Below are 57671 nucleotides of genomic sequence, written 5' to 3'. Positions count from 1 at the left end.
CGGATTGCTGCGGGCGGCGTCCTTTTTCGCGAGCCAGGCGTCGCGCTTCTGTTCGAGATAGTCGTTCAGTGTCGTCATGGTCGGGCCAGTACGGTCGCAATGATTGGCCGCGCATGCGGCGGCCAATGGAGAGGGGGTTCGATGCTATTCCCTTCCGCGACAGCCGCGAAACGATCTTTTCAGCAAAGCAATTCGCGGCGCGCGATGTCGCATGGCGACGTGCTATTTCAGGGACCGTCGGCGGCCCTTCACACTCCCGCGAGTTATCCACAATTTCCGTGCATAACCCTGTGGAGAACCTTGGCGCGATTGCGCTGCCGCCCTTGCCGACAAGCAGCGCAGCGATGCCGTCGCCGCCTCGCGGGCACTGCACGCCAACCACTTCGCACCGGTTTCGACGATCGTCCGCGTGTCGTCCTTCACCGGACTGGTGCATGGTTTGCATCGATACAGGCAATCGGGATGTCCGCACCAGAAATGCGCCGTTTCGACGACGGTCACACCTCGCGGGCCGCGCGCCCGGCTCGACGATCCGGCTCCGATCACCTGCATCCGTCCATCACACGACCACCTCGTCACGCAAACGGAACTGCGCGACCGCCGCGCTGAGCCGCGCGCCTTGTTCGTCGAGCGACAGCGCCGCGGCCGCGGCTTCCTCGACCAGCGCGGCATTGCGCTGCATGGTCTGCTCCATCTGGATGACCGCCGTGTTCACCTGCTCGATGCCCGACGATTGCTCTTCGAACGCGTTGCTGGTTTCGCTCATGATCGTATTGACGCGCTCGACCGCTGCGACGAGTTCGGCCATCGCGGAGCCGGCCAGCGCAACGAGGCCGCTGCCGTCTTCGACACGCTGCGCGGAATGGCCGATCAGCTCACGGATTTCCTTCGCCGCCGACGCGCAGCGCTGCGCGAGCCCGCGCACCTCGGTCGCGACGACCGCGAAGCCGCGCCCCTGCTCGCCTGCGCGCGCGGCTTCGACGGCCGCGTTCAATGCGAGGATGTTGGTCTGAAACGCGATGCTCTCGATCACGCCGACGATCCCGGAGATCCGCGCGGAACTGTGCGAAATCGCCGACATCGTCTCGACGACGCGCTGCATCGCTTCCCCTCCGCGCGACGCAATGCCCGCCGCACCTTCGACGTAGGTACGGGCATCGCGCGCATTGTCCGCGTTCTGGCGCACGGCCGCCGTCAGTTGCTCGACGCTCGCCGCCGCCTGTTGCAGCGAGACGGCCTGCTGTTCGGTACGCTCGGACAGGTCGACGTTGCCGCTCGCGATCGTGCGGACGTCGCCGACAATCGTCTCCGTGCTCGCGCGCACCTGGTTCACGGTGCCGACGAGGCCATCCTGCATCCGCTTCAGCGCATGCAGCAGATAAGCCATCTCGTTCTCGCCGGGCACGACGACCGTTCCGGTCAGGTCGCCTCTCGAGATTTTCTCGAACTGGTCGACCGCGAGCTTGATCGGTTCGATGATCGCCTTCGCGAGCATGCGCTGCGCAAAGAAGCCGACGACGAGTGCGAAGACCGCCACCGCCGCCATCCCCCACACGATCCGGTGGAAATGATTCCCGGCCGCATCGTAGCGCGCCTTTTCGCGGGCCACCTGGAACGATTCGAGCGCATCGATCGCCTCCTGGTAGGCCGCGAACAGCGCGGCCGGCGCGGTACGCTGCGTATCGAGGAAGCCGAAACCGTCATCGCCGTCGAGTTGCGACAGCGCCTTCAGGAACACGCTGTCAAGCAACGCCCGACGGCGATTCTGCAGCGTGTCGAACAGCGCCTGCTCGTCGGCGCTGCGCGCGTGCAGGCCCGCATAGGCGTCCAGTTCGTCGTTGCTCTGCTTGAGGAGCGTGCGGAGTTTCGCGATCTCTTCCTTGCCCGAGTGGCCGGCGCTAATGATCTGCGCGACGTCGCTCATGCGTTCGCGCAGCACGAGCATCCGCTCCGAGCTGGTCTTCAGGTACAGCAGCGACGCGGTGTCGTCGCGGTACATCGCCTCGAGCGAACCGTTGCTCGTATAGAGGGCCGCGATGCACGCGCCGACCACCAGGACGAGCAGCACGGTATAGCCGGCGACGGTCGCGACGAGACCACCACGGATAGTGAGTTGTTTTCGCATGACGTTCCCTAGCGCCGGCCGGGCGCGGCCAGCGGCGAATGTGAATTCCGGATCACGAAAGACGCGCGCCGCGTCGCAATACGTGGCGCATGGGCTGCGAACGGGTTAACGGCGGGGGAAACGGCAAGGTTTTATCTGCACGCGACGCGAATCTTGACGATTGCGACAGGGGAAGGAGGCGCATCGTGCCAGCAGGCGACTGTCTGCGGTCAGCGCGCGTTGAATGGGCTTCGTCAGTCGAGCGGTCGTGCGGGTACGCGGCGCGCCGTCACGTCGCCGAACTGAACGCCGTCGCACACGCCGAACACGTAGTTGACCGAATTGTTGATGCGCCACGTCCCGTTGATAGGGTCGTAGTCGTCCGGATGCGTGGTGAGACTATCGATCGAGAAACACGAGTCAGCGTTCGCACCGACGGCACCCATTGCGCGATTGTCCGCCCGCCTGCCCAAGGGAGTGCCCCTTGAGTTGGCGTGCACGGCACGAGATGCGTCGCGCGTGAAAGCGATCATGACCGCCGTGGGCTCGTGCCGCTGTTCCGCTTCGATGATGACCTGCGGGTCTACTTGCACCGCGATCGGTCTGCCAAACCTGTTGGCTGGCGGCAAGTCTTGCCGGCCGTTGGCGGCCACGCAGCGGTTCCCCGCGACGCACGAGACGTGCCCCAACGCGATGCCCCGCCGCACACCGGGCGACAGCCCTCAAGCGTTCGAGGCCGCACGGGCGGGATGCACATGCAACGCGCGGCGGCCCAGCGCCAGCACGGCCAGCGCCCCCACGCAGACCAGTGCCAGCAACAGCATGACCCCACGGTAGCCGGCGACAAAGCCGCCACCGTGCTCTGCGGCGAGCCGGTACAGCACGGTCGCGGCGGCCAGTCCAACCGAGCCGCCCACGTTGTGCACGGTCGTCGCCATGCCCAGCGCGGTGCCGGCCAGGTTTTCGGGCAGTGCCGACAGCGCAGCCGCCATCGACGGCCCCAGCACGCAGCCCCAGCCGATGCCCATGCAGGCGAACGCGGCCAGCACCCACGGCCAGCCCGTCGTCGCGGTAAAGGCCGACTGCATCAGGGCCGATAGCAGCAGCGCGGCAAAGCCGGCCATCATCACCGGCCCGGTGCCGAACCGGTCGCTGCCGCGGCCGGCCAACGGCGCGATCAGCGCCATCACGGCCGTCGTGGGCAACAGCAACCAGCCCGTCGCGGCGCTGTCCTGGCCGCGTAACTCGCCGAGGTACAACGGCATCAGGAAGAAAGCGGCGCAGTAGAAGAACGCCAGCGCCGCTGTCGCGCAGGCCGCGACTGCAAAGCGCGGCTGCGCGAACAGCGCCAGCCGCAGCAGCGGCACCGGCGCACGCCGCTCGACCCACGCCAGCACGCCGGCCAGCGCGCTGCCGAGCGCCAGCAGTCCCAAGGTCGCGGGCGATCCCCAGCCCCAGTCGGCGCCGTGAATCAACGCGGTCAGCCAGGACGGCAACACCGCCAGCAGCAAGGCGATGCCGAGCCAGTCGAAGCGTCTTCGCACGGGCATCGCCGGGCCAGCCTGCAACCGCCTCAGGCACAGCGCAAAGCTGATCACGATCAGCGGCACGTTGACCAGGAAGATCCAGCGCCAGCCCAGCGCGTCCACCAGCAAGCCACCCAGGACCGGTCCGATCGCCAGGCCCAGACCATTGACGCTGAACAGGAGGCCCAGCGCCTTGCCGCGCTCCTGCTCGGGAAACATCTCCGCCACTAGCGCCGCCGACGCCGTGTACAGCCCGGCGCAGGCCATGCCTTGCACCGCCCGCCATGCCACCAGCGCAGTCAGGTCCGAGGCCAGCCCGGCGCCCAGCGAGGTGACCCCGAACGACGCCATGCTGATGTACATCGCCCGGCGGCGGCCATGACGGTCGGCCAGTTGCCCCACGGCGATGGTGCAACTGGACAAGGCCATGACGAAGGCGCTGATGACCCATTGCACCTGGTCGATTTCAGCGTGGAAAGCCGACTGGATGGCGGGGATCGCGGTATTGACGATGGTGAAGTCGATGCAGCCCAGGAAGCTGGCGATGGCAATGCCAGCCAGGGCCAACCAGCGTTGCCGGCTTGACGAGCGAGACATGGAAAAGCACTCCTGAAAGAGCACGGCCAGACGGCGCGTGCAGATAGGCAGGACATGCTAATCAATAAAGCAAAGATTGAATTGATACACTCAATAGCAAGATTAAAGACTTGAACTATCAAATAGCCATGCAGCTTTCCGATCGTTTCCAGGGCATCCTCGCCTTCATCCAGGCCGTGGAGTGCGGCAGTTTCAGTGTGGCCTCGCGCCAGATGGGCATGTCGCCCTCCAGTGTCGGCAAGGCCGTTGCGCGCCTGGAGCAGCGCCTGGGCGTGCGACTGTTCCTGCGCACCACGCGGCGCATGTCGCTGACCGATGAGGGCGTCGCCTTCCACGAAAGCTGCTTGCGCGCCCTGGCCGAGCTGGATCAGGCCGAGTCGGTGCTGACCGAGCGGCGCCTGCTGCCCTCGGGCCGGGTGCGGATCGCGCTGCCGGCGCTGTATGGGCGCGAGCGTGTCCTTCCGATTCTCATGGGGCTGGCCGAACGCTACCCGGCACTCGACTTCGACGTGCAATTCTCCAGCCGGGCCGCGGATCTGGTCGAGGAAAACTTCGACCTCGCGGTACGCATTGGCCAGCTCGACGACAGCGCATCGCACGTCGCTCGCCCGTTGGGCGAACAGACACTGCGGCTGTGCGCCGCCCCGGACTACCTGGCGCAGCGCGGCACGCTCCGCACACTGGACGACCTGCGCGATCACGACTGCATCGCCCGTTTGCGCAACGGCACGGAAGAAGTCTGGCAGTTTGCGGGCGAGGCGGGCCAAGTGGGCCAGTCGCGCCACCTGCCGCGACTGGCACGCCTGCGCCTGAGCGACGTGGCGGCGGTGAAGGATGCCGCGCTGGCAGGCCGGGGGCTGGCGCAGTTGCCCGGCTGGTTTGCCGAGCGCGACATCCGGACGGGACGGCTTGCCGTCGTCCTGCCCGATGCGCAGCCGGCGCCGCTGCCCATTCATGTGCTGTGGCCCAGGACCTCGCGCATGACCGCGCGCCTGCGCGTCACCATCGACGCGCTGACGGCCCACGCGTCGCAGGAAGCCGCGCCCGGTTGATCGCCGGCGCTGCCCGGGCTGTTACCACGACGTCAATGTCGGAGGCAGGAAGATCGAACATCGCGCGGCGGACAGAAATGACTCGCGCCGTCGGGTCGGCAGTCACCCCACTTGGCTAGGGCCTGTTCACGCTAATGCAATGGCCGCTCGAGCTTGATGTTGTATCGCTTCACTTTTGCATACAGCGCCGGCTTCGATATTTCGAGGATGGCCGCACAGCGCGTGACATTGAACCGACACGCGGCAAGCGCTTCACTGATGGCGTTGCGCTCGACGTCCTTCAGCGATTGGACGCGCTGATCGCCCCGTCTTCCCTGCGTGTCCGGCCTCTCGGACGTCGACGCCGGTTCAGCGCCACTGCCGACGACACGGGATGGACGCAATAGCGCCGACACGTCGTCGATGGTGCCTTCCTCGCTCAGGTTCACCGTTCGTTCGACGAGGTTCTCCAGTTCGCGAACGTTGCCGGGCCATGCGTATGCGTTCATCTGGTCAAGCGCCTTCTTGCTGAAACCGAAAATCTTCTTGTTGAGCAGCGCCGCGTACTTGCTCAGGAAAAAGTTCGCGGTCGCCGTGATGTCCGCCTTGCGTGATCGCAACGGAGGGATCGCGATCTCGATGACGTTGCAGCGATAGTACAGATCCTCTCTGAACTCCTTCGCTGCCACCATGGCCTCGAGGTTCCGGTTGCTCGCGCAGATGATTCTCACATCGATCGGAATGCCCTTGGTATCCCCGAGCCTTGTCACCTCCCGCTCCTGGAGTACGCGAAGGAGCTTGGCCTGAACATCGATGGGCAATTCGGATATTTCGTCAAGGAAAACGGTCCCGCCATCGGCGGACTCGAATTTGCCCGGCCGCCCTTCTTTGGTCGCCCCGGTGAAACTGCCCGGTGCGTGTCCAAACAGCTCGCTTTCGATCAGGTCATGCGGAAGCGCAGCACAGTTGATCGCGATGAAGGGTTCCGCCTGGCGCGCGCTCGCGTTATGAATCGCCTGCGCGAAAACCTCTTTGCCCACCCCGCTTTCGCCGCTGAGCAGCAGGTTCGCCGCACCGCGCGCGGCTTTGCGGGCGGCGCTGACTGCATCCAGAAGGCTGTCGCTCTGCCCGACGATGCTCTCGAACGTATAGCGTGCGTAGTTGCCTGCATACTTACCCGCGATGCTGCGCACGCGCTTGATCTCGCGGAACGTGTTAACGACGGACACCACCTGCCCGCAGCTGTTCTTGACCGGGATTGCCGTGTCGATCAGATGCAGATGGCGCGCGGGTGAGTCGATGATGAGCTCGCGGTCCACGTATCCCACGCCGGTTGTGAAGATCGGGGCGATGATGGGCTCGAAGTCGATCAGCTCGCCGAGCGGCCGGCCAATGCTGGTCGCCGGATCAATCCCGAGAATGCGTCCTGCCACGGTGCTCGCATGTCGAACGACGCCACCTTGACCGAGCACCATCAGGCCATCGCCAATGTGGTCGATGATTGCTCTCTGCTCCTCGACGAGCGTCTGGTGTGCGACGAGATCGAAGTAACTTCTCAGTGAAACGCTCAAGGTTATGCCGAGTAACGCGAGCAGATCATGCAGTGGCCGAGCGTCACTCGCGCAGGGTTTCAAGGCGAAAAGATAGACCGTCGAAGACCCGATCGAAACACGGGTGGCGACGCAGTGAAGATCGGCTTCGCCGGCCGAAGGCACGTCGACCGTTGCCGTGTCGCGTTCCTGAAGCGAATCCTTGGCAACGCTCAGCAGGCGCTCGAGATCCAGCGCCCCGACATCGACCCGACACACGCGTGGCAACGCTTCCGCGTTGTCGTCCGCCGGCTCGAGCGGGATCGCTTCATCGCTCAACGTAAGGACATAAGCGCCGAACCGATGCGCCGCGACGCATCGTGCATCGAGCCAGCACGCTGTATCGATCGCTGACCGCAGATCGCGCAATCGATCGGCCGCGCGGAGATTTCGCTCATTCATTAGCGTTCGCAGAACGGTGGCAGGCCCAGCCAGCTTACCAGCGGCATAAACTTTCATGTTGATCCCCGTACCCACCCCATGACCGACGCACATGCCGCCGCCGGTCAACGCCGCGAACGCGCGCCGCGCCTTTCCTGATACGAACGCTTTCGAGTTCACCCGGTTGGCCCCGGCACGCGTTGATAAGCCCCTTACGTATCCTGCCCACTAACGACAGTGAGACAGGACCGCCTCGGGCTCCTGGAACCGAGGACGCCCCGGGCCATCACGGCGATCAGCGGCGCGACGCAGCCTTTTTCTCGATTGCCGCACGGTCGACGATCGCGCGCGCATGCGTGCCGCTTCCGACCTGGCCTTTCGAATCGCGCGCGATGATGTCGAATACGTACAGGTTCCCTTCCTGCCCCCGGAAGCTGGCCGTAGCGCTCACTTCCGCGCCGACCGGGGTGGGTGCCGAGTGGGTCAGCTGGGTCGTGACGCCGACCGACAGCTGATCGCCGTCGAGTTCGCCTCGCATGACTTCCGCGCATGCGCGCTCCATGAGCCCGAGCATCGCGGGCGTCGACATCACATCCGGGTACTGTTCATCCGAGTCGTTGCCGAAGGCAGAGGCCAGGTCTCGTACACCCACCAGGCGCGTCAGGGTCGCCGTTGCTCCAGAGCTGATCATGTAATCTCCTTGTTTGGTCAAGCCAACGCAGCAATACCCATGCCAGGCCGATCGGCAGAGGGACGGTTCCGCCCAGCAGGTTTCGCAGGGCCGGGCTGGAAGGCCCGACACGAATTTTTCCGTTAAAAAAATTAACGCCCGTTTCGGTTGCTTATGCTTTTAGAAGTCGATTCGCCGATCCGACGCGGGCCCGCAGGTGATTGCCCGGCATCCAGAAAAATGGGCCGTCTTTCGACGGCCCAAGCGCTACAAAGGCACCGACAGGAGACCGGCTTCGATACTGCGATACGTCGATTCGCTACTTCGCGGTGACAGGGGTCAGATTGCCGCCCAACAGCTTGTAGACGGTCACCGGCGCATCGACCCAGTCGCCCTGATCGTCGAACTTCACCGGCCCGAGCATGCTCGTGAACGATTGCTGGCGCATCACCTTCGAATACGCTTCGGGTGACGTCGAGTTCGCCCTTTGCATGGCGTCCGCTACGACCAGCGTTGCAGCGTAGAAGGCGGGGGCATAGGTATCCACGTTCGCGCCAAACGTGCCTTTGAATGTGCTCTGGAAGCGCTTGCCGTCGGGCAGGCTGTCGAGCGGCGCGCCGCCCTGCGCACAAAACATCTTGTTGTCGAGCGCGTTGTTCGACAGCTTGCTGAACTCCGGCGAACAGATGCCGTCGCCGCCCACCAGCACGGCATTGATGCCGAGATCCACCATCTGGCGTGCCAGCATCGCCGCTTGAGCGTAGTAGCCGCCGTAGAACACCACCTGAGGATTCCGCGCCTTGATGTGCGTCAGGATGCCCTTGAAGTCCGTCGTCTTGTCCGTGCTGTATTCACGGGCCACGACGGTCATTCCGTCCTTCTCCGCCGTCTTGACGAACACGTCCGCGACCCCGGTGCCGTAGGCAGTCCGATCGTCAACCACGGCCGCGCGCTTGAGCTTCAATACGTTGGCGGCATAGTGCGCCATGCGGCCGCCCATGACATTGTCATTGGTCGCGAGGCGGTAGACGTAGGCAAATCCCAGCTTCGTCAGTTGTGGATTGGACGATGCGCCCGTGATCATCACGACGTGCGCATCGTTGTAGATGCGCGCAGCCGGAATGCTGACCCCCGAGTTGTAGTGCCCGATGACAGCGGCCACGCCGTCGTCGACGAGCTTTTGCGCAACGTTGACACCGACCTTCGGGTCGCCCTGATCGTCGACGGACACCAGTTGAAACTTCACCGGCTGCCCCCCGATGACAAGCTTGCGGGCATTCAGTTCGTTGATGGCCAGCTGCACGCCGCGCTCATCGTCCTTCCCGCTTTGTGCCGAACTTCCGGTAAGGGGGCCGGCCGCGCCGATCTTGACGATAGTATCGGCACGCGCATACGACGCCATGCCAGTGGCATTCACACCGACGGCGGCGACTGCAAACATCAAGGTAACGCGGTTCATTTCGATTCCCCTGAAGCATTGGACGGCAGCTGTTCCAGGACATCCCGAACGGGCGACAACGTCTTGAACTCGAAATCGGGGCGTGGCTGCCACGGGCCGAGCGTGTCCCCGGTGCGGTTGACCCAGGCCACGTGCATGCCAAGCGGCTTTGCGCCATCGACATCCGCCCAGCTCGCGAGCGAGCAGTGCAACACGTTCGGCGCATCCAGCCCGAGGCGGTCCAGCGCCAGGCTGAAGATCAAGTGAGAAGGCTTGTAGGCCTTGGCCATTTCGGCGGTGGTGACATGCTCGAAGTAGCGCACCAGCTGGCTTCGGCGCCACAGGTCGCTGTCCATGTTCGTGATCGGCATCAGCGGATATCGAGCGCCTGCCCAGTCGAGAAACGCGACGGCATCCTCATGCGGCGGCGAAGACTCGACCAGATGCGTGAGCAGCACGTCCGTGAGCGTTTCGACGTCGTGACCGTTGAGCGCCTTCGGAAAGAGGGTATCGATGCATGCCGTCAAGGCGTCCTGTGCGACCGCCCGATAGCTCCGGTACGCGCCCCCTCGATAGGTCTGCACGTTGCGCCTATCCCAGTCGAGGTACACATCGAACACGGAACGGGGCGAGTCGACCCCGAGGATGCGCATGACTTCGGCGATACCTTCCATGCCACCTTTGTCGACATCCACCAGCGTGCCGAAATAGTCGAACGTCAATGCTTGAATATTCATGGTCATTTCCTCGTAGCAAACGCCTGGACGCGTCTGGCGGCCTCGGGTGTCGCAAACGCTGCAACGGTTGCGACCTGCTCCAGTTCGAGACTGCGGCCCAAATCAGTGGAAAGCTCCGTCGTCAGCAGGCGTTTCAGCCTCGATACCGAAAACGCCGAGCGTTCGGAAACGCGCGTCGCAAGTTCCCGTGCGGTTTCAAGGACCTTGTCCCGTTCGATGACCCGATTGACGAGGCCGAGCGAATACAACTGTTGGGCCGACTGACGCTCGCCCAGCAGCCAAAGCTCCATGGCGCGCTGATGGCCGACGCTTTGAGGCAGGAGTTGCGTCACCCCTCCGGTGACGAACTGCCCCCACGCCATTTCCGGAAAGAAGCACACCAGATCGTCCGAAGCAACGACCAGATCGCAATTGAGCAACCACTCGAACCCGCCGCCGACGGCGAAGCCGTGCACGGCGCCGATCACGGGCTTGCCATTGAACATCAGATCGCGCGTGATCTGCTGGATGCGTTCGACGTGACTGCGGATACTCGCATCACTTTCCGTCTGCTTGCCAAACTCCTTGAGATCGTCGCCGGCACAGAATGCCCGACCTTCGCCCGTGAATACGATGACCTTGCACCCTTCATCGGCATTGACCTCGACCAATGCTTGATGGAGATCGTCCAGCAAATCCCCGCTGATCGCGTTCAACCGCTCGGGGCGATCAAGCACGACCGTCGACACGGCTCCCGACTTCTCGACTCTTACGTAGCGCATCACGCCTCCTTTTCGACCCAACGCGTTTTACCTTCGGTACGCGGAAAATGTTCGAACGGCACCATCGTGACTTCCGCCGTCGAACCGACCTTCGTGCGAATCGCGGCCTCGACCTGCTCCCCGGCCTGTGCCCAGCTGTCTGCCGGCAATCCCTGCGCCGCTTCCACCGCCATCGTGATCCGGTCATACGGGCCATCTCCCTTCAGGATGATCCTGAAGATGCCCGATGCCCATTGCGGCACCGATTCGACGGCAACGCGAACGGCACTCGGGAAGACATTGATGCCGCGTACGTTGAACATATCGTCGGTCCGACCGGTGACCCGGAATCGCCACGCCGTCCGGCCGTCCGGCCCCCGGTCGACGCCGGTCACGGTCACGACGTCTCGCGTCCTGTATCGAACGAGTGGCTGACATTCCTTCTGCAGGTGCGTACAGACGAGTTCTCCCACGGTCCCCTCCGCGATCGGGAGGCGCTGAAGCGTCGCGGGGTCGAGGATCTCCGCAAACACCACGTCACTCGCGTGATACAGCAAATCGTGGGTCCAGTCGGTTTGACCACCCAGGATGCTCAGCACCTCCGATAGCCCGAAATTGGCATTACGCACCTTGAAGCCCCACTTCTCTTCCATTGCGTTTCGCAGGTCCGGATTGTCGAGCCCCGCCTCTCCACCAAACAGCCCCAACGTCAGTTTCAGATCGCGAGGACGCAGGCCGCCCGATTCACGCAGAATCTGTTCGATGAGGCCCGGATACGACGGGGTGCACGAAATCGCATTGATGCCGAGATTGACGATGGAATCGATCAGCACACGCGTGTTGCCGACACCGAAGGGCACGACCGTCGCGCCGGTCGCCTCGAGGATCGTGTGATCCGTAAAGCCCCCCGTCCACATGCAGTAGTTCAGGCAGTGAACCACCCGGTCCGTCGGGCGCAAACCGGCCGCCCACATCGAGCGCGCACCGACGTGTGCGATCCGCCGGGCATCGGAAGCGCTGTTCGCAAGAATAAGCGGACGCCCGGTCGTCCCGGAGGTGCGATGAAGGCGGGCAACGCTCGCCTCGCCGCATGCGACATAGTCACCGAATGGAGATGCCGCCTCCTGGCTGACCCGAAGCTCATCCTTCTCGGTAAAGGGCAGGTCTTGAAGCGTGTCCAATGTCACTTCCCGATCGATCCAGCGCGACAGCTTCGTGCGATAGAAGGACGACATGGAACGGACGTAGTCCCACTGGGTGGACCACAGTTTGTCCTGATGCCGGCGCACCTGGTCAAGCGGCAAAGTTTCGAATGCCTCGTCAAAAAGCGAATTGCCTGGATGATTCGTCGACTTCACTTTCATATCTTCCATTCCTTTAGCATGTCGAATTGATATCGTTTCAGTCAGAAATCGGAGGTTGCGACGTCAATCGGATTGACACCCGATTGCCGAGCGCTCGACTATCGAACGTGCGTGACTGCCGCTTGCAACCGGGCCCGCTGCGTCGGCTACGACGACGTCAAACCAGTACAGTTCACCGTCGAACATCCGAAATGTTGCCGTTGCGAAAACCTCGGCTTGCGACGGCGTGAGAGCCAAATGCCTGAAGTGCATGACATTGCCAATCGAACACTGGTCGCCCCGAATATCCTCACGCATGGCCTCGACGCATGCTTCCTCCACCACGCCAACGAGGGCAGAGGTTGACAGCACCTCGGGATGAAATTCATCTGCGCGACGGCGGCCACGCTCAACCAGCCGCTGCTTCCCCAAGATCATCGATATCGCTGTACGTTTCGCCGGCATCGGATCGCGCGTCTCCCTGTTCGTCTGCATCCAGATAACGCAAGGGCCATGCCAGGCTGACGTTTTCCCCGAAAGCCGCACCGCCGGTGACTTGCGGCCCGCACAGCAGGCCGTCGTAATCAATCTGGACGTCAGTATTTTTAACGGTCGTCAGGGAAGATGCCTGACTGCTGTCGCATGGGATGTCTCCGTGCGGCCATGAGAACAATCCGCTGATCCGACGTCGCATCCCGACCGACAGAAGGGTCGCCCGCTGCGCCCGTCGTTTGCGCAGTGCGTCCGATTTTCAGTCGATGACGGACATGCGTGGCACAACGCCTGCGTTGACCTGCGCGACGCCGTGGCCGTCGCCCACCCGGCGATTCCGTGTGCTGGCTCAGAACGTTTGATGTAAAGTACGCGGCTCGGACGCGCCCTTTTCAATTGACGCGCGCGCCGGATTTCTCGAGAGAAGAAAACACACGTATGGAACAGATAAGTTGGGACGATTTTCAGAAGGTTGTCATGGTGGCCGGCACCATTACGCGCGCCGAACCTTTTCCTGAAGCTCGCAAGCCCGCTTATAAAATCTGGGTGGATTTCGGTCCATATGGGGAACGCAAGACGAGCGCGCAGATAACCTCCCTGTACACGCCGGAAGCGCTCGTCGGACGGCAGATTGTCGGAGTCCTTAACTTCCCTGAAAAACAAGTCGGGCCGATCAAGTCGCAATTTCTGCTGAGCGGATTTCACACGGACGACGGAGTCGTGATCACCACGCTCGAGCGACCGGTTCCCAACGGGTCCCGCCTGGCGTAACGGGCCCGACACGCTTTGAAGCAGCGCCGCGTTATCGATGCCCGCTACGCGAAAGCAGCGGGCCTTCCTGCATGGGAATCGGCCTCGTTGCTCCTCGCTGCCGACTGATTCACGCGTCTCGCACGTCGCGCCGTGCAACCCGTCCTCGATTAAAGGTGGTGCAACGACCGGTTGCATCCGCACCGGATAGAGGCCGGTCGCAAAGGGCTGCTGATCGACGCATCATGTGCGGCCGCTCCGGTCGCCCCTCGATGCAATGGTGCCGGCGGGAACCTGCACCATCGGCAGATCGGGCGTTTCAGACAGATAGGCGATGTTCGTCACGCTGCCGCACCGTTACGACGACAGCCTGACGGCACCGGCTTCGTCATACGCCACGATGTTCAACCCTTCCGTCGCTACCGGCGCGACGAAGTACCGCGTGATCCGGTCGAATTCGGCGTCCGACGCCTGGAACGGATGGTCGCCGCGCGCATTGCGTGCGCGCAGCCGCGCCTTGCAGACCGCCTCGCCGACGTCGAGGTAATGCAGTCGATGGTCGCAGCCGACCGCCTGCGAAATGGCGAGCCCCCAGGCGCGCGCGGCGACGGTATTGAACGGCACGTCGAGCACCACCGACACGCCGGCCTGCAGCACCGCGCGGGCATGATCGGCAATCACGTTGCCGACGCGCGTTGCGCACCGGACGTAGTCGTCGATCGACAGGATCTCGCCCGGATAGAGCTGCGCGAGCCACGCGTCTTCGCTGATCGAAACGACCGGCCCGGCACTGGCGAGCCGCGCGACGAGCGTCGATTTTCCGGACGCGATCTTGCCGCATACCATGTGGAGCAACACGGCATCGTTCGATGCCGTCGCGTGAAGTGACTTCCCTGTCTGCAGGTCCAGGCTCTCCATCGAATGCCCAGAAAGCAAAAACCCGCCTTCCGGGCGGGTTGTGACGACATCCATTCAGTCGATCGCTACCCCGCCGGCAACATGGCGGCGCAAATAATCGAACGGGTTTGCGAATGGATCATGCGCACCAGAATAACCAACTCCCCGATCGTGAGCAAGCGGGTGATAATCAAAGCACGTCAACCTGCGCGCTTAAAACTGATACGCTAGACGAAATAATAAACAAGGCGTTCCCGGGCACCCCCGTCCGCCGCCATTCAGATAACAAACAGAGAAAAGGGCATTCCGAAATGAAACGTGGTTTTGTATTTGCCGCCCTGCTGGCAATGTCGTCCTTGGCCGCACCAGCGGCACTGGCGCAGGAAAAGGCCGCGCCGCCTGTCTATACGTGGCTCTCCGAGCGTTTCCCCGAGAACGTTCGCTACGATTCCCCCATACTGACCATCAGCGATTCCGGGTTATCGGCGGATCAAGGCATCGTCAACGCGCAATTGACGCTGGTGCAGTCACCGCAAGGCAACGATTCCGTACTGGGGCTGGCCGTCGCCTTCCATACGACGGAGAAGCGCAATTTCAATACCGTGCGCGACTACGGGAAATTCGGCACCCACTACCGGCAGCCCAAGATCCCGGTCGCGATTCCGACGCTGAACGGCGGCGGCTACAGCGACACCGAGAACTGGCCGCCGGTGGCCGATGGCGGCAAGACCTGGCCCGTGAACGGGGGCGTCTTCATCATGCTGAACCGCATCGACCTGAAGCCCTACGACATCAGCGGGACCGACCTGGTGCTCAGCCTCTCGGACTACGATACGGCCGACAAGGCCTTCCGGATCCGGATTCCGGCCGCGTTTCTGTCGCGCTTTCTCGCCAGCATTCCGAATGACCGCCGGCTGGTGCCGGAGGCGATGTTGAACCGTCCGTCGGTCTTCGGCGTGCATTTTGTCGAATTGAGCGAACAGGAGCAGACGGGGCTGAAACTCCCCGGCAGCGCACTGCAGATCCTCGCTGTGCTGCCCGCCACGGTCGCCGATCGCGCCGGCCTGAAGAATTACGATGTGCTCCTGCGGTTCGGCGATCGCCCGCTGAAGCAGATGGACGACCTGAGAGACGCCGTGCTTGCGACACCCAAGGGCACAGTGGTGCCGCTGACGGTCTGGCGCGATGCCAGGGAGGTCAAGCTGCAGGCGCAGTTCTGAGATCGCCGCCGGATCGTGGCGCCAGGCCGGCCAGGCGCCACGACGCATGCGTCACGCGGCCCCGTCGCGCCCCTTCGGAAACACGCCACGGCTCATCGCATCGAGTTGCCGGCCGATCTCCGCGCGCAAGTCGGCCGATACCTCGATGCTGTCGAGCAATTGCGAAATCCACAGCCCGTCGGCGGCGAGCCGGCAGATCATCAGCGTCGCGGCCTGCTCGAGCGGCACGGGATCGGGGCGCGTCCATTCCCGCATCGGCACCGACCATCGCTCGCGCGTGTCCTGGTCGGTAATCATCGACGCGACCAGCACGCGTAGCACATCGGTACTCGCGGCCGGATGCGACTCGTCGAGCACCGCGTGCATGTAGGCCCGCGCCGCCGCACCGGCGCCGCCGGCATCCGACGCCACCCGCGCGGCCATGTGCGCGGCGAACCGCTCGGTCGCCTGACCGAACAGCGCATCCAGCAGCCCCTGCTTGTTCGCGAAGTGATACTGCAGCGCGCCTTTCGTCACGCCGGCACGCTCGGCCACCGCATCGAGCGTCAACGCGGCCACGCCGTGATGGGTCGCGATTTCCGATGCGGCCGCCAGCAACTGCGCGCGCACCTGGTCCGGCGCTTTTTTTCGCCGCACGCCGACGCCGGCGGCAGCCGACGCCGATGATACGGCAGATGCCCGTGCGCCGGCCTTTCCAGCCGGTTCGACGGGCGCGGACACGTCGTGCGGCGCGGGTTCGAGGCGTTTTTTCATGATGCGGATGGTAGCACCCGGGCGTCTCCATATAAACATTCCAGCTGGATGGTATGATCCGCCGCATGAATAAACCCGCCCCTTCCCCCTGGTCCGCGCTCGACACCGCCATCGCCCGTGGACGCGACGCCCTCGTGCGTCTCCAGCAACCCGACGGCAGCTGGTGTTTCGAACTCGAATCCGACGCGACGATCACCGCGGAATACATCCTGATGATGCATTTCATGGACAAGATCGACGATCTGCGCCAGGAGAAGATGGCGCGCTACCTGCGCGCGAACCAGCGGCTCGACACGCACGGCGGCTGGGCGCTGTACGTCGACGGCGATCCGGACGTGTCGTGCAGCGTGAAGGCGTACTTCGCGCTGAAGGCGGCCGGCGACAGCGAACACGCGCCGCACATGATCCGCGCGCGCGACGCGATCCTGACGCTCGGCGGCGCAGCGCGCGCGAACGTGTTCACGCGCATCCTGCTCGCGACCTTCGGCCAGGTGCCGTGGCGCGCGACGCCGTTCATGCCGGTCGAGTTCGTGCTGTTCCCGAAGTGGGTGCCGATCTCGATGTACAAGGTCGCGTACTGGGCGCGCACGACGATGGTGCCGCTGCTCGTGCTGTGTTCGCTGAAGGCACGCGCACGCAATCCACGCAACATCTCGATCCGCGAGCTGTTCGTCACGCCGCCGGACGAAGAGCGCGAGTACTTCCCCCCCGCCCGCGGCATGCGCAAGCTGTTCCTCGCGCTCGACCGCACGGTGCGCCATATCGAGCCGCTGATGCCGAAGGGCCTGCGGCAGCGCGCGATCCGTCATGCGGAAGCGTGGTGCGCGGAACGCATGAACGGCGAGGACGGGCTCGGCGGCATCTTCCCGCCGATCGTGTACAGCTACCAGATGATGCAGGTGCTCGGCTACCCGGACGATCATCCGCTGCGGCGCGATTGCGAGAATGCGCTGGAAAAGCTGCTGGTCACGCGGCCGGACGGCAGCATGTACTGCCAGCCGTGCCTGTCGCCGGTATGGGATACCGCGTGGAGCACGATGGCGCTCGAGCAGGCGCGCGGCGTCGCGGCACCGGAAACCGGCGACGCGGCCGGCGCACAGCGCGAACTCGATGAGCGCATCGCACGTGCATACGACTGGCTGGCCGTGCGCCAGGTGAACGACCTGCGCGGCGACTGGATCGAGAACGCGCCGGCCGACGTCGAACCGGGCGGGTGGGCGTTCCAGTACGCGAACCCGTACTACCCCGACATCGACGACACCGCGGTCGTCACCGCGATGCTCGATCGCCGCGGCCGCACGCATCGCAACGCGGACGGCACGCACCCGTATGCACCGCGCGTCGCACGCGCACTCGACTGGATGCGCGGGCTGCAATCGCGCAACGGCGGCTTCGCGGCGTTCGATGCCGACTGCGACCGCCTGTACCTGAACGCGATCCCGTTCGCCGATCACGGCGCGCTGCTCGATCCGCCGACCGAGGACGTGTCGGGCCGCGTGCTGCTGTGTTTCGGCGTGACGAAACGCGCGGAAGAACGCGCGTCGCTCGCGCGCTGCATCGACTACGTGAAGCGCACGCAGCAGCCCGACGGCAGTTGGTGGGGCCGCTGGGGCACGAACTACATCTACGGCACGTGGAGCGTGCTGGCCGGCCTCGCGCTCGCCGGCGAGGACAAGTCGCAGCCGTATATCGCCCGCGCGATCGAGTGGTTGCGCTCGCGACAGCATGCGGACGGCGGCTGGGGCGAGACGAACGACAGCTATATCGACCCGAAGCTGGGCGGCACCAATGGTGGCGAAAGCACGTCGAATTTCACCGCTTGGGCGCTGCTCGCCCAGATGGCGTTCGGCGATGGCGAATCCGACTCGGTGAAGCGCGGCATCGCGTATCTGCAGTCCGTACAGCAGGAAGACGGCTTCTGGTGGCATCGTTCGCACAACGCGCCCGGCTTCCCGCGCATCTTCTACCTGAAGTATCACGGCTATACCGCGTACTTCCCGCTGTGGGCGCTCGCGCGCTATCGGCGGCTGGCGGGTGCGGCGGCTACCGCCCCCGCAGCAGTGAAAGCAACCGACACGGCAGTCGCTTGACCGACCGCGCGCCGCGGTGCCCGATGGCACCCGGCGCGGTCGTTACAGGCCCCCCTCCCCGCCGAATCACTCGGCCCCCTTCCCCCGCATCCGAGCGACGACCAGGCGTATGCGGACCTCGTCACCGGGCGTGCCGATGGATGCGGTGCAAAGCCCGCTCGGGTTCCTGTCGACGCCGCGCGGCAAGGGCTTCTCGTTCGCGGGCGGCGTGGTGTACGACCCGAAGGTCATGGGCAACGGCGATGCGGCCGGCGTGCGCAAGGCCGACGGCGACCTGCGCGACACACTCAATCGCGCGATCGCGCAGATCCGCGGCGACGGCACCGACAACACGAGCCAGTCGAAGTATTTCGATTTCGACATGTACGGGAATGGACGGCGAATGCGGGGCGTCCGACAGCCGGAAGGCCCGCGTTGCCTTAGCGATCCTCAGGATCATTCGAGAACCGGACGGGCTATAATGCGCGCTTTCGGTTTGGTCGTTGTCATGAAGCCGCTGGCCGTTCCCTCTCTCGCGAACATCGCATCGCGTCTTCGCCTCAAGCAGCTGAAACTGCTGATCGCGCTCGAAAACCACGGTTCGCTGCACAAGGCCGCCGAAGAAATCGCGATCTCGCAACCCGGCGCCACCAAGGTGCTGCGCGAAATCGAAGACATCCTCGGCATGCCGCTGTTCGAGCGGCAACCGAAAGGCCTCGTCGCCAACGACCTCGGCCGCTGCGTCACGCGCTATGCGCGCCTCATCTACAGCGACCTCGAACACCTGCATACCGAAGTGCTTGCGATCACGCAGGGGCATGGCGGCCATCTGGCCGTCGGCGTGATCATGGGCGCGGTGCCGCTGCTGACGCGCGCGCTCACCGACCTGCGCCGCCGCCAGCCGCACCTGTCGGTCGAGCTCGTCGAAGGCACCAGCGCGAGCCTGCTCGCGCTGATCGACGACGGCCGCATCGATCTCGCGATCTGCCGCAACGGCAACAGCCGCCGCCCGGAAGCGTACGACTACGTGCCGCTCAAGGCCGAACCGCTCGCGGTCGTGACCGCCCGCACGCATGCGCTGGCCGCACGCGACGCGCTGACGCTGCGCGATCTCGCCGACGCGGAATGGGTCGCGTATCCGGTCAACACGCCGATGCGGCTCGCGCTCGAACGCGCACTCGCGGATGCCGGCATCGAGGTGCCGCGCTATCCGATCGAAACGGCGTCGACCTTCGCGACGTTGACGCTGTTGCAGGCCAACCCGGAACTCGTCGCGGTGATTCCGCGCGAAGTCGCCGAGTTCGGCGAACGCTTCGGCCTCGTTACATGCCTGCCGGTCGCGATCGCCGCGCTCGACGAGCCGTTCGGCGTGGTGGCCCGCACCTTCGCGCACCTGACGCCAGGTGCGCGCATGCTCGTCGAGACGCTACAGGATCACTCGCTTACTTGATCGGCGAGAACGCTGCCGGACGCAGCAGCTTCGATTCCATCTTCTCGAGCATCGGGAACGCCTTCGGCACGAACTTCTCGAGCCAGTCCGGATCTTCGTACAGCGCGGTACGTCGCTTGATGCGATCGTCGAGGCTTTCGTATGCCCAGATATGGACGACCTGGTTCAGCTCGCCGATTTCCGTGTACCACCAGCCGACCAGCGTCGCATAGCGGGAAATCACCGGCAGGCCTTCCTTCTCGAAGTGCCGCAGGTACTCGTTCATCTTGCCGATCTGGACCGTGTAGGTCCGCATTTCGTAATACATGACTGCTCCTGGTTGAATCGAATCGGGGAATTCGGGGAATGGCGGGGGCCGCGCGCTCAGATCTCGCCGGCGTACGCGGCGCGGATGATCGCCTCGACGTCGCGCGCGGTGGTCAGGCGCGGATTGACGAGCACGTTGCCGCTGCGCATCGAGTCGGCGATCATCTGCGGCAGCTGCGCGAGATCGACGCCGAGTTCGCGGATGTTCGACGGGATCGCCAGTGCGCGATTCAGTTCGACGATCTGCTCGACCAGCCCGCGTGCGGCCGTTTCCGCATCGAGGCCCGTCACGTCTCCGCCAAGCGCTTCCGCGATGTCGCGGTACAGCGCCGGGCATGCCGGACGGTTGAAGTCGATCACGTACGGCAAGAGCGCCGCGTTCGCGATGCCGTGCGCGATGTTGAACACGCCGCCCATCGTGTGCGAGATCGCGTGCACGTTGCCGAGCTTCGACTGCGAGAACGCGACGCCGGCGAGGAACGAGCCGAGCAGCATGTCTTCACGCGCCGCGAGATCGGAGCCGACGTAGAACGCGGCGCGCAGGCTGCGCCCGATCAAGCGGATCGCGCCGAGCGCGAGCGACTGGCTCACGGGGTTCGCCTGCTTCGACACGTACGACTCGATCGCATGGGTCAGTGCGTCCATGCCGGTGGCCGCGGTGATCGGCGCGGGCAGCTTCAGCGTGAGTTCCGCATCGAGGATCGCGAGCTTCGGGAAAATCTTGTGACTCACGATCACGGTCTTGAACAGCGTTTCCTTGTTCGTGAACACCGTCGATGCCGTGCATTCGCTGCCGGTGCCCGACGTGGTCGGGATCGCGAAGATCGGCAGCGGCTCGACCGGAATCTTGTTGTAGCCCTCGTAGTCGAGGATCGTGCCGCCGTTGGTCGCCATCGCGGCCACGCCCTTCGCGGTGTCGATGCTGCTGCCGCCGCCGACGCCGATCACGGCGGTGCAACGGTGCTACTTCAGGAACGTCAGCGCGCTGTCGAGCACGGCCGTGCTCGGGTTCGCCTCGACGCCCGAGAAGATCTCGTACGCGACGTCCGCGTCGCGCAGCGACGCGAAGAACCCTTCGAGCACGCCGCTCTTGATCAGACCTTCGTCGGTCACGACCAGCAGCTTGCCGCTGAACAGCGGCTTCAGCAGTTCGCCGGCCTGGCGCGCGAGGCCGTTGCCGAATTTCAGCGTGGTGGGAAAGAAGTATTGGAATGGGCTCATGGTGCTTTCTCCGTGTGAAGTCTCCGCACCAAACACTACAAGCGGCCGTGCGCCGCCGGTAATGAAAAAACCGGATCGCCCGATAACGCCTGCTTATTCCCCCTGCGCGTCGCACCGTTTGGTTATCACGCGATCACGAAGCGTCATTAGGCAAGACGCGACCGTGCCCCTACAGTCGCTGCACGGGACGATGCCATCGCCCCCCGCAACCATAACGACGGAGACACCCATGCCCCCCTCGAATTCCCCTGCCGTCCCGGCATCGCCGGCTTCGCTCGATGCGACCGCGCGACCGACCAGCGTCCGCTGGCGCATCTTCCTGATCATGCTGCTGCTGGTCGCGATCAACTACATCGACCGCGCGTCGCTGTCGGTCGCGATGCCGCTGATCGCGCCGGAATTCAACATGTCGCCGGCGCTCGAAGGCCTGATGCTGAGCGCGTTTTTCTGGTCGTATGCGCTGATGCAGATTCCGGTCGGCGTGATGCTCGACCGCTATCACACGCGCGGCATCATCGCGACCGCGACGCTCGCATGGGGCGCGTTCCAGGCGCTCGGCGCGGCATCGCACAGCTGGTTCCTGCTGATGCTGACGCGCATGGGCCTCGGCTTCTCCGAATCGCCGGTGTTCCCGGCCGGCGCGAAGCTGATCGGTTCGTGGCTGACGCCGCATGAACGCGGCCGCGGCGCGGTGCTCGTCGACGGCGGCGCGCCGCTCGGCAGCGCGCTCGGCGCGATCCTGATCTCGGGGCTGATCGCGTGGTTCGGGTCGTGGCGCATCGCGTTCGTGATCGCGGGTGTCGGCACGATGCTGGTGGGCGTGCTCGTGTGGCGCTATATCCGCAACCATCCGTCCGAGCATCCGGGCGTCAACGCGGCGGAGCTCGAGCACATCACGCGCGCGAATCCGCCGGCGAAAGCCTCGGCCGAACGCGTGCCGCTGCGCGAACTCGTGAAGGACCGTTCGGTGCTCGCGATGTTCGCCGGCTACAGCTGCATCCTCGCGGTGTTCTACGGGCTGCTCACGTGGATGCCGAGCTACCTGCACAAGACCTACGGCTTCAACATCGCGACGACGGGCGGCGCGACCTTCATCATCTTCATGTCGGGCTTCGTCGGCGAACTGATCGGCGGCACCATCGGCGATCGCTGGAAAGCATCGGGCGCGTCGCCGAACCTCGTGATGCGCACGATGTTCAGCGGTTCGTCGCTGATCGCGGCCGCGTGCATCCTCGCGGCGGCCTATATCGCGAACGCGAATGCGGTCGTGCTGCTGCTGAGCATCGCGATGTTCTTCATCCGTTTCTGCGGGATGTACTGGAGCCTGCCGGCGATCGTCGGCGGCCCCGAGCGCGCCGGCGTGCTCGGCGGCACGATGAACTTCTGCGGCAGCATGGTCGGCGTCGTGGTGCCGATCCTGATCGGTCTGATCGTGCAGTGGTCGGGCTCGTACTTCCTCGCGCTGCTGTTCTTCGTCGTGATGGCCGTGCTGATCGCGGTGTTCTCCAGCATGATCGACTACCGGCCGCGCGCACACGGCTGACCGCCACGCGATCGCTCTTCCCCTTCACCGAAACGACGAGGCCCGCGCAAGCGGGCCTCGTCACATCGGCAGCGGTGTGCACCCCGCGTTCAGCCGCTCAACGATCGATCGGCAACGGCGCATCGGCCGCGACGAGCCGCTGCTCGCGCATCTCGCGCCAGAAATCGGCCGGAATATCGAACGTCAATGCCGCCGAATCTTCCGCGATCCGTTCCGGACGGCTCGCGCCCGGAATCACCGCGGCCGTCGCCGGATGCGCGAGCACGAACTGCAGCGCGGCGGCCTTGACCGGCACGTCGTAGCGCACCGCGATCGCGCGGATGCGCTCGACCTTCGCGACGATCTCGGGCGGCGCCTTCTGATATTCGAAGTGTGCGCCGCCAACGAGCACGCCCGAGCTGTACGGGCCGCCGACGACGATCCCGACGTTGCGTGCCGCAGCGGCCGGCATCACGCGTTGCAGCGCGCGCTCGTGATCGAGCAGCGTATAGCGGCCGGCCAGCAGCATGCCGTCCGGTTGCGGTTCGGCGAGGTCGAGCACCAGCTCGATCGGCTCGACGCGGTTCACGCCAAGGCCCCATGCGCCGATCACGCCTTCTTCGCGCAGCTTGCTCAACACGCGGAACGCGCCCTTGCGCGCAACCTCGAACTGCGCGAGCCATTCGTCGCCGTAGATGTCCTGCGCGATGTCGTGCACCCAGACGATGTCGAGACGATCGGTGCGCAGGCGCTTCAGGCTGTCCTCGATCGAGCGCAGCGTCGCGTCGGCCGAGTAGTCGCTCACCAGCCGGTTCGCACGGCCGTGCGCGAAGATGCCGCTCTTTTCGCCATAGTCGCGTGTCTTCGCGTCTTCCATCTCGTCGAGCACGATCCGGCCGACCTTCGTGCTGATGAAGTAGTCGTCGCGGCGATGGCCGGCGAGCGCGTCGCCGAGGCGCGATTCGGCCAGGCCCGCGCCGTACGACGGCGCGGTGTCGAAGTAGCGGATGCCGCGCGCCCACGCGGCTTCGACCGTCGCGATCGCTTCTTCATGGGGAATGTCGCGGAACATGTTGCCGAGCGGCGCCGCGCCGAAACCGAGCCGGTTGTCGGCCGGCAGCGTGTCTTTGAGACTCATGTGTTTCTCCGGGTTTGACAGGAAAGTGAACCCAGTCTAGGTTGCACGAATAAGTCTGTCCAAGACATAATTCGTCAAACTTGAGTCTCGTAAGGTCTTATATGCTCGACATCCGCCAGCTTCAGTATTTCATCGCGGTTGCGGAAGAGGAACACGTCGGCCGCGCGGCCGAACGCCTGCACATCTCGCAATCGCCGCTCAGCCGCCAGATCGCGCAACTCGAGGAAAAGCTCGGCCTGACGCTGTTCGAACGCAGCCAACAGCGCATTCGTCTGACGCGTGACGGGCGCACGTTCCTCAGCGAAACGCACGCCTTCCTGCGCCATGCGAACCGGCTCGAATCGCTCGCGCGCCGGCTTGGCCGCGGCGACGAAGGCGGCCTGTGCATCGGCTACCTCGAAACGGCCACGCACTCGGGCGTGCTGCCGCGCGCGCTGAAGACGCTGCGCGCCGAGCGCTCGTCCGTGCACATCGCACTGTACAACTATCAATCCGCCGCGCAGCTCGAAGGCTTGCGCGAGCGCAGCCTCGACATTGCACTCGTCACCGAGCCGCCCGCGCCGGACGATCCGGAACTCGATTCGATGATGGTGCTGAACGATCCGATGCTGCTCGCGATGCCCGACGGGCACCCGCTCGCGAAGAAGAAGACGCTCGTCGCCGACGATCTCGCCGCACAGGCATGGATCGGCGTCACGCAGCAGGAAAGCGCGCCGCGTCACGGCGCGTTCGTCGCGGCCTGCGCGAAGGCAGGTTTCTCGCCGAACATTCCGGTGGAAGCGTCCGAGCCGCTCGCGGCGCTCGGCCTCGTTGCCGCCGGGCTCGGCGTGACGATGATCCAGCAGAGCCTGCGGCACCAGGTGCCGGAAGGCGTCGTGCTGCGCGAACTGCCGTGGTTCAGCTACCGCACGCCGCTGTGGGCCGCGTGGCACAAGGTCAACCTGCGGCCGCTGGTCGGCATCTTCCGCGAGATCCTGACCGGCGAGGAGGTCGTCGCGGCGGTCGGCAAGTAAGCCCTTGAAATGCGGGGCGCCTGGCGCCCCGCTTGCATGACGCTCGCTTGTTACTTCGCGAGCGTCACCGTCCCGTCGAGCAGGCGGTTGAGCGCCCACGGATTGCTCGTACGCAGCGCTTCGGGCAGCAGCGCATCCGGCATGTCCTGATAGCTGACCGGGCGCAGGAAACGGCGGATCGCGAGACTGCCGACCGACGTCGAACGGCCGTCCGCCGTCGACGGATACGGACCGCCGTGCACCATCGCATGCGCGACTTCGACGCCAGTACCGAAGCCGTTGACCAGCACGCGGCCCGCGCGCCGCTCCAGCGCCGGCATGAACGTCCGCACGTCCGCATAATCGGCTTCGTCGATCTGGATCGCCGTCGTCAGCTGCCCCTCCAGCGACTCGATCAGCGCGTGCATCGTCTTCAGGTCCGGACAGCGGACGATCAGCGACGCCGCACCGAAAATCTCCTCGTGCAGCGCCTTCGTTTCACGGAACGCATCGGCGCTCGTCGAAAACAGTGCACCCTGCCCCTGGTTCGCGCCGGTCGGCGCATTCGCGCGTGCGACGGTCTGCACCTGCGGATGCTGCGCGAACGCGGCGACCGCGCGCTCGAACGCCTGGTGAATGCCGGGCGTGAGCATCGTCGCGGCCGGCGCCTGCGCGAGCCGCTCCGCGGCCGCCGCGATGAAGCGATCGAGCGCCGGCCCGTCCACTGCGAAGATCAGCCCCGGGTTCGTGCAGAACTGCCCGGCGCCGAGCGTCAGCGACTGCACGAACGCCTGCGCGATCGCATCGCCGCGCTGGGCCAGCGCATGCGGGAACAGCAGCACCGGATTGATGCTGCTCATCTCCGCATAGACGGGGATCGGTTCGGGCCGCGCGTTCGCGATCGCGATCAGATCCGTGCCCGCGTGGCGCGAGCCGGTGAAGCCGACCGCCTTGACGCGGCGGTCGCGCACGAGCCCCTGGCCGATTTCGCGGCCGCTGCCGAACAGCAGCGAGAACGTGCCCTCCGGCATCCCGCAATCCTTCACGGCCTGCTGCACGGCCATCCCGACGAGTTCCGACGTGCCGGGGTGCGCGGAGTGCGCCTTCACGATCACCGGGCAGCCGGCCGCCAGCGCCGATGCGGTATCGCCGCCCGCGACCGAGAACGCGAGCGGGAAATTGCTCGCGCCGAATACCGCGACCGGGCCGATGCCGATATGGCGCAGACGCAGGTCGGGACGCGGCGCCGGCAGACGTTCCGGCTGCGCCGGATCGATGCGCACCTCGAGGTAGTCGCCCGCGCGCACCACGCCGGCAAACATCCGTAACTGGCCGACCGTGCGGCCGCGCTCGCCTTCGACGCGCGCCCGCGGCAGGCCCGATTCGGCGACGCAGCGCTCGACGAGTGCATCGCCGAGCGCGAGGATGTTGGCCGCGATCGCTTCGAGAAACTGCGCGCGCGCTTCCGGCGACGTCTCGCGATACGCGTCGAAGGCCGCCCAGGCCAGCGCGCACGCTTCGTCGAGATCGACGACGGTCGCGCCGCCGAAGGCCGGTTCCATGCGTTCGCCGCTCGCCGCGTCGATCGCGTACGTGACGCCGTTGGTGCCGCGCCGTGCGTGCTGACCGATCAGCAAGTTGCCTGCGATGTTCATTTCCGTTTCCTGTGTGGGTCAATCGACTGCGCACGCGATATTCCGGCATGCGTATGAATGCGTTGGCGACGACACGAATGCGACGTCGACACGAATGACCACGATGGTTTCAAAACCGCCCGGCCTGCGTCAATACTTCGCGCATGACAGCTTTTCATAGCGCTATGAGTCGCTCTCAATACCGGATGCGCGGCGCGATCTTCATACTGGCCCTGCGTCGCGCCACACCGGGCGCGCGCGTCCGACTCGAATGCCCGCGCGTCAAACCACCGGGGTTCGCGTCGACCATAACGATGGAGACGAACATGTGTGTGCAGAAACCGGCCGACGGCCCGGACGTCAAGCGCCTGCTCGAGGGCCTGCCGACCAACTGGGGCAAGTGGGGGCCTGACGATGAAGTCGGCGCGCTGAACTATCTGCAGGCCGAACAGGTGATGCGCGGCATCGGCGCCGTGCGCCAGGGCCGCACCTTCACGCTGCAGGTGGATATCGGCCACGCGAAGGGCGAGCCGTTGTTTCCGGGGCGACGCCCGTCGATGCGGATGAACGTGCTCGACAAGGGCCACTTTCTCGCGGGCAAGGCGCATTTCGACGGCAACGTCGAATACGCGGACGACGTGATCTTCATGCACGTGCAGGGCTCGACGCAATGCGACGCACTCGGGCACGTGTGGTACGACGATACGCTGTGGAACGGCTATGACGCGCTGAGCACGGTCGGCGGCCTCGATCGCGCGAGCATCCTGCCGATCGCCGAGCGCGGCATCGTCGGCCGCGCAGTGCTGATCGACATCGCGCGCCATCGCAACAAGCGCGTGCTCGACAAGGGCGAGACATTCGATCACCACGACCTGATCGAAGCGGCGCGCGCGCAGAACGTGACGATCGAGCCGCGCGACATCCTGCTGATCCGCACCGGCTGGATCGGGTCGTTCTACGAGCGTGACGAGGCCGAGTTCTATCGCGACTACATCGAGCCGGGGCTCACGTTCAGCCGCGAACTCGTCGAGTGGTTCCGCGAGATGGAGATTCCGAACCTCGTCACCGATACGATGGGCAACGAGGTCACGGTCGACCCTGCATCGGGCGTGATGATCCCGCTGCACAACGCGCTGATGCGCAACCTCGGCGTCGTGTTCACCGAAGTCGTGCTGCTCGACGCGCTCGCGGAAGATTGCGCGCGCGACGGCCAGTGGCAGTTCCTGTACACGGCTGCGCCGCTGAAGATCGTGGGCGGCACCGGTGCGCCGGTCAATCCGCTCGTGATCAAGTAACGCGCATGAAGCAATGCCCGGCGCGCGTCATGCGCCCCGGGCATTCGACTGCAGCCGCGCCGGAAATCAGAACGTGCCCGGATACGCGCCGCCGTCCAGCAGCACGTTCTGCCCCGTCAGATAGCCGGCGTGCGCGCTGCACAGGAATGCGCACACCGCACCGAATTCGCCGGCCGTACCGAAACGCCCGGCCGGCACGTTCCGGCGCTTCGCTTCACGCGTCGCTTCGTAGTCCGTCCCTTCCGCCTGCGCCGACGCTTCGGTCGCCTTCTTCAGGCGGTCGGTATCGAACAGCCCCGGCAACAGGTTGTTGATCGTCACGTTGCGTGCCGCGATGCGCTTCTGCCGCGCGATGCCCGCGACGAAGCCGGTCAGGCCCGTGCGTGCGCCGTTCGACAGCCCGAGCACGTCGATCGGCGCCTTCACCGCGCTCGACGTGATGTTGACGATGCGCCCGAAGCCACGCTCGGTCATCCCGTCGACGGTCGCCTTGATCAGCTCGATGGCCGTCAGCATGTTCGCGTCGAGCGCGGCGATCCAGTCGTCGCGCGTCCACTCGCGGAAGTCGCCCGGCGGCGGGCCGCCGGCGTTGTTCACGAGGATGTCGATGCGCGGCGCGGCCGCGAGTGCCGCCGCGCGGCCCGCGCTCGTCGTGATGTCGCCGGCGACCGCCACCACCGTGACGCCCGGATTGAGCTCGCGCAGTTCGCGCGCGGTCGCCTCGAGTGCGTCGCTGCCGCGCGCGGTGATCACGACGTTCACGCCCTCGGCGACGAGCGCCTGCGCGCAGCCCTTGCCCAGCCCCTTGCTGGCCGCGCAGACCAGCGCCCAACGGCCTTCGATGTTCAGATCCATTTCTGCTTCGCTCCAGGCATCCAGCGCGTGTCGTTCCGGTGTGACCGCAATCGACACGGCAATAAGTTAAAGTTATAGTGCGTGCGACCCGTTCCGCCGCGCCCTCGCGACCCATCGGTCCGCACATCCGAAGAACATACTTAAAACAAGGCTCGACGCGCCAGCATAAAGAGACGCGCCCGTCGCGGCAATTGACAGGATGTGATACCGGTATAACTTTTTGTCACACCCATGACGCCGCCGCTTCACTCGATCATTTCCCGCCTCCACCTGAAGCAGCTGCGCCTGCTGATCGCGCTTGCCGACCAGGGCTCGCTGCTGAAGGCCGCGCAGCAGGTCGCACTCACGCAGCCGGGCGCGAGCAAGGCGCTGCAGGAGATCGAGACGACCTTCGGCACGCCGCTGTTCAACCGCACCAATCGCGGGCTCGAGCCGACCGAAGTCGGCGATTGCGTGATCCGCTATGCGCGGCTGATTCATACCGACCTCGCGCACCTGCGCGAGGAAATCGTCGGCATCCTGCGCGGGCACGGCGGGCGCGTGAGCGTCGGCGTGATCATGGGCGCGGTGCCGCGGCTGACCGACGCGATCTCGACGCTCGTCGCGCGCCATCCGGAGATGTCCGTCGAGATCGTCGAGGACACCAGCGAGGCGCTGCTGAGCGAGATCGACGCGGGCCGGCTCGACCTCGCGATCTGCCGCACGACGATCAGCCGCACACCGCAGCTCTACGACAGCGTGAAGCTGCAGGACGAGACGCTCGCGGTGGTCGCGAACGTGCGCCATCCGCTGAAGAGCGCGAAGACGCTCGCACTGCGCGATCTCGCCGAGTACCGGTGGGTCGTGTATCGCGCGAACATGCCGATGCGGCTGCTGCTCGAGCGCGAATTCCTCGAAGCCGACATCCGCTTTCCGCCCCATCTGCTCGAAACGACGTCGGCGTTCGCGACGCTCGCGCTGCTGCAGGGCAATCCGTCGTTCGTCGCGCTCGTGTCGATCGATGTCGCCGAATTCTTCGCGCGGCACGGCATGACGCGCATCCTGCCGCTCAAGATCGGTTCGCGCAGCGAGCCTTACGAGCTCGTCACGCGCAAGGGCGCGCCGATCTCGCCCGGCGCGCGCCTGCTGATCGACGAACTGCATGTCGACGGCGGCGGCGCGCCGGACTCGATGGAGTAAGCCAGGCAAACATGCCAACGCCTTCGCCGTGGGCGTCAACCCCGGCGAAGGCGCCGACGGAGCCCGATATCGCCAGGCTCCTGCTCGCACGCTGCGATGCGCCGCCGTCAGGCCGCCGCGAACCGCTTCGCGAGTTCCGCGAGGCCGTCTTCGTAGATCCCGCGGAACAGCTTGACGGTGTCGTCGTCGGTCGCGCCGTGCGGCGTGAACGTGCCCGACCACTCGACGGTCGACGCGTTCGGGCCGTTTTCGCGCACGCGCAGCGTGGAGCGATAGTTCACGACCGGGAACGGTGCTTCGAGGATCGCGTACGTGTAGCTGCGCGCCGCTTCGTCGAACGCGACCAGCCGCTCGACGATCGCCTCGCCGGCCGGGTTCGCGAGACGCCGTACGCGCCCGCCTTCGCTCAGCTCGCTGGCCGGAATGTACGACAGCCAGTCGGGCAGCGACCCGAAGCCGCCGATCAGTTGCCAGACGGTCTCGGCCGAAGCCGGGAGTTCGATGCTTGCATTTGCCTGTGCCATGTCATCACCTTTGAGGATTAACGATCGGTCGGCAGCGGCGCATTGGCCGCAATCAGACCTTGTTCACGCATTTCACGCCAGAAGTCGGCCGGAATCACCACGTTCAGCGCAGCCTGGTCTTCCGCGATCCGCTCCGGACGGCTCGCGCCCGGAATCACCGCGACGGTGGCCGGATGCGACATCGAGAACTGCAGCGCGGCGGCCTTGATCGGCACGTTGTAGCGCGTGGCGATCGCCTTGATCCGCTCGACCTTCGCGAGGATTTCCGGCGAAGCCTTCTGGTATTCGAAGTGCGTGCCGCCTGCGAGCACGCCCGAGCTGTACGGGCCGCCGACGACGATCCCGACGTTCTGCGCGGCCGCCGCCGGCATCACGCGTTGCAGCGCGCGCTCGTGATCGAGCAGCGTGTAGCGGCCGGCCAGCAGCATGCCGTCCGGTTGCGGTTCGGCAAGGTCGAGCACCAGTTCGACCGGCTCCACGCGGTTCACGCCGAGGCCCCAGGCCTTGATCACGCCTTCTTCGCGCAGCTTGCTCAGCACGCGGAATGCGCCCTTGCGCGCCACTTCGAATTGCGCGAGCCATTCGTCGCCGTAGAAGTCCTGGGCGATGTCGTGCACCCAGACGATGTCGAGGCGGTCGGTGCGCAGGCGCTTCAGGCTGTCCTCGATCGAACGCAGCGTCGCGTCGGCCGTGTAGTCGTTGACGATGCGGTTCGGCCGGCCGTGTTCGAACAGGCCGCCCTTTTCGCCGAGATCGCGCGCCGACACGTCTTCGATTTCGTCGAGGATCACGCGGCCGACCTTCGTGCTCAGCACGTATTCGTCACGTGGGTGGTTCGCCAGCGCGTCGCCGAGGCGGATTTCCGCGAGGCCGGCGCCGTAGAACGGGGCCGAATCGAAATAACGGATACCGTGTTGCCATGCCGCTTCGACGGTGGCCGCGGCTTCCGCGTCGGGGATGTTGCGGAACATGTTGCCGAGCGGGGCCGTACCGAAACCAAGGATCTTGTTACCGGGCAGCTTGTCTTTGAGACTCATGATTTTCTCCAGGGAGTGAGGGAAAGCGAGTTCAGTCTAGGCAGGCGGGTTAAGTCTGTCCAAGACGGAATTCGACAAACTTGAGTCCCACGAGGTCTAACCGGCCCGTTTGATGCCTGTTTCGATCGGCGGCCCCGGCACCCGGTTCGGGTGGAACGCCCGGCCAGCAAGGCTGCTGACCAAATCCATGCCCGATTCGTGATTCCAGATCAAAAATTATTTGGCCCGGCAGCCGTTTTTCCCGGGCGGCGCGATACCTATATTGGCTGCACTCGCAACGACATCACGTGGTTGCGGTTCACTCAACCTGATAGGTACCCACGATGAAAACGCTGATCTCTTCCACGCTTGCCGCACTGATCCTTTCCGCCCCGGCGCTGTCGTTCGCGCAGCAGGCCGACCATCAACTGACCCGTGCCGAAGTGAAGGCCGAAATGGCCCGCCTGGCGGCCGTCGGCTACACCCCGGCCCTGGACCACAACCACTATCCGGAAGCGATCCTCGCCGCCGAAAAGCGTGTGCGTGACAACGCCGTCGCACAGGCAGCACCGAACGCCGCACCGGCCGCCGACACCACCGGTTACGGCAGCGCGGGCCGCACGAACGTCGAATCCGGCCGCGCGATGATGATCAACGCCCGCGACTCGATCTATCGCGGTCATTGAGTCGCGTCGACGCGCCAGGGAGCACGCCTCTCGACACGCGCACACGCTCGTCCCGCCCCTCCGCATGGCCGGCCCGAATCGCCTGAACAGGCATTCGGGCCGCGCGTCGTCGCTGCATGTCCCCTCCTTCGCGCTGTTCCGCGAAACCGGCTCGCACGCCGTCACCGCACACGGCGATTCGTGACTGCGCAGTACAAGTTCTTATGCCGCTTCATCCGTTTATCCGCCGCGCGCCGCGCACGATACTGCGCACCATCCGGCGCCACGCGCCTCACTCGATATTTCGCACACACGTATGAACCGATATCCAGGATTGAAGCGCATCGCGCGACCGGCCGCGCTGACCGTGCTGGCCGCCGTTCCGCTGGCCGCGCTCTTCGCATTGTCCGGCTGCCAGTCGGACGACAAGGCGCCGGCCGCGACGCCGAGCGTGATCGTCAGCGCGCCCGTCGCGCGCGACGTCAACGACGTCGACGTCTATACGGGCCGCTTCGAAGCGGTCGACACCGTCGACGTGCGTCCGCGCGTGAGCGGCTATCTCGACAAGGTCGCGTTCCAGGACGGCGCGACCGTCCGCAAGGGCGACCTGCTGTTCGTCATCGACCCGCGCCCGTACCAGGCAGCCATGACGGCCGCGCAAGGCGCGCTCGAACGCGCGCAGTCGCAACTGAAGCTGAGCCGGCAGGATTTCGAGCGCGCGAGCGTCCTGATCAAGACCGACACGATCGCGCAAAGCCTCTACGACCAGCGCCGGCAGGCCGTGCAAAGCGCGCAGGCCGAGGTGACGAGCGCGCAAGGCGCAGTCGAACGCGCGCAGCTCGACCTGTCGTTCACGCGCATCGTCGCGCCGATGTCCGGCCGCATCAGCCGCAAGCGCGTCAGCGAGGGCAATCTCGTGAAAGGCGGCGACAGCGACGCGACCGTGCTGACGACGATCGTGTCGCAGGATCCGATCGACATCTACTTCGACGTCGATGAGGAAAGCTACCTGCGCTACACCCGCGAAGCGCAGAAAAGCGGCGGCAATGCGTCGTCGCGACAGGTCGCGATCGCGCTGCCGGGCGATGCGCAGCCGTCGCTGACGGGCACGATGGATTTCGTCGACAACCGCCTCGACGACTCGACGGGCACGTTGCGGCAGCGTGCGCGCGTCGCGAATCCGGACCGGCGCCTGAGCCCCGGCCAGTTCGGCCGCGTGTATCTGTCGAGCCGCGTCGCGCACCACGCGCTGCTCGTGCCGGATGCGGCCGTCGCGACCGATGCGACGCGTCGCGTGCTGTACTTCGTCGACGCGAACGGCGCCGTCGCGATCCGCCCGGTGACGCCCGGTCGCCTGTACGGCAACCTGCGCGAAATCGACGCGGGGCTGAACGCGGGCGACCGCGTGATCGTCGACGGCTTCCAGCGCGTGCAGGCCGGCGACAAGGTCAAGGCCGTGCCGCGCGCGATCGATGCGGCCAATACGGCCAATACGGCCACCGTGGCCAACGCGGCCAGCGGCACGACCGGGAGCGCGCATTGACGTCCTCCTCCGCCTAAAGGCGGAGGATTCCCACACCTGGCGATGCACGTCCGCATCGGAGAATGTTCACAGCAGCGTTGGTATCTCGATCATGCTCGACACCACAGTCACTACAGGTCCACTCTCTTATTCTCAGTCCCGCGATACCTTTCGGCCGCGTCGTGCTGTCTTTCGACCCGCACGCCGAACAGGACTGGGTAGAACCGCTTTCGTCGACTTCCTCAAACGTGGCCCCGTGCGCCATCGCCTTGTAACGGAGCTTGTTTCGGAAGGACGACCAGGATGCGTCATAGACGCTCTTCGCCATCCTGGTTCTGGCGAGTTTCGCGGCCGACACGTTGCCGACCGCGAGGTAATCGAAACGCCGCACCAGATCGAGCGCGAGCTTGTGTTGGAAATCGGCACGGGAATTCGCGACCTTGGCGTGCAACTTCGCGATATGTCGCTTGTGCTTTCGCGCTCGCTGCGCTTTGGCCAGCTTTTCGGCCGCGCATCGACCGAACTGGTCGTTTGGCAGTTTCTCTCCCGTCGAAAGTGTGGCGAAGTCTTTCAGGCCGAGATCGATACCGACACCGGAACGGATCGGGCGGGCCTGAACATCGGGCATCTCAATCGCGATGTTGAGAAACCAGTTGCCCCGTGCATCCTGCGCAAAGTTGGTTCCGTCCTTGATCTTCCCTTCTGGAAGCGGTCGGCTGTTGAACACGCGGAAGGTATTGCCGGCGAAGCGAAACGCATCGCCTTCGCGCTTCAGGTCACGGCCTTTCAGTGGCACCCAGCCAAGCGATTTTCTGCCGCGATAGCGCAGGTAGGGCCGACGGTTCCGACTGCGCGACTTCGCGTATTGCTCGCACGTTGCGTTGATCGTGCCGGAGTGGATGCCGAGTTCTTTGCTGCTACCGGTGGTCAGCACGTTCAGATCGAATCCGGTCGGCCACTTCTTGCTCCACTTGAGCGCGTGCTTCTGCGTGTCGTTGCAGAAGTTCCAGACGTAGTTCACCGCACGGCTCTGCTTGTTGAGCAGTCCGTTGAGCGACTTCACGCGGTAGCGGTAGACAAGGATCATGCGGGTGATCCTAACCCGTGGAAGAAGCTGCCTGTCAACCGCACTCCTTTCCTTCCCGCCATCAATGGCGGGGTTTCTCGGAGCAAATTCCAATGAACCTCGGCCGCCTGTCCGTCCAGCAGCCGGTGCTCGCGATCGTCCTGTCGATCGTGCTGACGATCGCCGGTGCGCTGGCCTATTTCTCGCTCGCGGTGTCCGAGTATCCGGACATCGCGCCGCCAACCGTCGTGATCCAGGCAACCTATCCGGGCGCGTCCGCGGAAACGGTCTCGCAAACGGTGTCGACGCCGATCGAACTGGAAGTGAACGGCGTGGAAGACATGCTGTACATGTACAGCCAGGCGACGTCCGACGGCAGCCTGAACATCACCGTGACGTTCAAGCCCGGCACCGACGTCGACAAGGCGCAGGTGCTCGTGCAGAACCGCGTCGCGCTCGCGACGCCGCGCCTGCCGGAGCCCGTGCAGCGCAGCGGCGTGTCGGTGCGCAAGTCGTCGCCGACGCAGCTCGGCACGATCTTCCTGTACTCGCCGGACCAGCGCTACGATCCGCTGTACGTGTCGAACTACGCGATCCGCAACGTCGCCGACGTGCTGAAGCGGATCGAAGGCGTCGGCGACATCAATCCGCTCGGCGCGCGCGAATACTCGATGCGCATCTGGCTCGATCCCGAGCGCGTCGCGTCGTTCGGCCTGAGCCCGGGCGACCTGATCGCCGCGGTGCGTTCGCAGAACACGCAGCTCGCGGGCGGCGTGGTCGCGCAGGCGCCGATCACGAACCAGGCGTTCCAGCCGAACCTGATCTTCGAAGGGCGGCTCAAGCGCCCCGAGGATTTCAGCGACATCGTCGTCAAGCAAGGCAAGGACGGACGGCTCGTGCGGCTGAAGGATGTCGCACGCGTCGAAGTCGGCGCGCTCGCGTATGCGACCGACAGCTACATGCTGCGCCACCCGACGATCGCGCTGCAGGTGCTGCAGCAGCCCGGCGCGAATGCGGTCGCGACAATGGACGCGGTCGAGAAGAAGATGGCCGAGCTGTCGAAGGATTTCCCGAAGGGCATCGTCTACAACATCGGCTACAACCCGACCGCGTTCATCGGCGACAGCATCCACGAACTCGTCAAGACGATCTACGAAGCCGTCGTGCTCGTCGTGTTCGTCGTGCTGCTGTTCCTGCAGGGCTGGCGGCCGTCGATCATCCCGATCCTGTCGATTCCGGTGTCGCTCGTCGGCACGTTCGCGGCGATGGCCGTGCTCGGCTACTCGATCAACAACCTGACGCTGTTCGGCCTCGTGCTCGCGGTGGGGATCGTCGTCGACAACGCGATCGTCGTGGTCGAGAACGTCGAGCGGCACCTGTCGGCCGGCGCGAGGCCGCGCGATGCGACGCTGCTGACGATGAAGGAAGTCGGCGGCGCGCTGTTCGCGATCACGCTCGTGCTGTGTGCGGTGTTCGTGCCGACTTCGTTCATTCCGGGCATCTCGGGCCAGTTCTTCCGCCAGTTCGGCGTGACGATCGCCGTGTCGACCGCGATCTCGTTCTTCACGTCGGTCACGCTCGCGCCCGCACTCTCCGCGATGATGCTGAAAGCGCACGCTGGCGACCATGATGCGCCCGCGCCGGCATCGCGCAGGGCCGCGCTGTTCGCGCCGGCGATGCGTATCGCGCGGCGCTTCTCGAACGCGTTCAACCGCGCGTTCCAGCGCCTGTCCGATGCATATGGCCGGCTGGTCAGGAAGGTCGTGCGGATCATCCCGGCGATGGGCGTGCTGTACGTGGTGCTGATTGCCGCGACCGGCTACCTGCTCGTGTCGAGCCCGAAGGGTTTCATTCCCGCGCAGGATCGCGGCTACCTCGTCGTGCTCGTGCGGATGCCCGACGGCGCGACGCTCGAACGCACGAGCGCGGTCGCACGCAAGATCGAGGACATCGCGCTGTCGGTCCCCGGTGTCGCGCGTGTGCCGGTGTTCTCCGGCGTGAACGCGGCGACCGGCACGAACTCGGCGAACAGCGCCGGCCTGTTCCCGGTGTTTCAGCCCTGGCCGGAACGCAAGGCGCGCGGCCTGACGATCGACACGATTGCCGCCGAGATGCGCAAGCGGCTCGCAACCATCACCGAAGCGTCGATCGTCGTGGCGATGCCGCCGCCGGTGCAGGGCCTCGGCAGCACGGGCGGCTTCGCGATGCGGCTCGAAGACCGCAACGGGCTCGGCACCGCCGCGCTCGCGAAGGCGACACAGGATCTCGTCGCGGCTGCGAACCGCACACCCGGCATGGTCGGCGTCTATACGTCCTATTCCGCGACGAGCCCGCAGGTGCACGTCGAGCTCGACCGCGAGAAGGCCGAGATGCTCGGCGTGCCGAGCCAGGCGATCAACGACGCGGTCGAAACGTATTTCGGCTCGACCTATATCAACGATTTCAACATCGTCGGGCGCACCTATCGCGTGACCGCGCAGGCCGACCTGCCGTTCCGCGTCGGTGCCTCCGATCTCGCACGGCTGAAGGTGCGCAACCGCGACGGCGAGATGGTGCCGATCGGCAGCGTGACGCGCATCGACGACACGCTCGGCGTCGATCGCGCACCGCGCTACAACCTGTATCCGGCCACCGAAATCAACGGCGATACGGCACCGGGCCTCGGCTCGGGCTTTGCGATCAAGACGATGGAAACGCTCGCGAAACAGGTGCTGCCGCCCGGCATCTCGTTCGAATGGACCGACCTGTCGTATCAGCAGACCACGGCCGGCAACACGGGGCTGCTCGTGTTCCCGCTGTGCGTGCTGCTCGTCTATCTGGTGCTCGCCGCGCAGTACGGCAGCTGGAGCCTGCCCGTGTCGATCCTGCTGATCGTGCCCATGTGCCTGCTCGCCGCGTCGCTCGGCGTGCGCGCGCTCGGCCAGGACGTGAACATCCTCACGCAGATCGGCTTCATCGTGCTGGTCGGGCTCGCCGCGAAGAACGCGATCCTGATCGTCGAGGTCGCGCGGCAGCTGGAGGCCGACGGCACCGAACTCGTCGAGGCCGTCGTCGAAGCCTGCGTGCAGCGGCTGCGCCCGATCGTGATGACGTCGCTCGCGTTCATCCTCGGCGTGCTGCCGCTCGTGATCTCCGAAGGTGCCGGCGCGGAAATGCGCCAGGCCGTCGGTGCAGCCGTGTTCTTCGGCATGATCGGCGTGACGTTCTTCGGGCTGCTGTTTACGCCCGTGTTCTATGTGATGGTTCGCCGGCTCGCGATGCGCAAGACCGCTGTCGCAACCGTCACCGAAGAGGTGGTGCAATGAAGTTCGTTCGACTCGTGGCCGCGCTGTCCGCGGCCGCCCTCCTGACCGCGTGCACGAGCGCGCCGGTCGCCACCGTTTCGCCGCCGCCGCTGGCCGCGACCTATGCGAACGCGGATCTCGCGGCCACCGGCCCGGCCGCCGACACCGGCGCGTGGTGGCACGGCTTTCACGATCCGATCCTCGACCGGCTGGTCGACACGGCGCTCGCGAACAATCTCGACCTGCAGGCGGCAGTCGCGCGCATCGACGCGGCGCGCGCGGTGCGGATCGGCGCCGCGTCGCAGTGGTTCCCGTCGCTCGACCTGAACGCGAGTGCCGGCCGCCAGCGGCTGTCCGCGTCGCAGGCGTTCCCGACCGATACGCCGACGACCGGCAATGCGTTCGACCTGAACGCGAGCCTCGCCTGGGAAATCGACATCTTCGGTCGCATCCGCCAGGGCGTGTCGGCAGCCGACGCGGACATCGCGTCCGCGCAGAACGATGCGGCGGCCGTGCGGATCGCGACGATCGACGAAACCGTGCGCACCTACGTGACGGCGCGCGGGCTCGAACAGCGGCTCGCACTGGTCGAGGCCAATGCGTTGAGCCAGCGCAGCACCGAGGAATCGACGCGACGCCTGTTCGACGCGGGCGTCGTGCCGGTTGCCGACGTCGACCGCGCCGCCGCGCAAACGGAAACGACGCTGGCCGAGCTGCCCGCGCTGCAACTGCAGCGGCAGGCCGCGATCCACCGGTTGTCGATCATCACCGCATCGACGCCGCAGGATGTCTATGCGCGGCTCGATCCGCCCGCGCCGGGGCCGGTATGGACGGCCGCCGCGCCGGGCATCGGCACGCCGGCCGACCTGCTGCGCCGCCGGCCCGACATCCGCGCGGCCGAGGCGCGCGTCGTCGCGGCCTATGCACGGATCGGCGTGGCCGAGGCCGACCTCAAGCCGCACCTGCAACTGATCGGCGTGATCGGCGCGGCGATCGACGGCTTCTCGGGTGCGACGCTCGCGCGTTCGCTCGCATGGATGGCCGGCGCCGGTGCGAGCGCACCGCTGTTCGACGGCGGGCGGCGCCGCAGTGTCGTCGCGTTGCGCCGTGCGCAGGCCGATCAGGCCGTCGCTGCGTATCGCACGACGGTGCTGACCGCCGTCAGCGACGTCGAGACGTCGGTGGCCGCCACCGCCCGCGATCACAGCCGGACCGAGCGCCTCGAACGCGCGGTATCGAACGCGCGTGGCGCGTATACGCAGATCAACCGGTCGTGGCGCAGCGGCGAATCGGCGTTCATCGATACGCTGGAAGTGCAGCGCTCGCTGCTCGCGGCCGAGGATTCGCTCGCGCAGGCACGCACCGAGGAAATGCTGAGCCAGGTCAGGCTGATGAGCGCGCTGGGGCAGTAAGCGCGTTTCGGGTTCGACCGATATGCAAAGGGCGACGGGTTCGATGTCATTCGAACCCGTCGCCCTTTTTGCGTTGCATGGCCAGTCGCTTACCGCACGGTTCAGTCGATGTCGCCGCCTTCCTTCAACTGCGCGCTCACATAGTCGAGAAAACTGACGATGCGCGACGACAGCGTCGCGTTGCGATAGAACACCGCGTGAATCGGCTGGCGGAACTCGGTGGTGTCGTCGACGAGCACTTCGACCAGGCTGCCGTCGCGACGATGCGTGCCCGTCATGTAGTCGGCCAGGCACACGATGCCGGCGCCGTTGAGCGCGAGCGTCAGCAGCGTCTCGCCGCTCGACGCCTGCAGCGCCGGATGAATCCGGTACGCGCCGCCGTCGGCCGTGCGCAGCGGCCAGTGGTTCAGTGTTTCCGGCTGCACGAAGCCGAGCAGCGTATGGTTCGCCAGATCGGCGACGCTCGCCGGCACGCCGGCTTTCTCCAGATAAGCGGGGCTCGCGAGGATACGCAGCCGGCTGCTGCCGAGCCGGCGCGCATGCAGCGTCGAATCGCGCAGCTCACCGATCCGGATCGCCACGTCGGTGCGCTGTTCGAGCAGGTCGATGATCTCGTCGCTCGTGTGGAGTTCGGCCGCAATCGCCGGATACGCTTCGCGGAAGCCGGGCATCATCGGCGCGATCACGTGCTGCATGAACGGCATCGCCGCGTTGATCCGCAAGCGCCCGGACGGCGTCTCGCGCTGGCTGACGATCTGCTCCTCGGCAAATTCGACCGACGCGATGATGTCGCGCGCGTATTCGAGGAACAGCTTGCCCTCCTCGGTCACTTCGAGGCGGCGCGTCGTGCGGCGGATCAGCGTCGTGTCGAGCTTCTCCTCGAGGCGCCGCAGGATCCGACTCATCACCGAGGTCGGCTGATGCAGCTTGTCGGCCGCGCCCGTCAGCGAACCGGTATCGGCGATGGTCACGAACGCGAGCATCTCGTCGAGGGTCGTCTTCATGGTCGGCAGTCGTCAGCGGTTTCAGGAACCGTCACGATAGTGCCGCCGCGCCGGTTTGATAAGCGGGCGCGGACGCGAATCACAGTTGATTTCGATTCAACAATGCGTGGCGAATATTGTCTGAAGAAGCCGGAATGAGGCCGGTGGCCGGTCACGCAGACGCGCCCGGGCGGGCGCGCCTTGCTTCATACGGGTCGGGGCACCGGCTTCACGCCGCGACGGGCATCTCGTCGCGGATCCAGTCGAGCATTGCGCCGTGCTTCGGTGCCCACCCGAGTTCCTGCCGCGCACGCAGCGCCTTCACGCGGCTGTTCGACGCGAGCGAGAAATGCGCACGCGAATGACCGAGCGCCTGCGCCGCATCGGCAATATCCCATTCGACGACGGACGGCAAGCCGAGCCGCTCGCCGAGCGCATGGCCGATTTCGACGAACGACGCTTCGCCGTTCTCCGCAAAATAGAACGCACCGGGCGACGCCGCATGGATCGCGCGCAGATACAGATCGGCGACATCGGCGACATGCACGTTCGACCAGCGGTTCAGCCCCTTGCCGATCACGCGCACGGCGCCGGTGTCACGCGCGATGGCCCCGAGCAGCGGAAGCTGTGCGCTGTCGCGGCGGATACCGAGACCGTCGCCGTAGATCATGCTGTTGCAGATCACGGCCGAGCGGATGCCGAGGTTCGCGGCCGACATCACAAGCCGGTCGATTGCGTGGCGCTCGGCCTTCGCGGGTTTGACGACGGGCGTCGTTTCGTCGAACACGGCGGCATCGCCATGCGCGCCCTGTGCGTCGTCCGCGATCACGCTGGTGCCGCTCGTATGCAGGAACGTCTTGCCCGAGCCGCTCAGCGCCGCGATGATCGTCTCGACGGCCTCGCGGTGATCGCTGCTCGCCGCGTTGACGACGCAGTCCGCGTCGCGCGCGAACGCATGCAGCAGCGCCGCGTCGTCGAGCGTGCCGACGACCGGCATGATGCCGGCCGCCGCGAGTGTCGCGGCGTTGTCGCTATCGCGCGTCAAGCCGGTGACGACGTGCCCGGCCGAGACGAGCCGCGCGGCCACCGAGCCGCCGATGTAGCCGCTGGCGCCCGTCACGAATATCTTGATGCCCTTCATGTACCGCTCCGATGGCGAGATCGCCGGTTCGGGAGGCGCCTCGCGAGAATGGTCGGCGCATGCGCTCCGGGTTCGCGGTGACGCAGGCCGTCGATGGCGGCCCCTGCCGCGCGGAAACGCGCAAGGCCGCCGTGCGGAGCCAGTATCGATGCCCTGCACCCGGTCGAGAAAGAGGCCGGGCGCGAAAACAGTTTTGACCGGAGCGGGAAGATGCGCGCGACGGTCGCCACCTCGCCGGCACCGCGCTCAGTGCAGGATCTTCTGCAGGAAATCCCGTGCGCGCGCCGATTTCGGCGCCGCGAAGAACGCGTCCTTGTCGTCGTCCTCGACGATCCGCCCCTGGTCCATGAAGATCACGCGATGCGCGACCTTCTTCGCGAAGCCCATCTCGTGCGTCACGCACATCATCGTCATGCCGTCCTGCGCGAGCTCGACCATCACGTCGAGCACCTCGTTGATCATCTCCGGATCCAGCGCCGACGTCGGTTCGTCGAACAGCATCGCGACCGGGTCCATCGACAGCGCACGCGCGATCGCGACGCGCTGCTGCTGCCCGCCCGACAACTGCCCCGGATACTTGTCCGCCTGCGCGCGCAGGCCGACGCGCTCGAGCAGCCCGAGCGCCTTCGCAGCCGCTTCGTCAGCGGAGCGGCCGAGCACCTTGCGCTGCGCAAGCGTGAGATTCTCCGCGATCGACAGGTGCGGAAACAGCTCGAAGTGCTGGAACACCATGCCGACCTTCGCGCGCAGCTTCGGCAGGTCGGTCCGGCGATCGCCGACCGACACGCCGCCGACGCGGATCGTGCCCTGCTGGAACGGCTCGAGCCCGTTGACGGTCTTGATCAGCGTCGATTTCCCCGACCCCGACGGGCCGCAGACCACGACCACCTCGCCCTTCCCCACCGTCGTCGTGCAATCGGTCAGCACCTGGAACGGGCCGTACGACTTGGATACGTTGTCGATCTCGATCATGCTTCGCTCCGGTTTGCGCGCATCAACGCACGGCCTTGCGGAATCGTTTCTCGATGCGCGCCTGCACCACTTCGAGCACGAGCGACATCACCCAGTAGACCAGCGCCGCGCTGATCAGCATCTCCATGTGGCGGAACTCCTTCTGGCCTTCCGTCGTCGCGACGTAGGTCAGCTCCCACACGCCGACGACGGACACCAGCGAGCTGTCCTTCAGCATCGCGATGAACTGGTTGCCGGTCGGCGGAATGATCACGCGCATCGCCTGCGGCAGGATGATCAGCCGCATCATCTGCGCCGGCGTGAAGCCGAGCGCGCGCGCGGCGTTCCACTGGCCCTGCGGGATGCTCTGGATCCCGGCGCGGAAGATCTCCGTCATGTACGCGCCGTAGCACAGCGACAGCGCGGTCACGCCGGCCGGAATCGGATCGACGACGTAGCCGAGCTGCGGCAGCCCGAGATACAGGATGAATATCTGCATCAGCAGCGGCAGCCCGCGAAACAGCGACGTATAGAACGACGCGATGCCGATCGCGATGCCGTTCGACGACAGCTTCGCGAGCGCGCCGATCAGCGCGAGCACGAATGCGATCGAGATCGAGATCGCCGACACGAGCAGCGTCGTCACCGCGCCCTGGCTGATCAGGTAGCCGATCTTGCGATGGATGAATTCGAAGCTCAGGTCGAACGTCGACAGGAACGCGGCCAGCAACAGCAGCAGTTCGCACCAGACGATCGCGATCTGCACACGCGACGGCAGCCGCGTCAGCAGGTAACCGTTCGCGATCAGCACGGCGGCACCGGCCGCGAGCATCAGCAGCGCATGCAGCGCGCCCGGCAACGCGCCGATGCCGGGCAGCGCCGCAAGGTTCAGCGTCGCCGCCCACTGCGGCACGTTGCGCGCGATCGCGAAGACCACGGCCAGCGCGACGATCGCGGCCGCCAGCGCGGTGCCGCGCCAGCCTTTCTTCGTTCTCGGCAGGTTGTCTGCAAGCATGTGTTTCTCCTGTAGGCGGGGCATCGCGGCTTACGCCGCCCGTTCGCGCATGAAATCCATCACCTGGTAGCGCCAGTAGGTCAGCTGCGCGACGGCCAGCCCCGCATAGCCGCCGTTCCACGGCAAGCCGAACGCTTCGAAGCGCCGGTAGCGATCGGAGGCGCCGGCCACGCCCTCAGCAATCACGCGTCCGCCGATCGCCGTCGTGTTCATCCCGTGGCCGCCGAAGCCCATGCAGTACCAGATGCCGTCGTCGAAGCGGCCGATCAGCGGCATCAGGTGGCGCGCGTATGCCATCTTTCCGGACCACGCGACCTGGATCGCGAGCGGCGCGAGCTGCGGATACGCGTCGACCATCCGGTCGCGCAGCGCATCGGCAAGGCGGCGCGGATCGGAGCGGCGCGTCGTGATCATGCCGCCCCACAGCACGCGCCGGCCATCGTCGACGAGCCGGTAGTAATCGCTCGCGCGCCGGCTGTCGCCGATCGACGCGCGCGTGCGGATCGCCGATGCGATCAGGTCGGCGGCCGGTTCGGTCAGCATCATGTAGGTGGTGATCGGCAGGTAGCTGCGCGCGAGCTTCGGCACCAGCCGCCCCGTGTAGCCGCCGCAGGTCAGCACGACGTCACGCGCTGTGACGCTGCCGCGCGCGGTGGCGACCCGCTTCGTTGCGCCGCGATCGGCGATCGACACGACCTCCGAATCCTCGAACACGCGCCCGCCCAGGCGTTCGATCTCGGCGACGAGCGCACGCGCGTAGTTCAGCGGATGGAAATGGAACGCGCGGCGGTCGAGCAGGCCCTGATGGTATTTGTCCGACACCAGCATCTCGCGGACGGCCTGCGTCGGCAGATGCTCGACGCCGTAGTCGAACTCGCGCGCGAGCCAGCGCTGCTGCTCGATCATCTCGTTGCCGTTGTCGTGACGGGACAGGCGCAGCACGCCGGGCACCGGCTCGGCGGCGTCGATGCCGAGCTGCCGGATGTTGTCGGCGACGATGTCGACGCCTTCGATCGACATCCGGTACAGCGCCTTCGCTCGATCCATCCCGACGTGACGCACGATCTGCGCGATGCCGGTCGAATAGCCGGGGCTCACGACGCCGCCGTTGCGCCCGGACGCGCCCCACGACACGCGGTTCGCATCCAGCAGCACGACGCTGCGGCCACGCCGCAGCAGTTCGAGCGCGGCCGTGATGCCGGCCATCCCGGCGCCGACGACGCACACGTCCGCATCGAGATCGGCATCGAGCGGCGCACGCGCGATCGTGTCGTGGAGCGTGCGTGAATAGTAGGTATCCACGTAATCGGTGGTCATGGCATTTCCGTAATGACAAAATCAAATGGACGTGCGCGTGCCGCATTCGCCCGCATGCGGCACGCGCCGGCGGCTTACTTCGTGTAGTCCTTGCCGAACCATTTGACGCTGATCTTCGTCAGCGTGCCGTCCTGCTTCATCTGCGTCACCGCATTGCCGACCGTTTTGTCCCACTCCGCATCGCCCTTGTCGGCGACGACTGCGAGCGGCTCGCGATACGCGTAATCGCCGGGCAGGATCTTGACCGGATAGCCATTCTTGATCGCGGCCATCGCGGTCTGCTCGGGCGTGAGGATCGCGTCCACGCGCTTGCCGTCGCCGAGGCGCAGGTCTTCGTACGGCAGCAGCGACGTGCCGTAGGTCTTCACCTGCTTCGGCGCCTGCGGCAGGTACGTGAACGCGGGCACGTCGGGGCCGCCGATGCTCAGGCGTTGGTTCACGTAATCCTCCGACGTGGTGCCGGCTTCCACGCCGATCACCTTGCCGCCGAGATCGGCGCGCGACGTGGCCTTCGAATCCTTGTGCACGACGAACACGTACGGGCTGTAGTAATACACGGCCGGGAAATCGAGCAGCCGCTCGCGCTCCTTGGTCGGCGTGACCGACAGCACGCACAGATCCCAGCGCCCGTGCCAGTGCCCGCCCGTCATCAGGTTGAACTGCGGCGTCTGGAACGCCACCTTCACGCCGAGCCGCCGGCCGATTTCGTTCGCGACGTCGATATCGAAGCCCTCGAACTCGTGCTTGTCGTTCAGGTAAGCCTGCGGTGGCCATTTCGCGCTCGTGACGACCACCATCGTGCCGCGTGACTTCACGCGATCGAGCGTTTCGCCGGCGTGCGCGATGCCTGCCGCGCAGAGAAGCGCCGCGACGCACGCGACCTTGCCGATCATCGAACCGACTTTCATTGACTTGTCTCCTTGGACCTTCTGATGGATTTATTGTGTTTCGTTATTTCATTTTTCAATCTACGCGCCAACGTCGCGTCACGCTATTGAGAAAATTACACGACCTAGTACGGTAAACTCATCAGCTAATCAGTTCTACTATATGTATACGTTTTAACGAACCAGCCTGTTTCATATTTGAATGCGCGGCATGCGCTCATACCAGCCCCGTTGCGTAATACACCGCGATCACGAGCGCCACGGCGGCCGCCTTGACGAACGTGATGCCGAAGATCTCCCGATACGATTCGCGATGACTGAGCCCCGTCACCGCGAGCAGCGTGATCACCGCGCCGTTGTGCGGCAACGTATCCATGCCGCCGCTCGCCATCGCGACAACGCGGTGCAGCACCTCGGCCGGAATGTGCGCCGCATCGGCCGCACGCACGAAGAAATCGGACATCGCCGCCAGCGCGATGCTCATCCCGCCGGATGCCGAACCCGTGACGCCCGCGAGCACGCCGACCGAAATGGCCGCGTTCGCGAGCGGATCGGGAATCGCCTGCAGTGCACGGCCGATGAACACGAACCCGGGCAACGCCGCGATCACGCCGCCGAAGCCATATTCCGATGCGGTGTTCAACGACGCCAGCAACGCGCCCGAGACCGCGCTGCGCGTGCCGGCGGCGAAGCGCGCCCGCATCCGGCCGAACGCGGTCACGAGCGTCAGCAAGATACCGAGCAGCAGTGCACCCTCGACGGCCCAGATCGCGACGACGCTCTTGACCGGCGTCGACAGCGTGCCGTGCATGCCGGGCAGCACGTCGGGCGCAATCGTATAGGCATCGCCGTACCAGTGCGGAATATGGTGCGTGAGGATGAAGTTCGATACGCCGACCACCACCAGCGGCGCGATCGCCAGCAGCGGATGCGGCAGGGTACCGGCACCGGTCACCTCCGGTTCGTTCTGGTGCGACGCGCCGTAGCCCTCGCCAGTCGCCATCACCGCACGGCGGCGCCATTCGAGAAACGCGAGGCCCGCGACGACGATGAACACCGAGCCGATCACGCCGAGCCACGGGCCGGCCCACGTCGTCGTCTTGAAAAAGGTGGTCGGGATGATGTTCTGGATCTGCGGCGAGCCCGGCAACGCGTCCATCGTGAACGAGAACGCGCCGAGCGCGATCGCGCCGGGCAGCAGGCGCTTCGGAATGCCGGCCTCGCGATAAAGTGCGGCCGCGAACGGATAGACGGCGAACACCACGACGAACAGCGACACGCCGCCATAGGTCAGCAGCCCGCACACGGCGACGATCACCGCGTTCACGCGCGTCTGGCCGATGTAGCGAATGGCCGCATGCACGATCGACTCGGAGAATCCCGACAGTTCGATCACCTTGCCGAACACCGCGCCGAGCAGGAACACCGGGAAATACAGCTTCACGAAGACGACCATTTTCTCCATGAAGATGCCGGAAAACACCGGCGCGACCGCGGCGGGGTCGGTCAGCAGCACCGCGCCGAGCGCGGCCAGCGGCGCGACCAGGATTACGCTGAAGCCGCGATAGGCGGCCACCATCAGCGCGATCAGCGCGACGGCAATCACGAGAATTGACATAACGATCCAGAAAGAATGAGGTCCGGCGCGCGCATCACGATGCGAGTCGGCAAGCGCGCGCGGGCACGCCGCGCACGAATTCGCGTGCACGAGCGGCGCAGCCCGTTCGAATACGACTAAGGCGGGTTCAATCGCGCGCGTCGGACGCCCGCCGCGCGGCGGCGAAATCCATCAGCTTCGCGTCGCGCCAGTCGCGCCGGGCCGCCAGTTCGTCGGCAGGCAGATACTGGCGGCGATCCTGCTCGACCCGGGCGATCAGCGCGTCGTCCCACGGCCCTTCGTCGACGCGCGAGCGTACGATGCCGTGATACAGCGGCCCGAGCCGGCGCGCGTAGTCGGCCACGCCGCCCGGCGCGTTCAGGTCGATCGTCTCGAACGGCCCCATGAACGACCAGCGCCAGCCAAGACCGTCGCGCACCGTCTTGTCGATGTCCTCGCAACTGGCGACGCCTTCGCGGTGCAACGCCCACGCTTCCCGCAACAGTGCCGCCTGCAGGCGATTGAGCACGAACCCCTCGACCTCCTTGCGCACGTGCACGACGCTCTGGCCGATCGCCGTCATCAGGCGTTCGACGAACGCGACCGTGGCGGCCGAGGTCTGCGTGGACGGTACCAGCTCGACCACGGGCACGAGATACGGCGGATTCACCGGATGCGCGATCAGCACGCGCGCGGAGATGGCCAGGTCGTTCGCGAAGTCGGACGCGGGAATGCCCGAGCTCGAGCTGCCGATCACGACCGACGCATCGGCCAGCGCGTCGATCTGCTCCATCAACGCGCGCTTCACGTCGATGCGCTCGAGCACCGACTCCTGAACGTACATCGCGCCGGCGACGGCATCCTGCAGCGATGGCGCCGGTTGCAGCCGCGCCGCGACGCGCTCCGGCCGCTCGTCGAGCAGGCCGCGCGCATGCAGCGCGCGCAGTTGTTCGGCAGCCCACGGCAGCGAGCGCGCAGCGATCTGCGGATCGGCGTCGAACACGCGCACGGTCAGGCCGGCGCGCGCAAAGGCAATTGCCCAGCCCGCGCCGACGAGCCCCGCGCCCACCACCGCGACCGGCTTGTCGAGATCGATTGAAATTGTCATGTGTCTCCTCCATTGCTTGTCGATGGCGTCCGGCACGGCGGCGTCGCGCGCGCCGCGCCGCCACCGTGTCCGTTCGTCCCGGGCCGCACCGGCCCGATTTCGCATTACGCGGCGCTCCAGCCCCCGTCCAGCATCAGCGCGCTGCCGGTCATCAGCGACGACGCGTCGCTCGCGAGAAACACGACCGGCCCCATCACTTCGTCCACGCGGCCGACGCGACCGAGCGCGATGCGCGACGTCACCCAGTCGCGAAACCCGTCGACCTTGAACATCGGCTCGGTCAGCGCGGTTTCGATGAACGTCGGACACAGCGTGTTCACGCGGATCCGGTACGCGCCCAGTTCCCACGCGAGCGCCTTCGTCATGCCCTCGACCGCATGCTTCGTCGCGCAATAGACGGTTCGTCCCGCGCTGCCGACATGGCCCATCTGCGAAGAAACGGTGATGAACGAACCGTCCTGCCCTGCGCGGATCAACCCTCGTGCCACCGAGCGGCACAGATAGAACGCGGCCTTCACGTTCAGTGCCAGCATGTCGTCGATATCCGCGTCGAGCACGTCGACGATCGGCCGTGGCCGGTTCATGCCCGCGCTGTTCACCAGGATGTTGAACGGTCCGCGGGACGACACGACCGTATCCACCGCCACCGCATCCGTCACGTCGAGCACGACGTAGTCGCTCGCGCCGCCCGCCGCACCGATCGATTCACAGGCGGCGCGCAGTTCGTCGCCCGAGCGTGCCGCCAGCGTCACCCGCGCGCCAGCCTGCGCCAGCGCGACGGCCGCGGCCAGCCCGATCCCTCGGCCCGCGCCGGTCACCAGCGCAGTCTTGCCATCCAGCCGGAAGCCCGGCATCTTCATTGTCATATTTCCATCAGCATCCCGAATCGTATTGCCGACCGGGAAGGTCTCTTTAGCGGGTGAGCGGCGGCACCGTCGAAAGGCGCTGCCTCCTCGCGCACCGGCCGGTTCCTGTATGCCGGTGCGCCGTTGCAGCGTTACGCCGGCACGGGCGTGCCGTACGGCACGTCGCGATGGCCGTAGCGGCGCACGCGGATGTTCGCCTGCTCGCCGTGCGCGATCATCCCTTCGAGCGCGCAGAGGCGCGAGCAGTACGCGCCGACCAGCGCGCTGGCCTCGTCCGTCAGCACCTTCTGGTACGTGCAGGTCTTGATGAACTTGCCGACCCACAGGCCGCCCGTATAACGCGCCGCCTTTCCGGTCGGCAACGTGTGGTTCGTGCCGATGACCTTGTCGCCATAGGCGACGTTGGTGCGCGCGCCGAGGAACAACGCGCCGTAGTTCTTCATGTTGTTCAGGAAGTAGTCGGGGTCGCGCGTCATCACCTGAACGTGCTCGGACGCGATCCGGTCGGCTTCCTGCACCATTTCCTCCAGCGTGTCGGCCACGATGACCGCACCGTAGTCGCGCCACGACACGCCGGCCGTGTTGGCCGTCGGCAGGATCTTGAGCAGGCGTTCGACCTCGGCGATCGTGTCCTTCGCGAGCTGCAGCGAATTCGTCAGCAGGATCGCCGGCGTGTTGAAGCCGTGTTCGGCCTGCCCGAGCAGGTCGGTCGCGCAGAGTTCCGCGTCGACGCTGTCGTCCGCGATCACGAGCGTCTCGGACGGCCCCGCGATCAGGTCGATCCCGACGCGCCCGAACAGCTGGCGCTTCGCTTCGGCCACGTACGCATTGCCCGGCCCGACGACCATCGACACCGGGTCGATGGTCTGCGTGCCGAGCGCCATCGCCGCGATCGCCTGCACGCCGCCGAACGTGTAGATCTCGTCCGCGCCGCCCAGGTGCATCGCCGCGACCACGGCCGGATTCGGGCGGCCCTGCACGGGCGGCGACGCGGCGATGATGCGCGGCACGCCGGCCACCTTCGCGGTTACGACGCCCATGTGTGCGGACGCAACCAGCGGAAACTTGCCGCCCGGCACGTAGCACGCGACGCTTTCGACCGGCATGTTCCGGTGGCCGAGCACGACGCCCGGCAGCGTCTCGATCTCGACGTCGTGCATCGAGTCGCGCTGCGCCTGTGCGAAGTTGCGCACCTGGGCCTGCGCAAACTTCACGTCGTCGAGTTCGCCGGGCGACAGCGAGCGCACGCATGCGGCGATCTCGTCGTCGCTCAGCCGGAAGCTCGCCGGCGACCAGTCGTCGAAACGCTTCGACAGTTCGGCCACGGCCGCATCGCCGCGCCGCGCGACGTCGGCGAGGATGCCCGTGACGACTTCACGGACCTTGTCGGCATCGTGGGAAGAATCTTCGGCGCTGCGGCCGTGCTTCAGGTATTGAATTGCCATGTGCGTTCCTGACGAGAAAGAGGGATCGAAATGCGGGCCCGCATTGCCGCGAGCCGGTCGTCGCGATGGCTGCAAATTTATCGCAGCGCGTTCTGCAAATGCAGTGCAAATGATCGGAACTTTCCCCTAGGTCCTTGTCAGTCAAGCATCGCGGCTTGCACAATCGTGCCTCTCGATCATGCAAACGAATGCAAACCATGGCCCGAACGATTGCATCACCGGTGAAGCTCGCGGACGTCGCGGCCCGCATGGGCGTCTCGATCTCCACGGTCTCGCGCGCGCTCGCCGGTCATCCGGCCATCAGCGGCGACACGCGCAGCGCGGTGCAGGCCGTCGCCGCGGAGCTCGGCTACCGGATTCCGTCGCAAAGCCGCAAGCCGAAGAAATCGGCGACGCGGCTGATCGGCGTCGTGGTCGGCGCACTGCACAATCACTTCATGACGCTGCTGCTCACGCACCTGTACGACGCGCTCGGCGAGTTCGGCTACCAGGTCACGCTGATGATCGATCCGATGAACGATGCGGAGAAGCTGCTCGCGTTCCGGCCGCTGATCGACGGCTATCTCGACGGCCTGATCTTCGCGACCGCGACGCTCGATTCGCCGGTCGTCGCCGAGATGCAGCGGCGCGGCATTCCGCTCGTGCTGGTGGTGCGCTCGATCGACGACGTGAAGGTCGACACCGTCGAGATCGACAACGTCCATGCGGGCGCGGTGGCCGTCGAGCACTTGTACCAGTTCGGGCATCGCCGCTTCGGGCTGCTGATGGGGCCGCAGAACACGTCGACGAGCCGCGACCGCACCAAGGGCGCGCTCGACTGGCTCGCGGGGGTCGGGCTCGGGCCCGAATCGGTGGTCACGCTGTACGGCGACTACACGACGGAAGTCGGCTATGCGAGCACGATGACGCTGCTCGGCCAGCCGAACCCGGTCACGGCGATCGTCGCCGGCAACGACATGGTCGCGCTCGGCGCGCTGGAGGCGGCGAAGCGCAAGGGCGTCGCGGTGCCTCGGCAGCTGTCGATCATCGGCTTCGACGACATGCCGCTCGCCGGTTCGCAACTCGTCAGCCTGACGACGATCCATCCGCCGGTCGAAGCGATGGCGCGCACCGCGGCGCGGCGCCTGGTCGAACGCATCCGCGCCGGCGGCCTCGGCGCGCCGTCGCGCGACGTGCTGCCGATCCAGCTGATCCGGCGCGATTCGACCGGCGACATCGAGCGTGCCTGAGCGCCCCTAGCGGCGGGCGCGTGCGCGGCCGGGCGTCGTGCCGAGCGCTTCGTCGTGCGCCTCGGCCAGCAGCTTCACGAACGCGGCGGCCAGCCGGTCGCGCGAGCGCTGCGGCGGATACAGCAGATAGGTGGGAATCGTCACGGCGGGCGAAAACGGCCGGATCGCGATCTCCGGCCCCGCGAAATCGCGCGCGACGACCGGATGCGCGAGCGTCACGCCCATTCCCGAGCGCACCATCTCGCAGCAGATCGCCGTGTACTGCGCCTCGATCGCGAGCTTGCGCTCGACGCCCGCGCGCTGGAACACCGCATCCATCAGCGTGCGCATGCCGTCGCCCTGGCACAGCGAGATGAACGACTCGCCGGCGAGATCGGCCGGCTTGATCGTGCGCTTCTTCGCCAGCCGGTGCTGCGCGGGCATCACGCACACGGCGGCGACCGACGACAGCAGCTCGACCTCGCAGTTCGACGCCTCGCTGACGTACACGGCCACGCCGATGTCGCAGAACTGCGACGCGGTCCAGTGATTGACCGTGCCCGACGTGTTGACGTGCAGCGACACCGTCACGCCCGGGTACGCCTCCTGGAACCGCTTGATCGCGCGCGGCACGAGCGTGTAGCCGACCGCCGGCATCGCCGCGATGCGCAACCGCCCGCTGCCCAGGTTGCGGATCTCCTCGGCCGCGCTCGCGAGCCCCTGCAGGCCGACGTACGCACGCTCCACCTCGCGAAAGAACGCGGTGCCCTCGCTCGTCGGCACGAGCCGCACGCCGGCGCGCTCGAACAGCTTGAGCCCCGTATCGCGCTCGAGGTACGCGATCAGGCGGCTCACGTTCGGCTGCGTGGTGAACAGCGATTTCGCGGCGGCCGTCATCGATCCCGTCACCATCACCGCACGAAATGCTTCGATCTGCTTCAGATTCATTGAATGCTCCGCCCCCGTCTCTAGGGCCTTTCCCCAATCCATCACATTTTGGTATGGATAGGCATTTTATTCGTATTGGACGGCATGGAACACCCGGGCCAGACTGCATGGCATCGGCGCACTTCGACGCCGACGCCCACCACAATCGAATGGAGATCGTCGTCATGGATCACGCGCAGCGTCGTCGCCCGTTTCGTTGTTCGTCCCGTCTCGCGGCCCGGCCGCTCCCGCTCGCGTGCGCCGCGCTCGCGCTGATCGCCGCCGTCGCCGCCCACGCCGAAACCACGCTGTATGTCGCGAACGTCGGCGGCTCGAACGAGCAGCTGTATCGCCAGAAGGTCATTCCTGCGTTCGAGAAGGCGCACGACGTGAAGATCGTCTACGTCGCGGGCAATTCGAGCGACACGCTGGCGAAGCTGCAGGCCCAGAAAGGCCACCAGCAGATCAACGTCGCGGTGATGGACGACGGCCCCATGTACCAGGCGATGCAGCTCGGCCTGTGCGCGAAGCTCGACGATGCGCCGGTGATGAAGGATCTCTATCCGCTCGCGCGGCTCGGCGCGACCTCGGTCGGCCTCGGCCTGGTTGCGACCGGCATCGGCTACAACGTCGACGCGTTCAAGAAGCTCGGCATCCCCGCGCCCGACTCGTGGAAAGCGCTGGAGGATCCGCGCCTGAAGGGCAAGCTCGGAATGCCGCCGATCACCGTGACCTACGGCCTGCATACGCTCGTGATGCTCGCGCGCCTCGACGGCGGCGGCGAAAAGAAAATCGACCCGGGCTTCGCCGCGATGACGAAGCAGGTCGCGCCGAACGTGCTGTCGTGGGCGCCCACGCCGGGCGAAATGGACGGCCTGATGCAGGCCGGCGACGTGATCGCCGCGCCGTACGGCAGCGGCCGCGCGGTGTCGCTGCAGAACACCGGCTTCCCGCTGAAGTTCGTCTATCCGAAGGAAGGCGCGGTCGCGCTGCAGGTCGCCGCATGCGCGGTCGCCGAGAACGCGCAGCCGCAACTGTCGCAGCAGTTCATCCAGTACCTGCTGAGCCCGGAAGTGCAGGCGCTGCATGCGCAGGCGATCGGCCTCGGGCCCGTGAACAAGACGGTGAAGCTTGCACCGGAAGTGGCCGCGCGCGTGCCGTACGGCCCGGACCAGATCGCGAAGCTCACGACGGTGGACTGGACGACCATCAACCAGCAGCGGGCCGAGTGGACCCAGCGCTGGAACCGCTCGGTCGAACGCTGAGTACGCCGCGCATGCGCCACGGTTCGCGGCCATGCGCGCCGCCCCGGTTTCGAGAGGACTTCCCCCCATGAGCTTCCTGACCCTGCAACACATCTCGAAACGCTACGGCGACTTCACCGCCATCGAGCAGCTCGACCTGTCGGTCGAGCGCGGCGAGTTCCTGTCGCTGCTCGGGCCGTCGGGCTGCGGCAAGACGACCACGCTGCAGATGATCGCCGGCTTCGTCGCGCCGTCCGCCGGCCGCGTGACGCTCGACGGCCGCGACATCACGCACGAGCGTCCGGAGAAACGCGGGATCGGCGTCGTGTTCCAGAGCTACGCGCTGTTTCCGCACATGACCGTGGCCGGCAACGTCGGCTTCGGGCTCGAGATGCGCAAGATGAAGCGCGCGCAGCGCGACGAGCGCGTCGCCGAAGCGCTGGCGCTGGTGCGCTTGAACGGTCTCGACGCACGTTATCCGAAGGAGCTGTCGGGCGGCCAGCGGCAGCGCGTGGCGATTGCCCGCGCGATCGCGATGCGGCCCGAGCTGCTGTTGCTCGACGAGCCGATGTCAAACCTCGACGCGAAGCTGCGCGAGGAAATGCATATCGAGCTGCGCGCGATCCAGAAGCGCCTCGGCATCACGACGATCCTCGTCACGCACGACCAGGTCGAAGCGATGACGATGAGCGACCGCATCGCAGTGATGCACCGCGGCACGATCGCGCAGCTGAGCACGCCGTTCGACGCGTACGAACGCCCGGCCACGCCGTTCGCGTCGGCGTTCCTCGGTCGCACCAACACGCTCGCGGGCGAGGTGCTGCGCCGCAACCCGCGCTGCGCGGAAGTGGCAGTCGCGAGCACCACGCTGCACGTGCCGCACGAAGGGCGCGACGTAGCCGGCGCAGTCAACGTGTACATCCGTCCGGAGAAGATGCGGCTCGCGAACGGCGATGCACGGCTGCACGGCCGCGTCGCGACGCGCGTGTTCGTCGGCAACCAGTGGCTGCTGGTGATCGACACCGCGCTCGGCAAGCTGCACGTCACGCAGACCAACACCGGCGCACCGCCGCCCGACGAAGGCTGCGAGGTCGGCCTCGCGTGGACCGACGACGACCTGCGCATGCTCACGCGGGAGGCTGCCCATGGCCACGCTTGACGACGCGCGCGGCGGCGCCGCGCCGTGGCTGTTGTCGGCGCCCGCGCTGCTGCTGTTCCTGACGCTGCTGCTCGCGCCGATGCTGCTCACGCTGGTGCTGTCGTTCCACACCTTCAGCGACCTCGCCGGCACGCAGCCGGGCTGGACGATCGGCAACTACCTCGAAGTCGTTCGCGATCCGTACTACCTGACGATCTTCCTGCGCACGGCCGGCCTCTCCACCGCCGTCACGCTGCTGTCGGTCGTGCTCGGCGTGCCCGAGACGATCGTGCTCGCGCGGATGCGCAAGCCATGGCAGTCGCTGTGCCTCCTGGTCGTGCTCGGCCCGCTGCTGATCTCGGTGGTGGTGCGCACGCTCGGCTGGCAGATCCTGCTCGGCAACAACGGCGTGCTCAACAACGCGCTGCAGGCGCTGCACGCGACCGACGAGCCGGTGCGCCTCGTGTTCACGATGACCGGCATGGTCATCGCACTCACGCACGTGCTGGTGCCGTTCATGGTGATGTCGGTGTGGGCGACGCTGCAGAAGCTCGATCCGCAGGTCGAGTGGGCCGGGCTGTCGCTCGGCGCGTCGCCGTGGCGCGTGTTTCGCCGCGTGATCCTGCCGCAGATCCTGCCCGGCGTGCTGTCGGGGTCGATCATCGTGTTCGCGCTGTCGGCGTCCGCGTTCGCCACGCCCGCGCTGATCGGCGGCCGCCGCCTGAAGGTCGTCGCGACCGCCGCGTACGACGAATTCCTCGGCACGCTGAACTGGCCGCTCGGCGCAAGCATCGCGGTGCTGCTGCTGATCGCCAACGTCGCGATCGTGATGGGCTGCAGCCGGCTCGCCGAACGCCGTTACAAGCACATCTTCGACTGACGGAGCGACGCCATGCAACGCAACGGCCTTGCCGCCCTCTCGTTTCACACGCTGTTCATCGCGTTCATCGTCGCGCCGCTCGCCGCCGTGATGCTGGTCGCGTTCACCGACAAGGGCTATATCTCGATGCCGTTCGACGGCGCGTCGCTGCGCTGGTTTCGCGCGATCCTCGACAACGACGACATCGTGTCGGCGTTCTGGCTGTCGGTGCGGCTCGCGTTCACCTCGGCGACGATCGGCGTCGTGCTCGCAGTGCCGGCCGCGCTCGCGATCGCACGCTACCGCTTTCCGGGGCGCGGCGCGCTGACGAGCTTCTTCCTGTCGCCGATGATGATCCCCGCCGTCGTGCTCGGCATCGCGTTCCTGCGCTTCCTGTCGCTGCTGCACCTGAGCGGCTCGTTCTGGGCGCTGGTCGCCGCGCACGTCGTGATCGTGCTGCCGTATGCGCTGCGTCTCGCGCTGTCGTCGGCGGTCGGGCTCGATCGCGACGCCGAGCGTGCCGCGCTGTCGTGCGGCGCGAGCCGCTTCACCGCGTTTCGCCGCGTGGTGCTGCCGATGATCCGCACCGGCGTCGCGGGCGGCTGGGTGCTGTCGTTCATCCAGAGCTTCGACGAGCTCACGATGACCATCTTCGTCGCGACGCCCGGCACGACCACGCTGCCCGTCGCCATGTACAACCAGATCGCGCAGACCATCGATCCGCTCGTCACGTCGGTGTCGGCGGTGCTGATCGTCGGCACGGTCCTGCTGATGATGCTGCTCGACCGCCTGGTCGGGCTGGATCGCATCCTGATCGGAGAAGCCCGATGACCCAACCCACAGCCGCGAGCCCCGACGTGCTCGTGATCGGCGGCGGCCTCGTCGGCGCCGCGCTCGCGTACGGGCTCGCCCGCGAAGGCGCGCGCGTGACCGTGCTCGACGAGGACGACGGCGGCTTTCGCGCGTCGCGCGGCAACTTCGGCCTGGTCTGGATCCAGGGCAAGGGCCACGACCGCACGCCGTACGCGCGCTGGTCGCGCAGCTCGGCCGAGCGCTGGCCACGCCTCGCCGCGAGCCTGATGGACGACAGCGGCGTCGACGTCGCGCTGCGCCAGCCCGGCGGTTTTCACCTGTGCTTCTCGGACGACGAGCTGGCCGAACGCCGCACGCGCCTCGCGACCCTGCAGGCCGAACTCGGCGATTACCCGTTCGAGCTGCTCGATCATCGCGAGCTGCGCGAACGACTGCCCGGCATCGGGCCGGCCGTGACCGGCGCGAGCTATACGCCAATGGACGGCCACGTGAATCCGCTGAAGCTGCTGCGCGCGCTGCATGCGTCGATGCAGCACCGCGGCGTACGCCTCGTCTCCGGCGCGCGCGTGCGGCAGGTCCGCGCCGAGGCCGGCGGCTTCGCGGCCGACAGCGCGGCCGGCACGTTCCGCGCGGGCCGCGTCGTGCTCGCCGCCGGCCTCGGCAATCGCGCGCTCGCGCCGCAGGTCGGCCTGTACGCACCGGTCGCGCCGAATCGCGGCCAGGTGCTCGTCAGCGAGCGCGTCGCGCCGTTCCT

The 57671-nt window shown here is 66.1% G+C and carries 50 protein-coding genes and 1 pseudogene (2 of these 51 cut by a window edge); 19 read left to right on the top strand and 32 right to left on the bottom strand.

The annotated features are described in order from the left end of the window. The 4 genes from QZM67_RS07460 to QZM67_RS07445 all read right to left on the bottom strand — a co-directional run. A protein-coding gene (locus QZM67_RS07460) for an OsmC family protein (RefSeq protein WP_175020762.1) crosses the window boundary here: on the bottom strand, positions 1-78 show its start. 453 nt of this gene lie to the left of the window's left edge; 78 of the gene's 531 nt are visible here — the first part of the coding sequence; its start codon is at positions 76-78; its stop codon lies off the left edge, out of view. Between the two features lie 481 nt (positions 79-559). After that, a complete protein-coding gene (locus QZM67_RS07455) occupies positions 560-2125 on the bottom strand; it encodes a methyl-accepting chemotaxis protein (RefSeq protein ID WP_301801546.1) in 1566 nt (521 codons plus the stop codon). A 233-nt stretch (positions 2126-2358) separates the two neighbouring features. Next, complete coding sequence (locus QZM67_RS07450) at positions 2359-2757, bottom strand: hypothetical protein (protein WP_301801545.1); 399 nt, start codon at positions 2755-2757, stop codon at positions 2359-2361. Positions 2758-2826: 69 nt separating this feature from the next. Further along, a complete protein-coding gene (locus QZM67_RS07445; RefSeq protein ID WP_175020765.1) occupies positions 2827-4227 on the bottom strand; it encodes a DHA2 family efflux MFS transporter permease subunit in 1401 nt (466 codons plus the stop codon). 128 nt (positions 4228-4355) lie between these two features. On the opposite strand from QZM67_RS07445, the gene QZM67_RS07440 reads away from it, so the two are divergent. Beyond that, positions 4356-5279 (top strand): LysR family transcriptional regulator, encoded by a 924-nt coding sequence (locus QZM67_RS07440; RefSeq protein WP_301801544.1) that lies wholly within the window; start codon positions 4356-4358, stop codon positions 5277-5279. Between the two features lie 131 nt (positions 5280-5410). Here the strand turns inward: QZM67_RS07440 and QZM67_RS07435 are convergent, their stop codons facing one another. From QZM67_RS07435 to QZM67_RS07405, 7 genes are all read right to left on the bottom strand, one after another. Further along, a complete protein-coding gene (locus QZM67_RS07435; RefSeq protein ID WP_367620430.1) occupies positions 5411-7408 on the bottom strand; it encodes a sigma-54 interaction domain-containing protein in 1998 nt (665 codons plus the stop codon). A gap of 115 nt (positions 7409-7523) precedes the next feature. After that, the gene (locus tag QZM67_RS07430) at positions 7524-7919 is read right to left on the bottom strand and encodes a thioesterase family protein (protein ID WP_175020767.1); all 396 of its coding nucleotides are present in this window, start codon (positions 7917-7919) and stop codon (positions 7524-7526) included. A gap of 298 nt (positions 7920-8217) precedes the next feature. Then, positions 8218-9300, bottom strand: coding sequence for a branched-chain amino acid ABC transporter substrate-binding protein (locus QZM67_RS07425; RefSeq protein ID WP_367620436.1), 1083 nt, complete (start codon positions 9298-9300; stop codon positions 8218-8220). Between the two features lie 53 nt (positions 9301-9353). After that, positions 9354-10073 carry an HAD family hydrolase gene (locus tag QZM67_RS07420; RefSeq protein ID WP_301801542.1) on the bottom strand — a complete coding sequence of 240 codons (720 nt, stop codon included), beginning with the start codon at positions 10071-10073 and terminating at the stop codon, positions 9354-9356. A 2-nt stretch (positions 10074-10075) separates the two neighbouring features. Further along, complete coding sequence (locus tag QZM67_RS07415; protein ID WP_301801541.1) at positions 10076-10834, bottom strand: enoyl-CoA hydratase/isomerase family protein; 759 nt, start codon at positions 10832-10834, stop codon at positions 10076-10078. Further along, entirely contained in the window at positions 10834-12177 is a 1344-nt protein-coding gene (locus QZM67_RS07410) for a phenylacetate--CoA ligase family protein (protein ID WP_301801540.1), read from the bottom strand. The genes QZM67_RS07415 and QZM67_RS07410 overlap by 1 nt, the downstream gene beginning before the upstream one ends. 63 nt (positions 12178-12240) lie before the next feature. Further along, entirely contained in the window at positions 12241-12651 is a 411-nt protein-coding gene (locus QZM67_RS07405; RefSeq protein WP_301801539.1) for a thioesterase family protein, read from the bottom strand. Between the two features lie 435 nt (positions 12652-13086). Here QZM67_RS07405 and QZM67_RS07400 point away from each other — a divergent pair, with 435 nt between their 5' ends. Then, positions 13087-13419: a tRNA-binding protein gene (locus tag QZM67_RS07400; RefSeq protein ID WP_175020772.1), complete on the top strand. Its 333-nt coding sequence runs from the start codon at positions 13087-13089 to the stop codon at positions 13417-13419. A gap of 336 nt (positions 13420-13755) precedes the next feature. Here the strand turns inward: QZM67_RS07400 and QZM67_RS07395 are convergent, their stop codons facing one another. Next, a complete protein-coding gene (locus QZM67_RS07395) occupies positions 13756-14244 on the bottom strand; it encodes an ATP-binding protein (RefSeq protein WP_301802172.1) in 489 nt (162 codons plus the stop codon). 185 nt (positions 14245-14429) lie between these two features. Between QZM67_RS07395 and QZM67_RS07390 the strand changes: the two genes are divergently transcribed. Beyond that, positions 14430-15515 (top strand): PDZ domain-containing protein, encoded by a 1086-nt coding sequence (locus tag QZM67_RS07390; protein ID WP_175020774.1) that lies wholly within the window; start codon positions 14430-14432, stop codon positions 15513-15515. A gap of 51 nt (positions 15516-15566) precedes the next feature. On the opposite strand, the gene QZM67_RS07385 is transcribed toward QZM67_RS07390, so the two are convergent. Then, entirely contained in the window at positions 15567-16268 is a 702-nt protein-coding gene (locus QZM67_RS07385) for a TetR/AcrR family transcriptional regulator (protein WP_301801538.1), read from the bottom strand. Between the two features lie 53 nt (positions 16269-16321). Here QZM67_RS07385 and shc point away from each other — a divergent pair, with 53 nt between their 5' ends. Both shc and QZM67_RS07375 read left to right on the top strand, forming a co-directional pair. Further along, on the top strand, positions 16322-18358 hold the full coding sequence (gene shc, locus QZM67_RS07380) for a squalene--hopene cyclase (protein ID WP_301801537.1): 2037 nt from the start codon (positions 16322-16324) through the stop codon (positions 18356-18358). Between the two features lie 109 nt (positions 18359-18467). Further along, the gene (locus QZM67_RS07375) at positions 18468-19787 is read left to right on the top strand and encodes a LysR substrate-binding domain-containing protein (RefSeq protein ID WP_367620429.1); all 1320 of its coding nucleotides are present in this window, start codon (positions 18468-18470) and stop codon (positions 19785-19787) included. On the opposite strand, the gene QZM67_RS07370 is transcribed toward QZM67_RS07375, so the two are convergent. Beyond that, on the bottom strand, positions 19780-20094 hold the full coding sequence (locus QZM67_RS07370; protein WP_057923989.1) for an NIPSNAP family protein: 315 nt from the start codon (positions 20092-20094) through the stop codon (positions 19780-19782). The genes QZM67_RS07375 and QZM67_RS07370 overlap by 8 nt on opposite strands. Before the next feature lie 56 nt (positions 20095-20150). Continuing rightward, positions 20151-21314, bottom strand: a pseudogene (locus QZM67_RS07365) (iron-containing alcohol dehydrogenase). Between the two features lie 229 nt (positions 21315-21543). Between QZM67_RS07365 and QZM67_RS07360 the strand changes: the two are divergent. Next, the gene (locus tag QZM67_RS07360) at positions 21544-22857 is read left to right on the top strand and encodes an MFS transporter (protein WP_301801536.1); all 1314 of its coding nucleotides are present in this window, start codon (positions 21544-21546) and stop codon (positions 22855-22857) included. A 97-nt stretch (positions 22858-22954) separates the two neighbouring features. On the opposite strand, the gene QZM67_RS07355 is transcribed toward QZM67_RS07360, so the two are convergent. Continuing rightward, a complete protein-coding gene (locus QZM67_RS07355; RefSeq protein ID WP_175020792.1) occupies positions 22955-23974 on the bottom strand; it encodes an aldo/keto reductase in 1020 nt (339 codons plus the stop codon). A gap of 101 nt (positions 23975-24075) precedes the next feature. On the opposite strand from QZM67_RS07355, the gene QZM67_RS07350 reads away from it, so the two are divergent. Continuing rightward, positions 24076-24987, top strand: a complete 912-nt coding sequence (locus QZM67_RS07350) for a LysR family transcriptional regulator (protein WP_175020793.1) — start codon at positions 24076-24078, stop codon at positions 24985-24987. Positions 24988-25037: 50 nt separating this feature from the next. Here QZM67_RS07350 and QZM67_RS07345 read toward each other — a convergent pair whose 3' ends face one another. Further along, a complete protein-coding gene (locus QZM67_RS07345) occupies positions 25038-26621 on the bottom strand; it encodes an aldehyde dehydrogenase (NADP(+)) (protein WP_175020794.1) in 1584 nt (527 codons plus the stop codon). Positions 26622-26926: 305 nt separating this feature from the next. Here QZM67_RS07345 and QZM67_RS07340 point away from each other — a divergent pair, with 305 nt between their 5' ends. After that, positions 26927-27895, top strand: coding sequence for a cyclase family protein (locus QZM67_RS07340; protein WP_175020795.1), 969 nt, complete (start codon positions 26927-26929; stop codon positions 27893-27895). Positions 27896-27961: 66 nt separating this feature from the next. Here QZM67_RS07340 and QZM67_RS07335 read toward each other — a convergent pair whose 3' ends face one another. Beyond that, positions 27962-28750: an SDR family oxidoreductase gene (locus QZM67_RS07335; protein ID WP_301801535.1), complete on the bottom strand. Its 789-nt coding sequence runs from the start codon at positions 28748-28750 to the stop codon at positions 27962-27964. Between the two features lie 231 nt (positions 28751-28981). On the opposite strand from QZM67_RS07335, the gene QZM67_RS07330 reads away from it, so the two are divergent. Continuing rightward, positions 28982-29929 (top strand): LysR family transcriptional regulator, encoded by a 948-nt coding sequence (locus tag QZM67_RS07330; protein ID WP_301801534.1) that lies wholly within the window; start codon positions 28982-28984, stop codon positions 29927-29929. 107 nt (positions 29930-30036) lie between these two features. On the opposite strand, the gene QZM67_RS07325 is transcribed toward QZM67_RS07330, so the two are convergent. Together QZM67_RS07325 and QZM67_RS07320 are read right to left on the bottom strand one after the other, a co-directional pair. Beyond that, entirely contained in the window at positions 30037-30453 is a 417-nt protein-coding gene (locus tag QZM67_RS07325) for an SRPBCC family protein (protein WP_175020798.1), read from the bottom strand. Between the two features lie 17 nt (positions 30454-30470). Beyond that, positions 30471-31490, bottom strand: a complete 1020-nt coding sequence (locus tag QZM67_RS07320; protein ID WP_175020799.1) for an aldo/keto reductase — start codon at positions 31488-31490, stop codon at positions 30471-30473. A gap of 323 nt (positions 31491-31813) precedes the next feature. On the opposite strand from QZM67_RS07320, the gene QZM67_RS07315 reads away from it, so the two are divergent. Then, complete coding sequence (locus tag QZM67_RS07315) at positions 31814-32155, top strand: DUF4148 domain-containing protein (protein ID WP_301801533.1); 342 nt, start codon at positions 31814-31816, stop codon at positions 32153-32155. A 295-nt stretch (positions 32156-32450) separates the two neighbouring features. Beyond that, positions 32451-33677 carry an efflux RND transporter periplasmic adaptor subunit gene (locus tag QZM67_RS07310; RefSeq protein WP_301801532.1) on the top strand — a complete coding sequence of 409 codons (1227 nt, stop codon included), beginning with the start codon at positions 32451-32453 and terminating at the stop codon, positions 33675-33677. Between the two features lie 13 nt (positions 33678-33690). On the opposite strand, the gene QZM67_RS07305 is transcribed toward QZM67_RS07310, so the two are convergent. Continuing rightward, positions 33691-34743 (bottom strand): transposase, encoded by a 1053-nt coding sequence (locus QZM67_RS07305; RefSeq protein WP_301801531.1) that lies wholly within the window; start codon positions 34741-34743, stop codon positions 33691-33693. A 92-nt stretch (positions 34744-34835) separates the two neighbouring features. Here QZM67_RS07305 and QZM67_RS07300 point away from each other — a divergent pair, with 92 nt between their 5' ends. Both QZM67_RS07300 and QZM67_RS07295 read left to right on the top strand, forming a co-directional pair. Beyond that, positions 34836-38027, top strand: coding sequence for an efflux RND transporter permease subunit (locus tag QZM67_RS07300; protein WP_301801530.1), 3192 nt, complete (start codon positions 34836-34838; stop codon positions 38025-38027). After that, on the top strand, positions 38024-39418 hold the full coding sequence (locus QZM67_RS07295) for an efflux transporter outer membrane subunit (protein ID WP_301801529.1): 1395 nt from the start codon (positions 38024-38026) through the stop codon (positions 39416-39418). Before QZM67_RS07300 ends, QZM67_RS07295 begins: the two co-directional genes overlap by 4 nt. 101 nt (positions 39419-39519) lie before the next feature. Here QZM67_RS07295 and QZM67_RS07290 read toward each other — a convergent pair whose 3' ends face one another. The 10 genes from QZM67_RS07290 to hisD all read right to left on the bottom strand — a co-directional run bounded on the left by QZM67_RS07290 (position 39520) and on the right by hisD (position 50728). Beyond that, positions 39520-40422: a LysR substrate-binding domain-containing protein gene (locus QZM67_RS07290; protein WP_175020804.1), complete on the bottom strand. Its 903-nt coding sequence runs from the start codon at positions 40420-40422 to the stop codon at positions 39520-39522. Between the two features lie 208 nt (positions 40423-40630). Beyond that, entirely contained in the window at positions 40631-41542 is a 912-nt protein-coding gene (locus QZM67_RS07285; RefSeq protein ID WP_301801528.1) for an NAD-dependent epimerase/dehydratase family protein, read from the bottom strand. Positions 41543-41788: 246 nt separating this feature from the next. Next, positions 41789-42514, bottom strand: coding sequence for an amino acid ABC transporter ATP-binding protein (locus tag QZM67_RS07280; protein WP_301801527.1), 726 nt, complete (start codon positions 42512-42514; stop codon positions 41789-41791). 22 nt (positions 42515-42536) lie between these two features. Continuing rightward, positions 42537-43508: an amino acid ABC transporter permease gene (locus QZM67_RS07275; protein WP_301801526.1), complete on the bottom strand. Its 972-nt coding sequence runs from the start codon at positions 43506-43508 to the stop codon at positions 42537-42539. Positions 43509-43538: 30 nt separating this feature from the next. Then, entirely contained in the window at positions 43539-44825 is a 1287-nt protein-coding gene (locus QZM67_RS07270; RefSeq protein ID WP_301801525.1) for an FAD-binding oxidoreductase, read from the bottom strand. A 74-nt stretch (positions 44826-44899) separates the two neighbouring features. Then, positions 44900-45733 (bottom strand): transporter substrate-binding domain-containing protein, encoded by an 834-nt coding sequence (locus QZM67_RS07265; protein WP_210771935.1) that lies wholly within the window; start codon positions 45731-45733, stop codon positions 44900-44902. A 196-nt stretch (positions 45734-45929) separates the two neighbouring features. Beyond that, positions 45930-47330 (bottom strand): GntP family permease, encoded by a 1401-nt coding sequence (locus QZM67_RS07260; RefSeq protein ID WP_301801524.1) that lies wholly within the window; start codon positions 47328-47330, stop codon positions 45930-45932. Between the two features lie 127 nt (positions 47331-47457). Further along, entirely contained in the window at positions 47458-48417 is a 960-nt protein-coding gene (locus QZM67_RS07255) for a 3-hydroxyacyl-CoA dehydrogenase (protein WP_301801523.1), read from the bottom strand. 104 nt (positions 48418-48521) lie between these two features. Next, entirely contained in the window at positions 48522-49283 is a 762-nt protein-coding gene (locus tag QZM67_RS07250; RefSeq protein ID WP_301801522.1) for an SDR family NAD(P)-dependent oxidoreductase, read from the bottom strand. A 131-nt stretch (positions 49284-49414) separates the two neighbouring features. Beyond that, complete coding sequence (hisD, locus tag QZM67_RS07245) at positions 49415-50728, bottom strand: histidinol dehydrogenase (protein WP_301801521.1); 1314 nt, start codon at positions 50726-50728, stop codon at positions 49415-49417. A gap of 197 nt (positions 50729-50925) precedes the next feature. Between hisD and QZM67_RS07240 the strand changes: the two genes are divergently transcribed. Further along, positions 50926-51957: a LacI family DNA-binding transcriptional regulator gene (locus QZM67_RS07240; RefSeq protein ID WP_301801520.1), complete on the top strand. Its 1032-nt coding sequence runs from the start codon at positions 50926-50928 to the stop codon at positions 51955-51957. Between the two features lie 6 nt (positions 51958-51963). Here QZM67_RS07240 and QZM67_RS07235 read toward each other — a convergent pair whose 3' ends face one another. After that, on the bottom strand, positions 51964-52884 hold the full coding sequence (locus QZM67_RS07235; protein ID WP_301801519.1) for a LysR substrate-binding domain-containing protein: 921 nt from the start codon (positions 52882-52884) through the stop codon (positions 51964-51966). A 164-nt stretch (positions 52885-53048) separates the two neighbouring features. Between QZM67_RS07235 and QZM67_RS07230 the strand changes: the two genes are divergently transcribed. The 5 genes from QZM67_RS07230 to QZM67_RS07210 all read left to right on the top strand — a co-directional run. Next, entirely contained in the window at positions 53049-54128 is a 1080-nt protein-coding gene (locus QZM67_RS07230; RefSeq protein WP_301801518.1) for an ABC transporter substrate-binding protein, read from the top strand. 67 nt (positions 54129-54195) lie between these two features. Further along, complete coding sequence (locus QZM67_RS07225; RefSeq protein ID WP_301801517.1) at positions 54196-55266, top strand: ABC transporter ATP-binding protein; 1071 nt, start codon at positions 54196-54198, stop codon at positions 55264-55266. Further along, positions 55253-56125, top strand: coding sequence for an ABC transporter permease (locus QZM67_RS07220; protein ID WP_301801516.1), 873 nt, complete (start codon positions 55253-55255; stop codon positions 56123-56125). Before QZM67_RS07225 ends, QZM67_RS07220 begins: the two co-directional genes overlap by 14 nt. Positions 56126-56137: 12 nt before the next feature. Beyond that, complete coding sequence (locus QZM67_RS07215; protein WP_301801515.1) at positions 56138-56935, top strand: ABC transporter permease; 798 nt, start codon at positions 56138-56140, stop codon at positions 56933-56935. After that, positions 56932-57671 carry the 5' portion of an FAD-binding oxidoreductase gene (locus QZM67_RS07210; protein WP_301801514.1) on the top strand. Its footprint extends 433 nt past the window's final position, so only the first 740 of its 1173 coding nucleotides appear in the window; the start codon lies at positions 56932-56934; the stop codon falls past the right edge of the window. Before QZM67_RS07215 ends, QZM67_RS07210 begins: the two co-directional genes overlap by 4 nt.

It is taken from the genome of Burkholderia sp. AU45251 (assembly GCF_030482905.1).
Lineage (GTDB): Bacteria > Pseudomonadota > Gammaproteobacteria > Burkholderiales > Burkholderiaceae > Burkholderia > Burkholderia aenigmatica.
The sequence above is the reverse complement of the archived record's forward strand: the minus strand, read 5'-3'. Positions and strand labels throughout refer to the sequence as shown.

What these genes read in the sequence shown, in the direction of transcription:
- QZM67_RS07455 (WP_301801546.1), bottom strand. Translation starts at nt 2,125, where the DNA reads ATGCGAAAACAACTCACTATCCGTGGTGGTCTCGTCGCGACCGTCGCC.
- QZM67_RS07445 (WP_175020765.1), bottom strand. Translation starts at nt 4,227, where the DNA reads ATGTCTCGCTCGTCAAGCCGGCAACGCTGGTTGGCCCTGGCTGGCATT.
- QZM67_RS07440 (WP_301801544.1), top strand. Translation starts at nt 4,356, where the DNA reads ATGCAGCTTTCCGATCGTTTCCAGGGCATCCTCGCCTTCATCCAGGCC.
- QZM67_RS07430 (WP_175020767.1), bottom strand. Translation starts at nt 7,919, where the DNA reads ATGATCAGCTCTGGAGCAACGGCGACCCTGACGCGCCTGGTGGGTGTA.
- QZM67_RS07425 (WP_367620436.1), bottom strand. Translation starts at nt 9,300, where the DNA reads ATGGCGTCGTATGCGCGTGCCGATACTATCGTCAAGATCGGCGCGGCC.
- QZM67_RS07420 (WP_301801542.1), bottom strand. Translation starts at nt 10,073, where the DNA reads ATGAATATTCAAGCATTGACGTTCGACTATTTCGGCACGCTGGTGGAT.
- QZM67_RS07415 (WP_301801541.1), bottom strand. Translation starts at nt 10,834, where the DNA reads ATGCGCTACGTAAGAGTCGAGAAGTCGGGAGCCGTGTCGACGGTCGTG.
- QZM67_RS07410 (WP_301801540.1), bottom strand. Translation starts at nt 12,177, where the DNA reads ATGAAAGTGAAGTCGACGAATCATCCAGGCAATTCGCTTTTTGACGAG.
- QZM67_RS07405 (WP_301801539.1), bottom strand. Translation starts at nt 12,651, where the DNA reads ATGCAGACGAACAGGGAGACGCGCGATCCGATGCCGGCGAAACGTACA.
- QZM67_RS07400 (WP_175020772.1), top strand. Translation starts at nt 13,087, where the DNA reads ATGGAACAGATAAGTTGGGACGATTTTCAGAAGGTTGTCATGGTGGCC.
- QZM67_RS07395 (WP_301802172.1), bottom strand. Translation starts at nt 14,244, where the DNA reads ATGGTATGCGGCAAGATCGCGTCCGGAAAATCGACGCTCGTCGCGCGG.
- QZM67_RS07390 (WP_175020774.1), top strand. Translation starts at nt 14,430, where the DNA reads ATGGATCATGCGCACCAGAATAACCAACTCCCCGATCGTGAGCAAGCG.
- QZM67_RS07385 (WP_301801538.1), bottom strand. Translation starts at nt 16,268, where the DNA reads ATGAAAAAACGCCTCGAACCCGCGCCGCACGACGTGTCCGCGCCCGTC.
- shc (WP_301801537.1), top strand. Translation starts at nt 16,322, where the DNA reads ATGATCCGCCGCATGAATAAACCCGCCCCTTCCCCCTGGTCCGCGCTC.
- QZM67_RS07375 (WP_367620429.1), top strand. Translation starts at nt 18,468, where the DNA reads ATGCGGACCTCGTCACCGGGCGTGCCGATGGATGCGGTGCAAAGCCCG.
- QZM67_RS07370 (WP_057923989.1), bottom strand. Translation starts at nt 20,094, where the DNA reads ATGTATTACGAAATGCGGACCTACACGGTCCAGATCGGCAAGATGAAC.
- QZM67_RS07360 (WP_301801536.1), top strand. Translation starts at nt 21,544, where the DNA reads ATGCCCCCCTCGAATTCCCCTGCCGTCCCGGCATCGCCGGCTTCGCTC.
- QZM67_RS07355 (WP_175020792.1), bottom strand. Translation starts at nt 23,974, where the DNA reads ATGAGTCTCAAAGACACGCTGCCGGCCGACAACCGGCTCGGTTTCGGC.
- QZM67_RS07350 (WP_175020793.1), top strand. Translation starts at nt 24,076, where the DNA reads ATGCTCGACATCCGCCAGCTTCAGTATTTCATCGCGGTTGCGGAAGAG.
- QZM67_RS07345 (WP_175020794.1), bottom strand. Translation starts at nt 26,621, where the DNA reads ATGAACATCGCAGGCAACTTGCTGATCGGTCAGCACGCACGGCGCGGC.
- QZM67_RS07340 (WP_175020795.1), top strand. Translation starts at nt 26,927, where the DNA reads ATGTGTGTGCAGAAACCGGCCGACGGCCCGGACGTCAAGCGCCTGCTC.
- QZM67_RS07335 (WP_301801535.1), bottom strand. Translation starts at nt 28,750, where the DNA reads ATGGATCTGAACATCGAAGGCCGTTGGGCGCTGGTCTGCGCGGCCAGC.
- QZM67_RS07330 (WP_301801534.1), top strand. Translation starts at nt 28,982, where the DNA reads ATGACGCCGCCGCTTCACTCGATCATTTCCCGCCTCCACCTGAAGCAG.
- QZM67_RS07325 (WP_175020798.1), bottom strand. Translation starts at nt 30,453, where the DNA reads ATGGCACAGGCAAATGCAAGCATCGAACTCCCGGCTTCGGCCGAGACC.
- QZM67_RS07320 (WP_175020799.1), bottom strand. Translation starts at nt 31,490, where the DNA reads ATGAGTCTCAAAGACAAGCTGCCCGGTAACAAGATCCTTGGTTTCGGT.
- QZM67_RS07315 (WP_301801533.1), top strand. Translation starts at nt 31,814, where the DNA reads ATGAAAACGCTGATCTCTTCCACGCTTGCCGCACTGATCCTTTCCGCC.
- QZM67_RS07310 (WP_301801532.1), top strand. Translation starts at nt 32,451, where the DNA reads ATGAACCGATATCCAGGATTGAAGCGCATCGCGCGACCGGCCGCGCTG.
- QZM67_RS07305 (WP_301801531.1), bottom strand. Translation starts at nt 34,743, where the DNA reads ATGATCCTTGTCTACCGCTACCGCGTGAAGTCGCTCAACGGACTGCTC.
- QZM67_RS07300 (WP_301801530.1), top strand. Translation starts at nt 34,836, where the DNA reads ATGAACCTCGGCCGCCTGTCCGTCCAGCAGCCGGTGCTCGCGATCGTC.
- QZM67_RS07295 (WP_301801529.1), top strand. Translation starts at nt 38,024, where the DNA reads ATGAAGTTCGTTCGACTCGTGGCCGCGCTGTCCGCGGCCGCCCTCCTG.
- QZM67_RS07290 (WP_175020804.1), bottom strand. Translation starts at nt 40,422, where the DNA reads ATGAAGACGACCCTCGACGAGATGCTCGCGTTCGTGACCATCGCCGAT.
- QZM67_RS07285 (WP_301801528.1), bottom strand. Translation starts at nt 41,542, where the DNA reads ATGAAGGGCATCAAGATATTCGTGACGGGCGCCAGCGGCTACATCGGC.
- QZM67_RS07280 (WP_301801527.1), bottom strand. Translation starts at nt 42,514, where the DNA reads ATGATCGAGATCGACAACGTATCCAAGTCGTACGGCCCGTTCCAGGTG.
- QZM67_RS07275 (WP_301801526.1), bottom strand. Translation starts at nt 43,508, where the DNA reads ATGCTTGCAGACAACCTGCCGAGAACGAAGAAAGGCTGGCGCGGCACC.
- QZM67_RS07270 (WP_301801525.1), bottom strand. Translation starts at nt 44,825, where the DNA reads ATGACCACCGATTACGTGGATACCTACTATTCACGCACGCTCCACGAC.
- QZM67_RS07265 (WP_210771935.1), bottom strand. Translation starts at nt 45,733, where the DNA reads ATGAAAGTCGGTTCGATGATCGGCAAGGTCGCGTGCGTCGCGGCGCTT.
- QZM67_RS07260 (WP_301801524.1), bottom strand. Translation starts at nt 47,330, where the DNA reads ATGTCAATTCTCGTGATTGCCGTCGCGCTGATCGCGCTGATGGTGGCC.
- QZM67_RS07255 (WP_301801523.1), bottom strand. Translation starts at nt 48,417, where the DNA reads ATGACAATTTCAATCGATCTCGACAAGCCGGTCGCGGTGGTGGGCGCG.
- QZM67_RS07250 (WP_301801522.1), bottom strand. Translation starts at nt 49,283, where the DNA reads ATGACAATGAAGATGCCGGGCTTCCGGCTGGATGGCAAGACTGCGCTG.
- hisD (WP_301801521.1), bottom strand. Translation starts at nt 50,728, where the DNA reads ATGGCAATTCAATACCTGAAGCACGGCCGCAGCGCCGAAGATTCTTCC.
- QZM67_RS07240 (WP_301801520.1), top strand. Translation starts at nt 50,926, where the DNA reads ATGGCCCGAACGATTGCATCACCGGTGAAGCTCGCGGACGTCGCGGCC.
- QZM67_RS07235 (WP_301801519.1), bottom strand. Translation starts at nt 52,884, where the DNA reads ATGAATCTGAAGCAGATCGAAGCATTTCGTGCGGTGATGGTGACGGGA.
- QZM67_RS07230 (WP_301801518.1), top strand. Translation starts at nt 53,049, where the DNA reads ATGGATCACGCGCAGCGTCGTCGCCCGTTTCGTTGTTCGTCCCGTCTC.
- QZM67_RS07225 (WP_301801517.1), top strand. Translation starts at nt 54,196, where the DNA reads ATGAGCTTCCTGACCCTGCAACACATCTCGAAACGCTACGGCGACTTC.
- QZM67_RS07220 (WP_301801516.1), top strand. Translation starts at nt 55,253, where the DNA reads ATGGCCACGCTTGACGACGCGCGCGGCGGCGCCGCGCCGTGGCTGTTG.
- QZM67_RS07215 (WP_301801515.1), top strand. Translation starts at nt 56,138, where the DNA reads ATGCAACGCAACGGCCTTGCCGCCCTCTCGTTTCACACGCTGTTCATC.